We start from the raw sequence: 57,443 nt of genomic DNA, 5'->3' as shown, positions 1-57,443 counted from the left end.
GGCCTGTCCGCCCTGGACCTGGCCTACCGCACCGGCACCACGCCGCTGCTGGCCGCACGCATCGCGCCGATGCCCAGCACGGTGTTCGGGCTGACCTTCCCCAACCCGGTCGGCCTGGCCGCCGGTCTGGACAAGAATGGCGAGCACATCGATGCGCTGTTCGCGCTCGGTTTTGGCTTCGTGGAAATCGGCACCATCACCCCGCGCCCGCAGGACGGCAATCCCAAGCCGCGCCTGTTCCGCCTGCCGGCCCACCAGGCCATCATCAACCGCATGGGCTTCAACAATGCGGGCGTGGATGCGCTGGTGCGCAACGTGGAGCGCGCGCGTGACCGCCGCGGCCTGCTGGGCATCAACATCGGCAAGAACAAGGACACCCCCAACGAACAGGCGGCCGACGATTACATCGCCTGCCTGGACAAGGTGTACGCGCTGGCCGACTACATCACGGTGAACATCTCTTCGCCCAACACCGCCGGGTTGCGCGAGCTGCAGGAAGAGACCGCGCTGCGCCAGCTGGTGGCACAGCTGCGCGACCGCCAGGAAACGCTGGCCGCGCAGCATGGCCGTCGCGTGCCGATGCTGGTGAAGGTGGCGCCGGACCTGAGCGAGCGCGATATCGATGCTGCCGCCCGTGTGCTGGGCGAACTGCAGGTGGACGGTGTTATCGCCACCAACACCACCATCGACCGCAGCCGCGTGGCGGGCGATCCGCTGGCCAGCGAGGCCGGTGGCCTGTCCGGTGCGCCGGTGCTGGACCAGTCCACCCTGGTGCTGCGCCGCCTGCGCGCGCGCCTGCCCGAATCCATTCCGCTGGTCGGCGTGGGCGGCATCCTCTCCGGCGCCGATGCGGTGGCCAAGATGGCCGCCGGCGCCTCGCTGGTGCAGTGCTACAGCGGTCTGATCTACAAGGGCCCGGCGCTGGTGGCCGACTGCGTGGAGGCGATCCGTCGCCGCCGCGAGGCGCCCAGCCGTGGCGCGGTGGCGCCGCTGTGAGTACCGCCCCCTTGCGCTGGACCCTGACCGAAAACGCGCCGCTGCAGGCGCTGAACACCTTCCACGTGCGCGCCAACGCGGCGCAGCTGCTGGAACTGCATGACCCGGCCCTGCTGCCCGACGTGCTGGCCCTGCCCAGCGTTGCCACCGGCGCGCTGCTGGTGCTGGGCAGTGGCAGCAACGTGCTGATTGCCGATGATCTGCCCGGCACCGTACTGGTGTTCGGCAACCGCGATATCAGCTTCCTGGAACACCGCGCCGACCACGCGGTCATCCGCGCCGGGGCCGGTGTGCCCTGGCACGGGCTGGTGATGTGGTCGCTGCAGAATGGTTTGTCCGGTCTGGAAAACCTGGCGCTGATTCCCGGCACCGCCGGTGCTGCGCCAATCCAGAACATTGGTGCCTACGGCGCGCAGGTGGGCGAATTCATCCAGACCGTCGAAGCCTGGGACTGCCAGGAGCAGGTCTGGGTGCGGCTGGACAACGAGCAGTGTGGCTTCGGCTACCGTGACAGCGTGTTCAAGCAGCAGGCCGATCGCTACCTGATCACCGCCATCGAACTGAAGCTGCCGCTGCTGCACGACCTGCGCATGGATTACGCCGGTATCCGCGAGGAACTGCAGGCGCAGGGAGTGGAACTGCCCAGCGCGGTGGACGTGGCCAACGCAGTGATCGCCATCCGCCGCCGCAAGCTGCCCGACCCCGACGTGCTGGGCAATGCCGGCAGCTTCTTCAAGAACCCGGTGCTGCCGCTGGAACAGACCGAGGTGCTGCTGCAGCACTTCCCCGAGCTTCCGGTATTCCCGGCCGAACGCGAGGACCAGCGCAAGGTGTCGGCGGCGTGGATGATCGACGCCTGCGGCTGGAAGGGCTTCCGCGAAGGCGATGCCGGCGTTGCCGCCAGCCACGCGCTGGTGCTGGTGAACCACGGCAACGCCAGCGGCGCCGACCTGCTGGCCCTGGCCCGGCGCATTTCCGCCTCGGTGCTGGAAAAGTTCGGCGTGCCAATTGAACCGGAACCGCGCCTGCTCGGCGCACAGTGGTGAACCCTGCCGTGCAGGGTCCGGCCGCCGCCCCGTTGCGGGCGGCGCTGCTGATGCTGGGCAGCACCCTGGCGTTCGGCCTGATGGCCGTGGCCATCCGTTACGCCACCCGCTACGTGCCCACCCAGGAAGTGGCGTTCTTCCGTAATGCCTTCGGCCTGCTGGCGCTGCTGCCGATGCTGCTGCGCCCGGGCCGTGCGCCGCTGAAGACCCAGCAGCTGCCGCGCTACTTCCTGCGCAGTGCCATCGGCCTGGCCTCGATGCTGTGCGCGTTCTGGGCGCTGGGCCATCTGCCGCTGGCGCAGGCGGTGTCGCTGTCCTATTCCACGCCGCTGTTCGTCACCATTGCCGCGGTGCTGTGGCTGGGCGAGATCGTGCGCGTGCGCCGTTGGGCGGCGGTGGTGATCGGCTTCATCGGCGTGCTGGTGATCGTGCGCCCCGGCACCGCCGGTTTTTCTGCAGGCAGCCTGGTGGCCGTGGCCGCCGCCCTGCTCAGCTCACTGGTGGCGATCCAGATCAAGCAGCTCACCCGCGTGGACAGTGCCGATACGGTGGTGCTGTACACCTACGTGTTCTGGGTGCCGCTGTCGCTGGTCCCGGCGCTGTTTGTGTGGGTGCCGCCCAGCGGCATGGCCTGGGTGTGGCTGGCGGCCACCGGCGTGATGGGCACCGTTGGCCAGCTGCTGTGGACCCGCGCACTACGCCTGGGCGAAGTCTCCGCACTCACCCCGATCAGTTTCCTGCAGCTGCCGCTGGTGACCGCGTGTGGCTGGCTGTTGTTTGGCGAAACCATCGACCGCTGGACCCTGATCGGCGCCGGCATCATCCTGGCCGCCAACGCCTACATCGCCCACCGCGAAGCCGTACTGGCCCGCCGCGCCCGCACGCCACAAGCACCCTTGTAGCGTCGAGCCATGCTCGACTGCCCTCGCTCCTGCCGTTCGTAGAGTCGAGCCATGCTCGACTGCCCCTGCTCTTCGTAGAGTCGAGCTTGCTCGACTGAATGTCCCAGAGCAGTCGAGCATGGCTCGACTCTACAAAACACCGCAGTCGAGCGAGCTCGACTCTACAAAACGCAGCACGCCACGCGGTACGCGCGCTCCGCCGCATCCACCACATTCCCCGGCGCAAACTGTTCCCCCAGAAAATGCAGCGCCTGCCGCCGCTGCTGCACCGCGCGTTGCTGCGCTTCGGCACCCAGCAGCATCTGCTGGAACTCCATCAGATCCTGCAACACGCGCACGTGCCGGTACCAGGCAATCCATCGCGCATCGCCCAGGTCTTCGCCATAGCCTTCGACGAAACCCGGCGGGCGCTCACGACCCCAGCGCCCGCCCACCGCCCCGCCCACGAACATCAGGTCGCGCTCGCGCGGGGCCAGTGCCAGCCCATCCCAGTCGATCAGATGCAGCCCGCCTGCGGTATCCATCAGCAGGTTGCCGGCATGCAGATCGGTATGGCAGACCCGCAGCTCTACAACCTGGTCCTGCAGGCCCTGCTGCAGTTCCTCGGCGCGTGCATGCAGCTGCGCGATACGCCCGTGCTGCTGCTGCCACACCGCACGGAAGGCCTCACCCCAGCGGTCGCTGGCGGTCGGAAGCGCACCGGGCTGCTGCAGCCACTGCCCCACCGTCAGCAGCGCTTCGCTATCGAATGCCGCCTGCGGCAGCGCGCGCGCCAGCGCCTCGGGCAGGCGCGCCTCGTGCAGACGCCGCAACACGTGGCCCAACTGCTGCCACTGCGTCGTACTCAGCGGTGCCTCGAAACCCGATTGCCCTTCTATGTAGGGAAACAGCGTGAACTGCAGGCCCCAGCGTTGTGCCGACGCGGCACCGGCCAGGGTCGGCCACGGCGCCACGATCTCCTCGATGCCCAGCGTGCCGCGCAACCAATGCAGGCTGTCCCACACCGCCGGATTTACCTGGTAGCGGCGGCATTTGAGCCACCACTGTCCGTTGCGCGCATCAATGCGGTACACCGCCGCGTGGGCATCGGCGCCCACCGCGCGCGACACCACCGCCGTGGGCGTGATGCCATAGGACTGCTGCAGGACTTCCCCGATCTGCGGCGCCGTTGCAAGTGACATGAAAACCAGAGTGCGTGGAGGGCACGCCCACTATCGCAGACACGCTTTACAGCGCGCAGGCAAACCGGTCACACCTTCGGCCAGCTGCGACAAAACAGCGCAGCGCTATGTCACTTCGCGTAGTGCCCCAGGAACATCGCCACCGCCGATTCGGCCACCCGAGCGCGTTCGGCCGGCGCCAGCGGCGGCTGCCCCAACGTCACCTGCGGCCAGAACGCAAAACCCTTCACCAAGCCCTGCAACTGCTGGTCGGCAAATTCCGGATCGACCTCGCGCAGGCGGCCATCGGCCACCGCCGCGCGGATCCACGCACTTACCCCGCCCTCTTTTTCGCCCATGCGGCAGACGATGGCCTGCGCACGTTCGGGCGAATGGATGATTTCAGCCATCGCCACCCGTGCCAGATCAATGAAGTTGGGATCGCCCAGCAGCTCCAGCTTCTTCGCCAGCAACTGCAGCAACTGTGCCTGCAACGGGGCATCGGCCTGGTACGGCACGTCCACGCTGGCCACGCTGCTTTGCCACAGCTCTTCCAGGATCAGCGCGAACAGCTCTTCCTTGCTGGGGAAATGGTTGTAGACCGTGCGCTTGGAAACGCCGGCCGCCGCCGCGATGCGGTCCATGCTGGTGGCCTCGTAGCCGGCCGCGCGGAACTCTTCCACCGCCGCGCGCACGATGGCTTCGCGTTTGCGGTCGGTCAGGCGTTGCGGGGCGCGGGACATGGCGTTACCAGGATTCTGAACGGATGCCGACATTTTACACCGGCCAGTGTACTTTCCCGAAATCGGAAACTACACTGTGCAGTGTACCCAGCGGACGTCCCCGATGAAGCGCCTGCTCCTTGTCCTCCTGCTTGGAACCCTTGCCGTGACCGCCTATACGTTCTGCAAATCCTGGTCCCTGCCCGACTTCCCCGACTCGCCCCAGTACCGCGACGGCAAGTTCCGCAATGTCCTGCCGAAGCCGGCCATGGGCCTGCGCGATGGCCTGGAGATCTGGTGGACCTTCCTGTTCAACAAGCCCAAGGGCACCGTGCCCACGCAGCCCATTCCGGTGCAGCCGCTGGACCGCGCAACGTTGGACGCCGCGCCCGACCGCAGCCTGTTCCGCCTGGGTCATTCCACCCTGCTGCTGAAGCTGCGCGGCCAGTACTGGCTGACCGATCCGGTGTTCTCCGAACGCGCCTCGCCGGTGCAGTGGATGGGCCCGGCCCGCTTCCACGCACCGCCGATCAGCATCGACGAACTGCCGCCCGTCGCCGGCGTCATCCTGTCGCACAACCACTACGACCACCTGGACCATGCCGCCGTGCTGGCGCTGGCCGGCAAGACCACGCGTTTCATCGCGCCGCTGGGCGTGGGCGACCAGTTGATTGCCTGGGGCATCGATGCCAACAAGGTCGAACAACTGGATTGGTGGCAGAGCACCATCGCGGGCGGCCTGCGCCTGACCGCCACGCCGGGCCAGCACTTTTCCGGTCGCGGCCTGGGCGACAGCGATCGCAGCCTATGGGCGTCGTGGGTCATCCAGGATGAAGACTTCCGCATTTTCTTCAGCGGCGATACCGGCTACTTCGATGGCTTCAAGGCCATTGGAGAAAAGTACGGCCCGTTCGATCTGACCATGATCGAGACCGGCGCCTACGACGAGCGCTGGGCCTTCGTGCACATGCAGCCCGAACAGACCCTGCAGGCGCACCTGGACCTGCGCGGCAAGTGGCTGCTGCCGATCCACAACGGCACCTTCGACCTGGCCCTGCACGACTGGCAGCAACCGTTCGAACGCATCACCGCCCTGGCCGCCGCCCACAATGTGCCGGTCGCCACCCCGATCATGGGCGAAGCCCTGGACATGCAGGCCCCCACGCCCGGCACCCGCTGGTGGGAATCCCCCCGATAACCCCACCCCGGTAGGTGCCAACCTTGGTTGGCACGCTTGGCCCTGGTAGGTGCCAACCTTGGTTGGCACGCTTCGTCGAGCAAGCTCGACGCTACCAAAGCACAAACCGCTCGCTTTCCGGTAGGTGCCAACCTTGGTTGGCACGCCTGCATCAGAACCCCGGCAACCCCGGCGGGTTGGTCTGCGACTGCGGCACGGCTTCCTCCGCCAGGTTCCAGCGCTGCAGTGCCTGCGCATAGGTGCCGCTTTCAATCTGCGTGTTCAACGCCTGGGTAATCGCATCGGCCAGCCCGCTGCCCTTGCGCGTGGTCGCGGAAATCGCCGCCGAATCCGGCCAGCCGCCGGGGAACAGACCCACCCGGCGCACCTTGCCATCGCGCGCCGAGTAGGCGCCGGTCGCGTTCGGTTCAAACGACACGTCCGCACGCCCGGTAATCACCGCCAACCGCCCCACCACCGCATCGTCGAAGTACTGGTATTCCACCGGCTTCAGGCCCGCAGCAATGTTCTGCTGGTCCCAATGCCGCAGGATCTGGTCCTGGTTGGTGCTGGCCCCCACCACCACTTTCAGCCCCGCCACATCGGCAGGCTTCTCGATCTTCTGGATCGGGCCGTCGGTGCGCGTGTAGATGCCCAGCAGGTCGAACCGATAGCTGGAAAAATCGAACTTCTTCTTGCGCTCTTCAGTCACGGTCACGTTCGACAGCACCGCATCGTACTTGCCCGATTCCAGCCCCAGCGGCCAGTCGGCCCACGCTACCGGCACCAGCACCAGCTTCAGGCCCAGGCCGTCGGCAATCAGCTGCGCGATGTCCGGCTCCACGCCAACCACCCGCTTGCTGTCGGCACCATAGTCGGCCAACGGCAACTGCGCCGGGTGGGTAGCCACGGTCAGCACGCCGGGGGTCACGAAACGGTAGCCGGGCGGCAGCAGTGCCTGTGCCTTCGGATCAGGCGTGCCACGCAGCACCGGTGCGTCGGCACCGGCCAAGGTAACGCTGGCAGGCGCCACGGGCGCCGGTGCCTGCCGCACGCGCGAATAGACAATGCCGGCAATGCCGATCACCAGCACACCCACAACCAGCAGCGTGCTGCGCGAAGGACGACGGTGTGATGCAGGGCTCATAGGGTCGCTCGAAAGAGTTACAGGGTCTTGGCCAGGAAATCGGCGGTGCGTTGCTGGCGCGGGCGCTCGAACAGCGCCTCGGGCGTGCCCTGCTCGATCACCCGGCCCTGGTCCATCATCACCACGTGGTCGGCCACGCGGCGGGCGAAGGCCAGTTCATGGGTCACGATCACCAGGGTCGTGCCCGAGCGCGCCAGTTCCTCGATCACGCTCAGCACTTCCGATACGAGCTCGGGGTCCAGTGCCGAGGTTGGTTCATCGAACAGCAGCACCTTCGGCTGCAGCGCCAGCGCGCGCGCAATCGCAATGCGCTGCTGCTGCCCGCCGGACAACTGCCGTGGGAACGCATCGGCCTTGTCGGCCAGGCCCACCCGCTGCAGCAAGGCACGCGCCTGCTGCTCGGCCTGCACGCGCGGCACGCCGCGCACCGCAATCGGCGCTTCCATGATGTTTTCCAGCGCGGTCAGGTGCGGGAACAGGTTGAAGCCCTGGAACACCATGCCGACCTCGGCGCGGCGGCGACGGATCTCACGCTCGGGCAGTTCGTACAGCGTGTCGCCGTCGCGGCGGTAGCCGATCAGCTGCCCGGCCACGCTCACGTAACCGCTGTCGGCGCGTTCCAGATGGTTGATCAGCCGCAACAGCGTGGATTTCCCCGCGCCGGAAGGACCGACCAGCACCGTCACGCTGCCCGCGCGCAGGTCCAGGCTCACATCGTCCAGCACCGCCTGCTCGTCGAATACCTTGCCGACGCCGTGCAGCGTGACGGCCGCGCCCTGCCCGGCTTCCACCGGCACCGCCACCCGTGGGCGCTCACTATCGCCCGGCGCGGCAGCGCGCGCACGCGGCACCGAAGACACCCGCGATATGCTGCGCTCACGCTGCAGCTGGCCACGCGCAAATCGCTGCTCGACCCGCCGCTGCAGCAGCGACAGCACGGTCAGGATCACCAGGTACCAGACCGTGGCCACCATCAGCAGCGGCACCACTTCCAGGTTGCGGCGGTAGATCACCTGCACGGTGTAGAACAGTTCGGGCAGCGCCAGCACGTAGACCACCGACGTGCTCTTGGCCAGCCCGATCACATCGTTGAAGGCCGCCGGCAGGATCGAGCGCATCGCCTGCGGCAGGATGATGCGGCGCACCTGGCGCCCCCGCGGCAGGCCCAGTGCCGCGGCCGCTTCATACTGGCCATGGTCCACTGACAGAATGCCGCCACGGATCACCTCGGCTGAAAATGCCGCCTGGTTCAACGTCAGCCCCAGCACCGCCGCAGTGAACACGCCGATCAGCTGCGTGGTCGGGTACGAGAACAGGCTGATGCCGGTGAACGGCACCCCCAGTTCAATGGTGCTGTACAGGTAGCCCAGGTTGTTCAGCAGCAGCAACAGCACCAGCAGCGGAATCGAGCGGAACAGCCACACATAGCCCCACGACACCGCCGACAGCAGCGGCGAACCGGACACGCGCGCCAGCGCCAACAACGTGCCCAGCGCAAAGCCCAGGCCCGTGCCCAGCGCGGTCAGCAGCAGGGTGCGGCCCAGCCCTTCCAGCACCGGCTTGGCGAAGAACCACTCGGCAAACGTGCCCCAACCCCAACGCGGATTGCCCAACACCGATTGCAGGCCGATCAGGATCAACGCCAACGCCAGCAACGTGCCTACCATCTGCAGCGGGTGGCGTGCCGGCACGATGTTCAACGCCGGTGCAGCGGCGGGGCGCGTGGCCAGCCCATCCAGCGCGGTGGATGGCGTGCTCATGCATGCACCTCCTGGCGTGCGGCAGCCGCTGCGCCTGCATTCGGCTGCGGCGCGCGCAGCCACTTCTCGAACGGCAGATGGGCGATGGTCTCTGGATCGGCGTGCAGGTCGAACAGCGCCGTGTAGCCGTGGCTCAAGTACAGGCCCACGGCCTCGGGCTGGCGGAAGCCGGTGGTCAGGAATACGCGCCGATAGCCCTGGCGTGCGGCCTGATCTTCCAGTTCCTGCAGCACCCGTCGCGCGATGCCCTGGCGGCGCAGGCCGGGCAGCGTCCAGATGCGCTTGAACTCAGCGGTGTCGGCATCGCGGTGCGGCATGAAGGCACCACCGGAAATGGCCACGCCATCGCGCAGCAGCAGCACGAACGCGCCCACCGGCGCGGCAAACGCCTGCGCGGGGTAGCGCTGCAGTTCCTCGCGGGCGCTGCCGCCAATGCGCCGCCGCACATCGGCGTAGCGGCTGTCGTACTCCTGTTCCAACCCATCGAACAGCGGCCGCGCCAACGGATCGTCCACGCCCGTGTACAGGAAGCGCTCGTTCTCGAACACCGTGCTCATGCCGCCTCCTCCACCAGATAGTGTTCAGCCAGCCGCGCCCACAGGCTGGCGGCTGGCGCAATGGCTGCATCGTTGAAGACGTAGCGCGGGCTGTGCAGCGAGGCGCTGTCACCGTTGCCGACAAAGACGAAGCTGCCCGGGCGCGCCTGCAGCAGGAAGGCAAAATCCTCGCTGGCCGTGCGCGGTGCGAAGTCGGCCACCACCTGCTCGCGGCCAAACGCCTGCAGCGCAACGTCACGAACGAGCGCGGTCTGCTCGGCGTGGTTGATCACGCTGGGGAAGCCGCGTGGGAAGGAAATCTCCGCGCGCGCGCCGAATGCCGAAGCGGTCTGCTCGGCAATCTCGATCACCCGCCGCCGCAGGGTGTCGCGCACCTCCGGCAGGTAGGCGCGCACGGTCAGGGTCAGTTCCACCGCATCGGGAATCACATTGGCTGCCTGCCCACCATGGATCGAACCCACGGTCACCACGCCCATCTGCCGCGGGTCGACATTGCGCGACACCACGCTCTGCAGCGCGGTCACGATATGCGCTGCGGCCAGGATGGGGTCCACGCTGCCCTGCGGCTCGGCGCCGTGGCCGCCCTTGCCGATCACCTTCAGCCGCGCCCAATCCACCGAAGCCATCGCCGGGCCATCCACGAAGCCGAAATGCCCCACCGGCACGCCGGGCCAGTTGTGCAGCCCGTAAATCGCATCCACCGGGAAGCGCTCGAACAGGCCGTCGTCGATCATCTTCGAGGCCCCCGAACCGGTTTCTTCGGCCGGCTGGAACACCAGGTGCAGGGTGCCGCTGAAGCGCCCATGATGGGCAAGGTAATGCGCCGCCGACAGCAGGATGGCGGTATGGCCATCGTGGCCGCAGGCATGCATCAGTCCTTCGTTCTGGCTGGCGTAGGCCAGCCCGGATTCCTCAGCGATCGGCAAGGCGTCCATGTCGGCGCGCAGGCCCAGGCGGCGCGTACCGTTGCCACGCTGCAGCGTACCGACCACGCCGGTGCCGCCCACGCCGGTGGTCACCGCATAGCCCCAATCCTGCAGCAGCTCCGCCACGCGGGCGCTGGTGCGGTGTTCCTCGAACGCCAGTTCCGGGTGGCGGTGCAGGTCGTGGCGTATCGCGATGGCCTCGGCAGCACGCGCCGCGATCTCCGGCAGCACGCCGGTCGGTGCGGAAATCCGCCGGGCGTGGCCCGGCGCTACCGAAATATCTCCGCTCATCGCCCTACCCCACCTTCCGCGCCGGCACGGCGTCGCCGGCATGCCGGCTGGCCTTGTACGGCAGCCCCAGGTTGTCACGCAGGGTCTGGCCCTGCAGCTCACCCTGGTGATAGCCGCGCTCCTGCAGGATCGGCAGCACCAGGTTCACGAAGTCATCCAGTCCCTCGCGCTGCGCGGCAAAGCCCAGGATGAAACCATCACTGGCACCGGCGTCGAACCAGCGGATCAGTTCGTCGGCCACCTGCTCGGGCGTACCGATGAAGTTCGGCCGCGGACTGACCGCCTGCAGCGCCACCTGGCGCAGGGTCAGTCCCTGCGCGCGGGCATCCTGTTTGATGCGATCGGTGGTGGAGCGGAACGAATTGCTGCCCACCTCGCCCAGCTCCGGGAACGGCGCATCCGGGTCGTACTGGCTGAAATCGTGGTGGTCGAAGAACCGCCCCAGGTAGGCCAGCGCGTCGTCCAGTCCCGCCAGTGCGGCAATGGCCTGGTACTTGGCTTCGGCCTCTTCGGCGGTGTGGCCCACGATCGGGCCGATGCCGGGGAAGATCTTCACGTCGGCTGCGCTGCGGCCATGGGCAATGGCCGAATTCTTCACCTTCTGGGTGAACGCGCGCGTCTCTTCCAGCGACGGCGAGTGGGTGAACACCGCATCGGCATACTTGCCGGCCAGTGCAATGCCATCGTCGGAAGAGCCGGCCTGGAAGATCACCGGCTGGCCCTGCGGCGAGCGCTGGATGTTCAGCGGCCCCTCCACCTGGAAGAAGCGCCCCTTGTGGTCCAGGCGGCGGAACTTCTCCGGTGCGAAGAACACGCCACTGTCGCGCTCACGCACGAAGGCATCGTCATCCCACGAATCCCACAGGCCCTGCACCACGTCCAGGTACTCATCAGCAATCTGGTAGCGCAGCGCATGTTCCGGGTGCGGGCGGCCGTAGTTGCGGCCCGACCCTTCCAGCGGCGAGGTCACCACGTTCCAGCCGGCGCGGCCGCCACTGAGCAGATCCAGCGAAGCGAACTGGCGCGCCACCGTGAACGGATCGCTGTAGGACGTGGACAACGTCCCGGCCAGCCCAATCTTCTTCGTCGCCGTGGCGAGTGCGGACAGCAGCGAGATCGGCTCGAAGCGGTTGAGGAAGTGCGGAATGGATTTTTCGTTGATGTACAGGCCATCGGCCACGAAGCCGAAGGCGATGCCGTTGTCTTCGGCGGTACGTGCAATGTCGATGTAGAACTGCAGGTTCACGCTGGCATCGGCCGGGTTGGATGCGTGCTTCCACGCATGCATGTGGCTGCCAGGGCCCTGCAGCATGATGCCGAACGGAATGGGACGCGGGGTCGTGCTCATGGGGAATCTCCTGCAGGTCAGGCCACCGCCGCGCGCGGTGCGGGCGACAGCAGTTCAAGGGAGGTCAGGCGCGCATCCAGATCGGCCACCGGCGCATCCAGGATGAATTCGCCCACGCCGAAGCGACGGTGCAGCGCGTCCAGTTCGCCGCGCACATGCGTGGCATCACCGGACAGCACGCTGGGCCGGGTTTCCTCGATACGGAACTCCGTCACGCCCACCTGGCGTGCATACTCGGCCGCCGCTTCCGGGCTGGGCAGGTTTACCGTCTGCCCCGGCACCAGGTGCAGCTTGTACACGCGCAGCGCGCCGATATGCCGTGCCGCCGCTTCGGCGGTGGGCGCCGCGAAGGCCACGGTGGCCAGCAAGGGCGGCTGCGTGGACAGCGCGCGGTACGCCTCGAAGGCCGCTTCAATGTGCCGCGGGTCGCCGTCGAAGTGCGCCGCGTACACGAATCGCCAACCCAGTTCGGCGGCCTGGCGTGCACTGTGCGGGCTTGCCCCCAGCAGGAAGCGCTCGGGCGCGGCCTGCGGTACCGGCCGTGCCTGCGCGTCGTCGCGCGTGCCGGCCAGATAGCCCTCCAGATCACGCACCTGCTGGTCGAAATCGGCAAAGGCCGGTCGCCCCGCCGCCAGCGCCGCGGTCGAGGCAGGCAGACCGCCCGGGGCCTTGCCCACGCCCAGATCCACGCGACCCGGTGCCAGCGCCGCCAGCAGGTTGAAGTTCTCGGCCACCTTGTACGGCGCGTAATGGCGCAGCATCACCCCGCCGCTGCCAATGCGGATCCGCCGCGTCTGCGCCAGCACCCAGGCCGCCAACACTTCCGGTGCCGGGCTGGCCAGCGTGGGCGCGGCGTGGTGTTCGGCAAACCAGTACCGGTGGTAGCCCAACTGCTCGGCGCGCTGCGCCAGCTGCAGGCTGTTGCGCAGCGCCTGCTCCGGCGTTGCACCCTCGGCCACCGGGCTCTTGTCCAATACGCTTATCTGGTAGCTCATGCGCGGGTCCTCGCTCAGGGGTGGGCCACGGGAATGCCCAACAGGTCATTCAGCGCCGCCAGAATCGGCTCGGCGCCCGACACCACCTGGCGGTCCTGGTGCGCGCCACTGGCGTGTTCGCTGTGCACGCCCTGCGGCAGCACCAGCTTGGGCAGCGACTGGTCCTGCTCGCCAATCTCGGCAATCACTTCATGGCGCGGCCGGGCGAAACCAATCCGGCGCACGTCCAGCTGGTCATCCAGACCGTCAATGCTGGACAGCGCGCCTTCCAGCAGCAGGCTGTGCCGGCAGAAGAAACGCTGGCCGGGCAACTGGCCATCCTCGAACTGGCGATCCAGCAGGAACAGGATGGGCTTGGGGGATGCGTCTACCGCCACAGTGAAGTCCTCATCAGGTGCGGCGTGATCCTGCCGCGTCACCTTCGATGCTAGAGAGGCCGAACGCCGCCACTGCGCCAGTGCGCGACAATCGGCGGTCGGATCCGGCCATGCAGATGCGTGTTGGCCATAAGCACAGTGCTGCGCGTCATGGCCGCCTCACGCGATGCGGCGCAACGCCACCGGCACTGCCACGCCCTGCGCCGCCAGGTGCCCGCCGGCCCGCTCCGCGGCCAGGGCAATGCGCGCCTGCAGCGCCGCGCTGTTGATCAGCTCGCCATCGAAATCGGCCGGTGTGGCATACACCCCGATCGGCAGCGTGTGCGCCTGCAGGAAACTGAACAACGGCCGCAGCTGGTGATCGATCACCAACGCGTGGCGCTCACTGCCGCCAGTGGCGGCCAGCAGCACCGGCGTATCCACCAGCGCTTCCAGGCCGATGAAATCCACCAGGTGCTTGAACAGCCCCGGGTACGAACCGCGATAGACCGGCGCCGCCACCACCAGCAAGTCAGCCGCTTCGATGGTCTGCAGCGCCTGCTCCACCGCAGGCTCGGCCTCATCGCGCGACAGCGCCTGGCCCAGAGAACGCGCAATCGGTGCCAGCTCCACCCATTCCACGCGCGCCTGCACCCGCTGCTGCAGCGCATCCAGCAGATGCCGCACCAGCAGCGACGTGCGCGATGTCGCCGACCCCGTCGGCGATCCCACCAATGCCACCACCTTCACCACAGAAGACATAGAAACCCCCGCTTTACCCGCTCTTGTAGAGTCGAGCCATGCTCGACTGCCTTTGCCCATCACCTCAGAACCGATAGCCCACCCGCCCGTACCACACCGCGCCCACCGTGCTCAGCACATCCCCGGTATCCCAGGTGGTTTCGATGCTGGCCACATCGGTGGCACTGCGCGCGTACTCGGGCACCTTGCGGGTGCGCTTGTCGAACACGTTGTTCACCCCCAACGCAGCACTCCAGCCCGCGCCCAGCTCAACCGCACCGGAAATGTTGGTCACCAGCACCGGCGGTTGCGTATACGCAACGCCGTTGTTCAGGCGCTTGATCGGCCCGTAATAGGTGAAGTCCAGGTTCGAGCGCCAGCGCCCGTTCTGCCAGCCCAGCCCCGCCACCTGGGTGTACTGCGGGGTGCGGTAGCGCAGCGCGTACTCGCTGGAACGGTAAGCAGGTTGATGTTGGGCAGGCCCTGCAGCGCCGCCGGAATCGCACTCACCTTCTGGATGGTGGTGCGGCCTACGTTGGCCGCATAGGTCCAGCGCAGCTTGCCCCACGCCGTGTCCTGGTTTGCTTCCAGGGTCAGCTCCACGCCACGCGTGCGGGTGTCGCCCACATTGGTGAAGTAGCTGGCGTAGAACGCATCGCCGGGCAGAATGCTGATGCCGGCCGTGCCCAGCAGCGCGTCGATGGTGTTCTTCTGCGCGGCGGTCAGCACGGTGCCACTGTTGTCGGTGATGCGCGCCGGGTCCTGCGCGTTGTAGCCAATCTGGCTGGACTGCCCCAGCTGCCCGCGGATATCGATCTGGTAGGCATCCACCGCCAGATGGAAGCCTGGGCTCGGGTCCCAGGTCACGCCCAGGCTGTAATTGGTGGCCTTCTCCGGCTTCAGCGGCGTCGCGCCCAGGGCAACAGCGGCCGGCGAGCCCACCTGCGCCACCAGCGTGGTGCCGCACGGGCAGCTACCGGTGGCCTGGTAGAACTGCGCCCCCAGGCTGGGCGCATGGAAGCCATTGCTGACCGTGGCACGCACGCCCAGCGCATCGGTGAAATCAAAGCGCGTGGTCAAGCGCCCGGTGGAGACCGTGCCGAAATCAGAGTGGTCTTCCCAACGCGCCGCCGCATCCAGGTACCAGCGCGAGGTGATGTTGGTCGCCGCACCGGCATACACCGCCTTGCTGTTGCGCGTGGCCTTCACCGCATCGGCGGTGGAATAGCCCACGAACGCCGCCGCACCGAAGCCGGTATAGGACTCCCACTGCCCGGCGCCACGTTCGTACTGCTCATGCTGGTACTCGGCACCGGCACTCACTTCCAGCGGCGACGCGAAGGCCGCCACCTCGAAGCCACGGCGCAGGTCCAGGTTGGCAATGCCCTGCTGGTAGTCCAGCTTGCCGTCATAGAAATCAGTGGGCGAGCCGGGGTATGGCAGCGAGTAGTTCACCGAATTGCGCGTATAGGTGCGCACCGTGTTGCGGTTGCCGGTCAGGCTGGCGTCGTAGTCCCAACCCGCCAGCTGGCCTTTTACCCCGGCCGTGCCGGTGTACTGCTTCTCCTTGGTTTCCAGCACCGGCAGGAAGCCATCAGGAAACACGCTCAGCACGCCCGGCGCCTTGTACGTCGTGAAGATCGTGGCCGGCAGACGGAAGTTCTGGATCGCCTGCGCCGTGCGGTCGCTGGCCGTGGCATTGGCATAGAACTGCGCGCTTTCGCCCAGACCATGGCCCACGTTCAGCGCAAAGGCATTCAGCGCGTAGGACGGCGAGCTGAGGATGGTGTTGGCCTCGGCATCGCGCGTGGCCTCGGCCGGATTCGGTGAAGCACCGGCGGGCAGGCGGTTGTTCGGGCGCAGTGCCACCAGGTTGCCGTTGGCATCCACTGCCGGGTAGCTCAGGTAGCCATCGATATAGCGCCGGGTGCGGATGGCATGGTGCTGGCGCGTGGTTTCGCCAGACAGATTGATGAAGCCATCCTGGCCCCAGGGCAGGCCCACATTGGCGCGCACGCTGGTGCGGGTGCCATCACCGTCGAAACTCTGCCCGCTTTCCACTGAAAAATCGCCGCCATGGGCCTGCGATTTCAGGATCACGTTGATCACACCGGTAATGGCGTCCGAACCGTAGATCGCCGACGCGCCATCGCGCAGCACCTCCACATGGTCGATGGCCGAAACGGGAATGAGCGCCAGATCGGCCCAGGCGTGGCCGGGGTAACCTCCGCCGTTGGCACCGCTCACGTACGCGCTGGCATTGCGGCGTTTGCCGTTCACCAGCACCAGCGTGTAGCCCGGCGACAGATTGCGCAGCTGGTAGCCGCGAATCAGGCTTTCCTGGTCGCTCTGGTAGCCACCAATCTGGCTGAGCGACGGCAGGCTGCGCTGCAGTGCTTCCAACAGATTGGCCTGGCCGGTGGAGGCCAGATCTTCGGCCGAGATCACATCGATGGGCGTGGAACTGTTCTTCACCGTGCGCGTACTGGTGCGCGAACCGGTCACCACCACTGCATCCAGCGTGGACGCGGCCAGGTTGGCCGAGGTGGCGCTGGCCGCGCTGGCCGGTGCATCGGCATCGGCATCGGCGGCGTGGGCAGGTGCAGCGGCCAGCGTGGCCGCGATCAGAACCGCAAGGGTAGTCAGGACAGGCGTGTGGGCGGCAGGCATGGGGGCTCTTGGGGGTGGGCCGGAGACACACCTCCATTCAAGAGCCCCGGCCCGCCACGCAACAGGCGAAATCGCGTCACCCAACCGTCATATCGCGCCAGCCACATGACCGCTGGTAATCAGGTTAGTCGGCAACGGAAACGGAGGTCGCGCCCAGGGGACGGCAGGCCACGCCGGGGACGGGGCCACGGCGGGGTAGAGTCGACTGTTAGTCGACTATCGCGCGCAGCGCGGGCTTCCAGTCGTTGTCGCCAACAGCAGTCGACTAACAGTCGACTCTACCCCGTCGGTTGTTCCAGCCCTTCGGTTGTTCCCAGCCCTTCGGTTGTTCCCAGCCCGTCGATGGTCCCCACCCCGCCGGTTTCCCCAGCCGCGGCCGCGCACATGCCCAACGGGCATCACCACATGCCGGCACACCCCTGCGCGCCCCCCCGCGCCTCGCTAGCATCACCCCATGCCCAGCGAACTTGCCGCCCCTACTGTTGCCATCGTGGCCTGCCACGGCCAGGGGCTGTTCGAATTCGGTTGCGCCGTCGGCCTGTTCGCGCCCATCCGCCCGGAACTGGGCGTGGCCTGGTACCGCACCCAGGTCTGTGCCGGCGAACCCGGCGCACTGCGCATGCTCGGCAACGCGCAGGTGCACCTGCCCTACACGCTCGACGCGGCGGAAGACGCCGACATCATCGTCATTCCCGGTTGGCGCGAACCCAGCGAGCGCCCACCCCAGGCGCTGCTCGATGCGCTCATCCGCGCCCACGCACGCGGCGCACGCATCACCAGCATCTGCTCCGGCGCGTTCGTGCTGGCCTGGGCCGGCCTGCTCGATGGCCGCCAGGCCACCACGCACTGGCGGCTGACCGACACGCTCGCCCGCGAATTCCCGCGCGTGCACGTGCGCGACGATGTGCTTTACGTCGATACCGGCGACATCATCACCTCGGCCGGTTCGGCCACCGGCATGGACATGATGCTGCACATGGTGCGCAAGGATTACGGCGCGCGCGTCGCCAACCTGGTCGCCGAACGCCTGGTGCTGGCACCGTGGCGCGATGCCGAGCGCAGCCAGCGGGTCAGCCGGGCCATTCCCAATGGCGAACCCACGCGGCTGGCCAAGTTGATGGAATGGATGCGCCGCAATATCCGCGATGCGCACTCGCTGGCCAGCCTGGCCGAACAGGCCGCACTGAGCCAGCGCACCCTGCAGCGGCAGTTCCTGGAAGCCACCGGCCTGTCGCCCATCGATTGGCTGATCCGCGAGCGCGTGGCGTTTGCCCGCGAGCTGCTGGAAACCACCGACCGGCCGCTGCAATGGGTGGCCGAACAGGCCGGGTTCGGGTCGCAGGAATCGTTCCGCCGGCACTTCCGCGGGCTGGTGGATGCCAGCCCAACGGAATACCGCAGCCAGCATCGTGGGGCGGTCAGTGCAGATCGATTGGTGGGGTGCTGATCGGAGTGAAAGCCAGTGACGTGTATAGCCTGGCGATGTAGCCACAGGCAGCGTAGCCTCGCCGCTTACATGAACAGCCGGTCCAGCAAGGGCCGCCGGGTCTCTGCCATGGAGTTCACAGACCAAGAGGGTGCGTCGTGCTACGGTGTACATACCGTGTAACACATCGAGAGAACAACGTGAACGAAGCGACTTTCACTTTCCGCGTCGACGAAGCGTTGAAGGAGGCGTTCGGCAATGCGGCCAAGGCCCGCGACCGAACCAGCGCTCAGCTTCTCCGGGACTTCATGCGAGCGTTCGTGCAGGAACAGGACGCCCACGATGAGGACCTGCGTATTCGACAGCAGATCCAAGTCGGTCTGGACGCGGCCAACGCTGGACACCTTGTCTCCGCGGCCGAAGTGGAAGCCAAGTTTGCCGCACGTCGCTCTTCAACCAAGCGCAGGCTTGAAAAGTTGAAGTGAAAGAACTCTTCTGGACGCGCGAAGCAGTTGACGACCGCGAGTCGATCTATGCCTTCATAGAGACGGATAGTCCGGCGGCCGCGTTGGCATTGGACACGCAGTTTGAGCAGGCCACTCGCCGTCTTTGTACACATCCAGAATTGGGCCGAAAGGGCCGGATAGGAACAACACGCGAGTGGGTGGTGCACGCCAAGTACCTCTTGGTATACGACATCGTCGGCTCGCGAATCCGAGTGCTTCGCCTACTGCATACCGCCCGAGCTCAAGTTGTAGGCAGCTAGGCATGGAGGCAACCCTGCCCCTCAATGCGACGAAACAAACACCCCACCCTCCACCGGCGCTGGCAGCGCGAAGCTGCGCCGCATGCGTGCCACTTCGGCGGCCGGCGGTAGCCCGAACAGCCGCTTGAACTCGCGGTTGAACTGCGAGGGACTGGCATAGCCCACTGCCAGCGAAGCCGCTTCAGCGGTCATCGCCTGCCGCAGCATCAGCAGCCGCGCCTGGTGCAGCCGGGTGGACTTCACGTACTGCATGGGCGAGGTGCCGGTGATGCTGCGGAAATGCTCGTGGAAGGTCGCCACGCTCATCTCGGCTTCGGCGGCCAGTGCATCCACATCCAGCGCGCTGGCATACGCGGCGTGGATATGCCGCAGCACCTTGCCGATGCGCCCGAAGCGCCCGCGCATTGCCAACGCTTCGCGCATGGCCGCGCCCTGCGCACCGGTCAGCACGCGGAAGTACAGCTCGCGCACCAGCGATGGCCCCAGCACGTCGGCTTCCAACGGGTCGGCCAAGGCTTCCAGCAGGCGCAGCACGGTGGCCTGCAGCGCACCCTGCATCGGGCTGGCCATCATGCTCTGCGCAGGCGCTTCGCTGCTGCCCGCGCGCTCGCCCAGTTCAATCAGCAGGTCGGCGGCCAACTGCAAATCAAGGTGCAGGTAGATCGCCAGCAGCGGCGATTCGGCGGTGGCCTCGGTTTCCATGGTGAACGGCACCGGCACCGACACGGCCAGATAGTGCTGCGGGTCGTACTGGTAGACCTGCCCGCCCAGGTAGCCGCGCTTCACGCCCTGGCAGACGATCACGATGCCCGGGTCGTACAGCACCGGCGTGCGCGCCAATGGCCGGTCCGAACGCAGCAGCCGCACGCCCGGCAGCGCGGTCAGCGTGTAGCCCTCGTCCACGGCCAACGCCTGCAGCAGTTCCACCATGCGCGCCTGTGCCTGCGGCTGGGCCGGCATTTCGCGGGACATGGAGGCTCTCGTAGAAATAGGCAAGAACGGGCGAAGCTTAGGCCTGGGCGGTGCCGGGCTCAAGCACTAACGTGCAAGCTCCTTCCCACGAGCCCTCCCCATGACGGCATCCCGCCTCCTCCTCATCACCGGTGTCAGCAGCGGCTTCGGCCGGGCCCTCGCCCAGCAGGCACTGCTGGCCGGCCACCGCGTCGTCGGTACCGTGCGCTCCGCCGCCGCGTGCAGCGACTTCGAAACGCTCGCCCCGGGTCGTGCGTTCGGCCGCCTGCTGGATGTCACCGATGCACACGCCATCGACGCGCTGGTCAGGGCCATCGAAACCGGGATCGGTGCGATCGATGTGCTGGTCAACAACGCCGGCTACGGCCACGAAGGCATCCTCGAAGAATCCACGCTGGACGAACTGCGCCACCAGTTCGAGGTGAACGTGTTCGGTCCGGCCGCGCTGATCAAGGCCGTACTGCCGCACATGCGCGCGCGCCGCCGCGGCCACATCCTCAACATCACCTCCATGGGCGGTTTCATCACCATGCCCGGCATCGCGTGGTACTGCGGCAGCAAGTTCGCACTGGAAGGCATCAGCGAAGTACTGGGCAAGGAAGTGGCCGCCTTCGGCATCCATGTCACCGCGGTGGCGCCCGGTTCGTTCCGCACCGATTGGGCCGGGCGTTCCATGGTGCGTGCACCGCGCGCTATCGAAGACTACGACGCACTGTTCGACCCCATCCGCAACGCGCGCGAGGCCAAGAGCGGCCAGCAACTGGGCGATCCGGTGAAGGCCGCGCAGGCCATGCTGCAGGTGATCGACAGCCCCACCCCGCCCAGCCAACTGCTGCTGGGCACCGATGCCCTACACCTGGTGCGCAGCAAGCTGCAGGCCATGGCCCAGCGCATCGACCAGTGGGAAGCGTTGAGCCGGTCCACCGATACCCCGGTTTGAACTGAATACGAGGCATCGTTGACATGCAGGCAATTGCCTGCCTATTCTCCGCCCCATGGACGGCCCGCGCCGTGGGCCGCCCTCCTACCGGAGGACGCTGAGATGGTCGAGATCGCGCACCGCGTTGGTATCAAGGCACCCGTCGCACAGGTCTACCAGGCCCTGGCCACCCCGCAGGGCGTTGCCGCCTGGTGGACCGAGGAAACCACCGGCGACCAGCACCCGGGCGGCACGCTGCACCTGCGCTTCACCGCCCATGGCGAAGAACGCGGCGTTATGCAGATGAAGCTGCTGGACCTGCAGCCCGACGCTCTGGTGCTGTGGGAAGTGCTGGCCGGCCCGCCGGAATGGATCGGCACCCACATCCGTTTCGCCCTGCGCCAGGAAGGTGAGTACAGCATCGTGCTGTTCACCCACGAAGGCTGGAGCGAACGCGCCGAATTCACCCGGCACTGCAGCACCAAGTGGGCCATGTTCCTGGTGAGCCTGAAATCCCTGCTGGAAACCGGCACCGGCCAACCCAGCCCACGCGACATCAAGATTGACGAGTGGAACTGACCCGCCGCATGGATGCAGACAAGGTTTTCAAAGCCCTGGCCGACCCCACGCGCCGCACCCTGTTGGACAGGCTGTGTGCGCAGAACGGCCAGACCCTGGGCCAATTGTGCGACCACCTGCAGATGACCCGGCAGTCGGCCACCCAACATCTGGGCCTGCTGGAAGACGCCAACCTGATCAGCACCGTGCGCCGTGGCCGGGAAAAACTGCACTTCATCAACCCGGTGCCGCTGCATGACGTCTACGAACGCTGGGTACGCAAATTCGAGCAGCAGCGGCTGACCCTGCTGCATGACCTGAAACGCGAACTGGAAGGAGAATGACCATGCCCACCGAGGCCACCCGCTTCATCCACGTGATATACATCGCGTCCACACCGCAGAAGGTGTTCGATGCCATCACCCGGCCGGAAGTCGCACGCACCTACTGGGGTCACGAAAACGTATCGGACTGGCAGCCCGGTTCGCGCTGGCAGCATGTGCGCGCCAACGATGCACGCACGATCGAACTGGTCGGTGAGGTGGTGGAAAGCACCCCACCCTCGCGCCTGGTCATCACCTGGGCGGCGGCATCGCAGGCAGATAATCCTGCCAGCTACAGCCGGGTGACGTTCGATATCGTGCCCTATGAAGACATGGTGCGGCTGACCGTTACCCACGACGACCTGGTGCCCGGCAGCGGCATGGATACCGGCATCCGCCAGGGCTGGCCGATCGTGCTGTCCAGCCTGAAATCGCTGCTGGAAACCGGCACCGGCCTGGATGTGTTTGCCAAGCCGAAGGGGTGACCCTACGCCGCTACGCCCCCACCACGGATCCCGCCACCCGGCACACCAGCATCGTGGCGGCCAGCGCCCCGGCGAAGGCGAACAGCCAGCTCATCTCGGCGTTCAGAAGGCGCTCGCCCGCCTCATCCAGCAGACCCGCATCGCGCCGCCGCACCTGCCGGTAAAGCAACAACATGCACCCCGCCATCAGCACCAGCAGCGGCAGCCACGCAAACAACAGCACGTTCAGTTGCCCCGCAAACCCGGGGGTTTCACTGAAGCGGCTGACCCAGCCCCTGAAGGCGCGTTGGTTATCCAGTGGCAGGAACAGGAACGCGATCAGCGCCATGCCCAGCAGGTACAGCGCAACATGGCGCAGCCGTAGCGACCACGGCCAACGCACATCCGTGTACGGGGATGCCACGTTGGCACCCAGTTGAAATGAACCAGGCCTGCGCCCGGCTTTCACCTCGCCCACGTAATGCCAGATACCGCGCTGCATGCCCCGATGCAGCACCGGCAGCAGCACCAGGGCGCAGAACCCCACCAGCACCGTGTTCAGTGCCAGCGCGCCACCGTCCTGCCGGTCGCCGAACAGGATGGCCAGGCCGAACCAGGCGGCGAAGAACACGGTCATGCCGGCCAGGCACAGCACGGCCGCGACCAGCAGGCGTCGCCCTGGCCTCGCGGTCATCCATGCATGCAACCCTGTGCTGTTCTGCTGATCCGTCATGGCGAGCTCCTGTGCCGGGCGTAGGTCGATGGTAGCAACGGACTGCCGCTGGCATGGATCCAGATCCACAGCGGCGTATGCTTGGCCGAACACGCTGCGGCATTCACTGGACAGGGAGCCTTGCTGTGCATTCGCTTATTCGCAGCGCTGCGCTGATCAGCCTCGTTCTGGCTGCCCAGGCATGTGCCGATGCCCCGGCAATCGAAGACGCAGCCCCGCACGACACACGGACTGGACCTGCGCCCAACGCGAACGTCCGCGCCCTGCAGGACCAAGCGGCCACCCTGTCCGACGCAGCCGTTGACGAAGCCGCTGCGCAAGGCGCAGTGCCGGCCAGGATTTCCGGTGGCTACGCCCCCCTGCCACATGGCCCTGCGATGACGGCCGACACCTTGGTCGCGACCATTGCGCGCATGGCCAGTACCTTTCAGTCTCGAGAGGACATGGTTCCGCACCGGGTATCGCAGCTGGCAGCACTCGGCATGGCACCCGACAGTCTCGGTGAGCGCACGGGCATCCAGGGCCCTATCGGTCATGCCCGCTACGAATTTGCCGTGTGGAAGCGCTACGAGCGTCATCCTGGCCACAGCATTGAGCTGACGGTCCGGCCCTCAGACGCTTGCGAGATTTCGTTCACGTCATTGCATGACCCGTTGGTCGCAGCAGGGTTCGCCATCTCCACCAACGCAGTGGGCTTCAAGCCGATGGTCTACTTCGATCGACCCGTCAACGATGGGCTGCGTCTGCTTGTCATCCTGAGCACGGACAGCCATTCCCAGCCCCGATGCGTTTCGCGTGTCCGGCTGGAAATGGAACCGGGCGACGGCTGACCGGCGCCCGCACAGCCGCGTCCAGTAAGCATCAACACCGCGTGCACAGCCAGCATGCGTCCCCAGCAGTACCCTGCGCACCTACCAACCGCCAGGGGGCGCAGGGTGAACGCATCGATCCAGCGGGTGAACCTGCAACGGCTGATCCTTGCGCTTGCCGCGCTCTCGGCCCTGGTGATGCTGGGCAATGCGGTCTGGGCCAGCTACCAGGTGCAGCGCCAGCAGCTGCTTGAAAAGAGCCTGGAGGCCAACCGGGTCTACGCGCACTCGCTGGCGCAGTCCACCCAGCACTTCGTGCTGAACGCGCAACAGCAGCTGGCGGTGGGCGCCGAACGCCTCAGCCGCAACGCCGCCCAGCCCGCGGCGCACGACGACGAGGTGGAACGGGTGAAACTGCAGACCGATGCCTTCAACAGCGTCATCTCAGTCAATGCCCAGGGCGTGGTGGTGGGTACCTCGCCGGCCCTGCCCGAGCTGCAGGGCAAGGCCCTCACCAGCGCGGCCAACCGGCAGGCGCTGCAGCAGCGGGTGCCGATGGTCAGCGATCCGTTCGTTGCCCACACCGGCAACCTGGTCGTCACCCTGTCCCACCCTGTCTTCAACGCCGACGGCGACTACGCCGGTTACATCACCGCCTCCATCCACCTGCGCGACCCCAACGTGCTGCACAGCCTGCTCGGCACCCATCCCTACGACGATGGTTCGTACCTGTACGTGGTCAGCCGCGATGGCACCGTGCTCTACCACCCCGAACCCGACCGCGTCGGCCAGCCCGCCACCCGCAATGCCGCCGTGGATGCACTGGGCCAGGGCCGCGCCGGCGCCTTGCACTCGCGCAACCGCCACGGCGTGCCGATGCTGGCCGGCTTCGCGCCGGTGCCCGCGGCCGGCTGGGGCATCGTCGCCCAGCGTCCAACCGACGCTGCCGTGGCCCCCATGGGCAGCCTGATGGCCACGGTGCTGCGCAATGCCGCGCCGCTGGGGCTGCTGACCCTGCTGCTGATCTGGCTGTGCTCGCGGCGCATCGCCTCGCCGTTGCAGGAACTGGCCCGGCACGCACAGGACCACGATATCGGCGCCGCCATCACCCAGGTCAAGGCGGTCAATTCCTGGTACCACGAGGCCGCCCAGCTCAAGCAGGCGGTGCTGGTCAGCTTCCGCAACCTCAACGAGCGTATCGGGCTGCTGGACAAGGCCGCCCTCACCGATCCGCTCACCCAGCTGCTCAACCGGCGCGGGCTCGAACGCGCACTCAGCGCACTGAATGCCTCCGGCGTGCCATTCGGGGTCGTCACCCTGGACGTGGACCACTTCAAGGACGTCAACGACCAGCACGGCCACGACACCGGCGACCAGGTGCTGGCCGGCATCGCCCAGTGCATGCGTGCCAACGCGCGCCCGCAGGACGTGCTGTGCCGTCTGGGCGGTGAGGAGTTCCTCGCCCTGCTGCCCGAGGTCAGCGCAGAGACCGCGCTGCAGGTGGCCGAGCGCCTGCGCAGCGTGGTCGAGACGCACGCCTTCCCCACGGTCGGGCACGTGACCGTCTCAGCCGGCGTCAGCCATTTCCCCGAAACCCAGCCCGATGCCGACCTGGTCATCCGCCAGGCCGACAAGGCGCTGTACCGCGCCAAGCACGGCGGGCGCAACCGCGCCGTGCTCTACCGGCGTCGCAGCCAGCGGCGCGAAAACCCCTCTTGACGCGATGCTTGCCGTTTCTGCACAACCGCACCGCCCCACACCTGCAACCCTGTCATCACCGCCGTGCCGCCTGCACGGCACTGCTTCGGCTCTATGGCGCCCCTGTTCAACCGGAACACGCACATGGCCCCTACCCGCACCGAAGAACGCATGTCGACGCTGGGCAGCCTGGACGTCCTGGACGACGCCGCGGGCGCCTCGCTCGATCGCCTCACCGACCTGGCGGCGCGCACCTTCCGCGCGCCGGTGGCCTTCGTCTCGCTCATTGAAGAAGACCGCCAGCGCCTGATCTCGCGCCAGGGTTTGGACGTGGCCGAATCACATATCCGCGATTCCATCTGCGCCCACACCATCGGCGCCACCGCCGGCCTGGTCATCAACGACCTGCGCGTGGATCCGCGTTTTTCCAGCCTGCCCTTGGTGGCCGGGCCGCCGCATCTGCGCTTCTATGCCGGTACGCCGCTGGTGGCCGCCAACGGTGTGCCCATCGGTGCGCTGTGCGTGATGGACAGCGTGCCCCGGCAATTCTCCGCCGATGACCGCCGCCAGCTGCAGACGCTGGGCATGGCCGTAATGAACGAGCTGGAACTGCGTACCCTCAGCGGCCGGCGCGATCCGGTCAGCGGCCTGCCCAACCGCCACCAGTTCGCCATCGATTACACCGCGCGCGCGGTGCGTACGCCGGGCCAGCCGTGCTTCGCGGTGATGATCGACATTCTGGATCTGCCGCGTGCCCACGAGGCCGGCCAGGTGCTGGGCATGGTGCCGCTGGAAGCACTGATCCGCCGCGCGGGCGTGCGCCTCAACCTGGCCCTCGACGGCGTTGCCCAGGTCTACCATGTGGGCGCCACCCGCTTCGCGTTCGTGGTGGAACTGCCCGCGCGCGAGGCCATCGAACGCCTGGTACACCTGCTGCACGACGATCTCATCCGCCCGTTGATGGCCGCCTCGGTACCGCTGGCACCGCAGTTCCATGCCGGCCTGTGCGAGGTCACGTTAAGCCATGACAGTGCCGACGACGTGCTGCGCAAGATGATGATCGCGCTCGGCTCGGCCCTTGCCAGCCAGGTCACCTGCTGCTGGTACTCGCCCAGCCGCGATGAACGCCTGCAGCGCAGCTACCGGCTGGCCACCGACGGCCAGCGGGCACTGCAGCAGGACCAGTTCCACCTGGTCTACCAGCCGCGCTTCCGCGCCGAAGATCTTGCCCCGGTCGCGGCCGAAGTGCTGTTGCGCTGGAACCACCCGCAGCTGGGCGCGGTCAGCCCGGCCGAGTTCATTCCCGTGTTCGAGCGCACCACGCTGATGGATGGCGTTACCGCCTGGGTGCTGGAACACGCCTTCAGCCAGCTGGCGCAATGGCGGCGCGACGGCCTCACCCTCACCCTGTCCATCAACCTGTCCGCGCGCGATGTGTCCCGCAAGGGCATGGCCGATGCCTTCATTTCCGCGCTGCTGTGCAAGGGGCTGTCCTGCACCGATGTGGAAATCGAGATCACCGAAGGCGAATGGCTGCGTGCCGATTCGCTGCCCGGCGAGCAACTGCAGCAGCTGGCCGCGGCCGGCGTGCGCGTGGCCATCGATGATTTCGGCAGTGGCTACAGCAACTTCGGTTACCTCACCGAACTGCCCATCCACACCATCAAGCTGGACAAGTCGATGATCGACGACCTGGCCACCGATAGGCGCGCCCAGTTGAAGGTGCAGGCGGTCATCAGCCTGGCCCACGGCCTGGGTTACAGCACCGTGGGCGAAGGCGCCGAGACCCTGGAACAGGTCGCCCTGCTGCAGGCCTACGGCTGCGATGAGATCCAGGGCTTCGCCCTGTCCCGCCCGATCAGCGCGGCCGAGCTGGCCCAGCGACTGGAAGCCGCGCCCTACGCCCAGACTTGACGGCCGCCGGGCCCATGCCCAGCAGCAGCTGAATGGGTGCGTCGGCCTTCATCTGGCGCGCACACATCCGGACATTCCGGCGCGGCATTATTACGGCGCATCAGCAGCGCCCCTTCCACCGGATTTCCCTTGCAGCCGCATTCCCCTTCGGCCGGTCAACCGGCCCCGTTGTCGCACGACTTTTTCGAATTCCTGGCCGTACGTGCAGGTGAACAGTGGTTTGCCGTGGACGTGCAGGCCGCTGTCGAAATCCGTGGTCCTGAAACCTACGACCGCGCAGGCCGCGAAGCGCGCCCCACCCTCACCGTGCGCGACGAAGCACTGACGGTGGTCGACCTGCCCCGGCTCAGCGGGCTGTCTGCGTTCGGGGACGCCTGCCCGGCGATGCTGCTGGTGCAGGCAAGCGCAGCGGTGCTGGCCTTGGCCGTGGACGAAGTGGGCGAGATCGAAAGCGTGCCGCGCGAGCGAGTGCGGCCGGTCAATCCACTGGGGTTTGTGTTCTGCAGGCAGAGCGTTGCCATGCCCGAACGCGGCGAGATTCCGCTGATCGACCCGCTGTTATTGATCGCCACGTGACCGCGCCGCCGGGCATGGCCCGGCGCTACCCCACCCCACCCGCGACGCCCTATCCCGCCCGCGACGCGCTCCGGTAGCGCCGGGCCATGCCCGGCGAGCGCAGCGGTCCATGACGCATTCGGCACGCCAAACGGGCCGGACGCGCCACATCGCGTCATGCGTTCTGTCTACCGCGACCTCGCATGGAATGCCTCATACAACTACTCCTAAGCGGAAAACGTCGCGCATCTCCGGGCTTTCCGCGCTGATGGCGCCATCGCATGTCGCGCGAACCCCGCTCGTCGAAAGGGCGAGCGCGCTCGTGTCGCATGTGCCACTGATCGTGCATGCGACAATCGTTCCCGCTCTCTCGATGCATCTTCACGTTTCGTATTTTTCTGATTGAAGCGAGCGTGCACGCGTAAACAACATGGCGTGCCACCGACAACGGGTGGCCGGGTCTGCAAACCCGTCTTGACGTAAGTGTCTGTTGTTTACGCTTGCCCGTCGGCACCGTCCTTAACCGGTGCCGGCGGGCAATCCGTCGGCCGTCTATGGCGGGCGGTGCGTGGGGATCTTCGGGTCCACCGGGTCAATGACACTACATCAACCGGGTTTGCAGCCACGTACCGTCCGCCACCCCGCCCAGCGCGGGTGGCGCTGCTGTGTCTCTGCCACGGAAGCCGACGCCATGACCGCACCGAACGCCCTGCCCTTCAGCCCCCCCGCTGATTCCACCAACGACGACGAAAACCCCTCGCCCGACCTCAGCACTCTGCTCGGCTGCCTCGACCGCATCCGCTCGGGCGAAGGCGCCGACGGCCAACCCTGGCCCGAAACCCACCTGCCGCTTGGCCGCCGCATGGCACTGGCCCGCATCGACCGCGCCGCCACCGGCCTGCTCACCGTAGCCGAAGTACTGCACGCCGCAGACCGCTGCCGCGCCGTCGCCACACCCGACCGGCACCTGAGCGAAGGCGTGGTCGACGGCCTGTTCCTGGCCTGCCGCAGCCTGGCCGAACTGGTCTGCCAGGACATCCGGCCGCGCGGATGATCAGGGTCGTCATCCGTTTCCAGATCGCCAAGCGCCAGCTCACCGATTATCAAGACGCCTATCAACAGCTGGTCGAAATGCTGCAGCGCTTTCCCGGTAGCAATACCTGGTACTGCGCCGTCAACGCGCCCGGCCAAGTGCCGCTGCGCATGGACGATGTGCCCGCCGTGCTGCACCGCCTGCGTGTACGCGCCGAACTGGACGGTACGCGCGCGTTCGGCGCATCGCTGTTGAACCATGCAACCGGCAAACGCCAGCCCGGGCTGATCAACATCGACTACAACCCGTGCTTCGGCAGCATGACCGTCGTCGTCCACCGCCCCGCCGACGTGCAGCCCAACCCCACCCGTTGGGTGGCAGGCATCATGCTGGCGGTACTGGAAAGCGAGCTGGGCACCCGCTACGCGTTCGCCGACGTGTACGACCGATTGAAGGGAACATTCCGGAACTACCACGATGCCTGCGCAAGCTACCCGGGCCGGCACTGCGTGGGGTGGATGGCCTATGTGCGCGGCGCCGTGAGCGCGGCGGAGTTGCCACAGGCCGCGTTGATTCTGCCCGCACCGGACGGATCGATCGTAGTGTCGGTGGATGCGGCGTTCAACCTGGCCGACAAGACCCACGTGAGAACGGCGAACGTGCTGGAAATGCGGATGTATGAGTTGGGGTTGCTGCCGGTGTTCTAGCTGGGCGTGACGGCACGTCTACCGAGACTGCAGAAAGGCAGGGTTACTTGCACGCCGCGACCTGCCTTCCCTGCCACACGGCTGAGGCAGGCGGGAGCGTTTCTGTCGATGCCCCTGTCGAACTCTGCGCGCCGTCGAGATGGGTTACACGCAGCCCACTGCCCTCCCGCTGCACAGCGATCGACTCGGTGTTCGCATGCATCAGCACCAAAGAATCGCCCCGTGGCTTGATCTTCATGACCTCAGGGGCGGTCGCTTCGCCCTCGTATCGCTGCACCACGGCATAGCCACCATCCGCACCGCCAACGAACGAAATCTCCAGGCCGAGTAGGTCGCCGGATTCGGGGTGCATGCAGACGTTTGAGTAGGTGGGTGCATGCTCCGGGGCGCCAGCGCCCGTTGCAATGCCAGGTAAAACCGCCAGCGCCAGCACCAGAATGCATGGAATCTTTGAGCCGATCATCTGCGGGTCTCCATTCCTCAAGGCGCGAACGTGGTGGGCAGCTGGGAGTACACGAGATTGCAGCGTTAGACGGTCGCTAGCGCGCCGTCCAGCCCCCATCCATCGGCAGTGCCGTACCCGTAATCTGAGCCGCAGCGTCCGAGGCCAGGAACACCACCATGTCCCCCAGCTGCTCTGGCGTCACGAACTGCAGCGAAGGCTGCTTCTCGGCCAGCAGCTCACGGGCAGCGCACTCCTGATCGGTCCCTTCCCGCTCCGCCAGCGCCGTGATCTGCTGCTCCACCAGCGCCGTGCGCACCCAGCCTGGGCAAATGGCGTTGGCGGTGATGCCGGTGCCCGCGTTCTCCAGCGCCGTTACCTTGGTAAACCCGACCACGCCATGCTTGGCCGCAACATAGGCCGACTTGTTCACCGATCCCACCAGCCCGTGCACCGACGCAATGTTGATGACGCGGCCCGATCCCTGCTGCTTCATGTGCGGCAAGGCCGCAGCGGTTGCATGGAACACCGCGGATAGATTCAGCGCCAGGATCGCGTCCCACTTCGCTATGGGGAAGTCCTCGATCGACGCCGTGTGCTGGACGCCGGCGTTGTTCACCAGGATGTCGATGCGGCCCATCGTTGCCACGGCATGGGCGATCATTTCCCGCACCGCGTCGCCGCGGGAAAGGTCGGCGCCATCGTGAGCCACTCGCACCCCAAACTCGTTCGCCAGGCTGGAGCGGATGCGTTCGATCTCCGTCGCATCGCCGAAGCCATTCAGCACGATGTCGGCCCCCTGCCGTGCCAACGCGGTGGCAATGCCAAGACCGATACCGCTGGTGGAGCCGGTGACTACCGCGACCTTTCCGGTGAACATGGGCGAGATTCCTCGGGACGGAGGCACAGTGTAGATCCACGCTCTGCCTGGATGCTCTTTCAGATGCAGCAATCTCCCTGTGACCCTGCTCGCGAACCCAGCCCACCAAGGCAACCAGCTCGCCGTTGTCGCAAGACGCATTTGACCCGCCCGCGCATATTGGGGATAACCACGATCCCGCAAGCAGAGTCTCTATGGAGGAAGCCATGCCTCCGCCCGACCAATCGGCTCCAGCCGAACTCCAGAAACGCTCAAGAAATATCCGGATCATAATGAGCAACTGCAGCAAGCTCTCAACTCAGGAAGGAAACGACCAATCAGGCCCCCAGCCTTGTCAACTGAGGCGATGAGTTTCAGAAAAAGTAGAATAACCTACAGTTAGGATCGATGACCGCGAGCCGAATAATCCCAACTAATTTTGTGCGGCTGGTGCAAAACGAACCTTGGAGAAGCAAAGATGTTCTTCCACTCATGCACTTCGGTTACGAGCCGAGGCTAAATATGACTCGCCCGATGCCCTTTTCTAAGAAATTGAGAATTACAGTAGGAGCCGGGGCACTTCCCGGGACAGCGATTGCTGCGCTTGGTGACTTCTTCTCTCCTAAAGGCGGATGGATCTTGCCGCTGGCACTTGGAATCCTGTGCAGCGTGTTGCTTATTGCTCTCTTGCTGATTGGCACCGAAGTCCCCAAGAAGCTTTCAAGCGACGACGAAGCACTGGACGGCTGGTGGGACGGACCACGCCACAAGCAAGTGGGAATCTGGACGCTCTTCGCCATGGCGTTTGCCGGCCTGACCGTTGGCGCGTTCTCCTATGCAAAATCAGATAAAGGTGGCGTCCTCGGATCGAAAATTGAGATCGTCGGCGATGCGCAAAGACTAACCGGATTGATTGAGAAGGGCGTAGAGCAGCAAGGGCGCATTGTCGATGCAACAGAGGGGATTCAAAAGACGGCAAAACGGGAGACCAGTGAGAACCCTAGAAAAGAGCTAGCAAATCTTGGCCAGCCTTGGAACACGGACGGATTCCACAAGGCGATTCTCCGAGATGATCGACAGTCGATTGATCTCTACCTGGCAGGGGGCATGACTGCACCCTCCTACGATGGATTTGTTCTTTCGGTGATAAAAGATCGCCACTATGCCGCACTTGATATTTTTGAGAACTATGACCTGAAAGCCTCGCCGAAATCGTGCAGATTGGCACTTCACTTTCATGACATCTTTGCCGTCAATCCAGATGACAACAACGCCACCAACAGTTCCGGCCGTCTCAGAAAGGGGGGAGCGAAGATTGATGATCAAGCAGCTCGAGCCTTCAAAGCACTTTGCGGCTCGTACCAGGGCCTCGTCGCATCAGTGTTGGAGGATGGCAACTGCAAGGCAAGTAAGAGCTACTCAGCGGCCGAGTACCGGTTCTGCACAGCCTTAAAGAAGAGGTTGAACTGACGGTTCTAGCCGGGAACCGCGCGGCGTAGTGTCAACCGGAGGGTCGTGCTCGCCATGAGCGACATGCCGCGCATCCCAGAGGAAAGCGCCTCATCAGGCGGGGCACTAGTTCCACTGACCGCCCACAAGAGTCCATGCGAACGGCAGCGTGGCCGTTGCCTCCAATCAGATGTCGCCGTGCAAGCCTTCTGCAGTTAATGGTTGGTGAGCGTGGACCTGGTGGCCGAAGGCTTCGACCTGGCCATCCGCCTGGGCGAGCTGCCGGACAGCGGGCTGGCGGGGCGGAAGCTGGAAGACGCCCCTCTGCTGCTCGTGGCTTCGCCGGACTACCTGCAGCGCCGCGGCACCGCGCAGACGCTGGACGACCTGAAGCAGCACCTGTGCCCGCCGGTTGCGATGCCGCGGACCGGGCGGTTGGCGCCGTGGGTGTTCCGGGATGGCGAGCGGGATGTGGATTGGGTGCCGCGGTCGTCAATTGAGACTTCTGACGATGTGCTTGGTGTAGTGTCGCTGGCCGAACAGGGAATCGGCATCTGCCAGAGCTATGAGTTCATCGTGCGCGAGCGGTTGCTACGTGGGCAGCTGGTGGAAGTGCTGCCGCAGCTGCGCGGGCGGTCGAGGCCTTTCTCGGTGATCTATGCGCCGCATCGGCGGCAGTCGGCGGCGGCGCGCGCGATGATTGAGTTGCTGGAGGGGAATGCTGCGGTGGTTGGGGATGGCGTTAGTTGAAGCTGGGACGCTCGCCGGCGGTGACGTGTTTGAACCGCTTTTCGGGTCGCGCAGCTGATTGGGCGCCGCTGCCACCCAGTGCGGCGTAAGAACTGTTGCAAAGAAGGCCGTCGCGCTATTCGCTTGGGGCGTAGGTGAGCTCGTCATTCGGAATCGCAATCAACAGAGCAGCTGCGCGAATGCGTCTGGCGGCGTCGCTTGCTGCACGAAGGGTGCGTGCAACAATAGTTCTTTGCTCTCGAATTCTACTTCTTATTCGCCATTTTCTATTGGCGTTCGGAGCGGCGGCGTAAGCACCATGACGCGCCACCGACAACGGGTGGCAGCGGGCGTCCAAACCCGAGACAGATAGTTGCTGACGCTTGCCTGTCGGCACCGCCCTTAACCGGTGCCGACAGGCAATCCGTCGGCCTTTGTGGCAGGCGGTGCGTGGGGGTCTTCGGACCCGCCGGTTATTCACAACTGTCTGTCGCGGTTTGGAACCCGCACCGTCCGCCACCTCTTCACGGTGGCGCTGTTAAGCACAGCCACGGAAGCCGACGCCATGAACGAATCCGACACCTTCTCCTCGTACACGGTTGTTGAGCCCATCAACGACGACACTCCCCTGCCAGATCTGAACTCCCTCCTCGGCATCCTCAAGCGCATGCGCGGCTGCGAAGGGGCTGATGGGCATCCTTGGCCAGAAACCGACGTATCGCCCGGCCGCTGCGTGAGCCTGGCCAGGAGCGAGCGTGCGATGGTGGGGGGCTGACGATGCTGGAGCTGCTGCACGCGGCGGATCGTTGCCCGGCTGCAGCGGAGCCAGAGCATCTGGATGAGGGGGTGGTTGATGGGTTGCTTCTGGCTTGCCGGGGATTGGTTGAGTGCGCTTGCCGGGAGATTGGGCCGGAGTGATTCCGCCTTCAGCCGTTTCTAGAGTCTCCGCGCATGAGACAGCTAGCTACTAGATTGTTGGGAAGCCATAAGAGCCCATCCCTGTGCGGCCGCCCCCCCCCCCTTCTCGTTAGCTATAAAGATCTTTTAAAAGATCTAATTCAGTGTAGAATGCATCAATGTCTAGTTCTCCTCTCCGCCCTGAAGAAGCACCTGCCCCCCTGCCGAAGGTAGTTGGTGGATTTGCCACTGTCCTTGCTGACCCACCGTGGCGGTTCGCCAACCGCACAGGCAAAGTTGCCCCCGAACATCGGCGACTTGATCGCTATTCGACCATGTCACTTGATGCGATCAAGGAGCTGCCGGTCAAAGAAGTTGCTGCTCGCGACGCCCATCTCTACCTGTGGGTTCCGAATGCACTTCTAATCGATGGGCTTGCGGTAATGGAAGCGTGGGGCTTCCGCTACGTTAGCAATATTGTCTGGGCAAAGCGCCGCATGGACGGAGGGCCCGACGGTCGAGGCGTTGGCTTCTATTTCCGCAACGTGACCGAACTTCTATTGTTTGGAGTTCGTGGCTCTATGCGAACGCTTCAACCTGGCCGCTCTCAAGTAAATATGATTGAGACACGGAAACGAGAACACTCCCGAAAGCCCGACGAGCAGTACGATCTCATTGAATCGTGCTCGCCCGGCCCTCGTCTAGAAATGTTCGCACGTCACAGTCGTCCCGGATGGACGCTGTGGGGCAATGAGTCATCAGATGAAGTAGCCCCTCGCGGCGTTGTGCATAAGGGATATGCAGGAGGCCCCATACTTCCGCAACTCAAACCCAATGAGCATGTGGAACATGATCGAGCGGAAGCAATGGGTCGAAAGCTACGTGATCGCTATCTCAAAGGAGAGAGCGTTCGCGAACTAGCAGATGCCACTGGTTACTCCATTCAAAGAGTCCGGGCACTGCTCGCCTCCGCCGGCACCCCGATGCGACCCCGTGGCAGGCATATGTCACAAGGACAGCTCGATATGCCTATGCGTAAGGCTGGCCATTCCAAGTAGCTCGAGTTGCTGCGATAACAAGAAGTGGACAAGTCCCCATCACTCCTCGTCGAACTCGTAACGCAGCCTTCTCCAAATTGGTCGTCGTAGACGTCCCGAGGTCGATCGGCAACCTAGAGTTCCGATCGGCCTCAGGAAGCGTCCCCTGATACTGCCCCCAAATTTCATTCGCGAGCTCCTTCAGGGCCAACCGATCCTGGGTGATAAGTACCGCAGCGGAGATCACCCCAGCTTCGTGCCAAGCACGATAGGCCGAAAGATCGCGATCAAGATTGCCGTCCTTAGCGTTCCATTCAACGTCCAAGGCAACCCGTCCTTTGAAGTTATCGACCAAGTAGCCTTCCTGCTCAACCACAGGGAGCCGCCCAACCTCATCTCCGTTCTTCGCGTAGAGAACGCCCTGGGTCTGCAGATCAACCCTCGTTTCTCGCCAGCCCCTCGCAGCAAACATATCATCGATGATTTTCGCGATATCCCCCCTGTTTCCACCACGCTTAAGCCAGCGCGCTGGATCAAGCTGAAAATTCTCGAGAACATGCACAATGTCCGACCATTCACTCGGACAGACGGAGCGCAGCACGGCAGCAGCGGAGCTCGTTTCGAGAAATTCCCAGCGCTGACGAATTTTCGGCGCTAGAACAAGAGGATCGTCGTAGGTGTTTGTCTCGAACATCGACTGAGCCCTATGGTAGGACGGCCATCTTTACCCAGGCGAGGATTTTTTGCCAGTCTTGGCAAAAAACACCCCCTATCTCCCAGCACATTCATACCCGAGGGACGACCCCCACGATGAGGCCCTACCGTCGCCGGTTGAAATCGATATCGAATGCGCTATCACATCCATCCCGCCGTTCGAACCCAGAACAGATCTGACCGGCATCAGACTACTCGCCACGACGAAGTCACCAATGAAGTACCGCGTCAACTCGGGGCCAACCCGATGGCATCCGGAAAATTTTCGTGAAAGACCCGTTTCGCCGTACTGGGGAGTTTCAACTGAGCACAATGTGCAGTTAGAGCCCTAGAGCCCACTCTTATCTCGCTTGGAACGACTGGGCGCCACACCCAAGCCCTCATCAGCATTCTCGTGCGAATCCGATGACCGCATTGATGCACCCCTGCTACTAATTGCTTCAGAAATCGCGTCAAGCCGCGCCGGGCCTGAGTAGGCCGTTGATTCCGACAACCTCCTTAGCTCATCAGCTGAAATCTTCATGGCGACCCTCAAGATATGACGAAATGCGTCAATTCGAGACTTAGTAGCACCTGCGCGCTGTCCGTAATCCCCCATAAAACGCCGATAGTCAGACGACGAGAGAACGAACTCTTTTGAATCGAATCGCTTCGCGAGCCTCAACAGCAAAATCCGCTTCTCGTCATCAATGCCGTCAAGCGACTCAACAAGGTCAACGCCAGTTTTCTTTCGCTCAGCAACTCCTTTAGAGGGTCCAGCCTTGGGCGCATCTCGCTCCAACCCGCCATCAATGACGCTATCCAGCGTACGATAAACTCTATCCGCCCCGAACTCCTCAACCAGGGCCTCAATAATCTTCCGCAGCACTGTCGCACCCCGACTCATAAGCCAATCTTATCGAAAAATTCATCAGCAAACCTTGGAAATTCCCTAGCATTCCCGCTATAGGACTCATCACCACGCATTATCTTAGGGAATCCACGCGAGAAAGGAATCTGGTTAGCAAAAACGTGCCAACCATTCCTCAACGCCTCCGTGCGAATCTCATTCATCGCCCTAGCCTTTTCCGGTCCACCGCCATTACCACCATCGTAGAACCCATTATTCACTACAACTCCGGCCACCTCGATGACCTGGCCCCGATTTGCGCTCCGGAATGAAGTCAATGACTCCTGAAGAAGCGGAAACCCAATCGTGGCAAAATACTCAGGCTTTACAGGAACAAGAACATAGCCGCTAGCATGATATGCGGATTTTGTAAGAATGGATTCAGTCGGAGCACAATCAATAAGCACGAGATCCGCATCCGAGTGATTCAACGCCAAATAACGCGCAAGGACCAAAGGATCAGGACGAACCGCACTTACCAAATTGTCTGAAAAATCGAATCTGGACGGGATTATTTTTAGATACCCCCCGCCAAATTCGAAGATCACTTTTGAAAGATCGCCCCCCGTGGAAGTTGGACCAGAATGACCGCGCGAGGGAGGGATGAACTCCTTAAACAGCTCGACAATTGACGGCTCTCTATTCGTCAAAAAATTCGCATACCCTGCCCCCATCAACGCCTGACTTAGATTCGCCTGAGGATCCAAGTCAATAGCAACCACCTTTTTCCGCTTTGAGGAGGCGGCCCGACGCGCAAGCAAGGCGGAGATAGTAGATTTACCGACTCCACCCTTGAGGTTAATCACGCAGACGACGATCGGACCAGTCATAAGTTCTCTATCCTTGAATTAGTTAGCTATCCATCACTCTTGACACACTAGCACCCTTCTTCCCGTCCAGGGAGCCCCTACTCATTCCCACTCAATAGTAGCCGGCGGCTTCCCCGAGATGTCATAGACAACCCTTGAAACCCCCCGCAACTCATTGATGATCCGGTTGCTCACCGTCCCCAGGAACTCATACGGCAGATGCGCCCAATGCGCCGTCATGAAGTCAATCGTCTCCACCGCACGCAGCGCAATCACCCACTCATAAGCCCGCGCATCACCCACCACGCCCACCGACTTCACCGGCAGGAACACGGCAAACGCCTGGCTGGTCTTGTCGTACAGGTCGGCCTTGCGCAGCTCATCAATGAAGATGGCATCGGCCTTGGCCAGCAGTTCGGCGTATTCGCGCTTCACTTCGCCCAGAATGCGCACGCCCAGGCCCGGACCCGGGAACGGGTGGCGGTAGACCATGGTGCGCGGCAGGCCCAGCTCAACGCCCAGGCGGCGCACTTCGTCCTTGAACAGCTCGCGCAGCGGCTCCACCAGGCCCAGCTTCATGTGCTCCGGCAGGCCGCCCACGTTGTGGTGGCTCTTGATCACATGCGCCTTGCCGGTCTTGCTGCCGGCCGACTCGATCACGTCCGGGTAGATGGTGCCCTGCGCCAGCCACTTGGCATTCTTCAGCTTGTTCGACTCTTCATCGAAGATCTCAACGAACAGGTTGCCGATGATCTTGCGCTTGGCTTCCGGGTCGCTCACGCCTTCCAGCGCGGCGAAGTAACGGTCGGCGGCGTTCACGCGAACGACCTTTACGCCCATGTGCTCGGCGAACATCGCCATCACCTGGTCGCCTTCCTGCCAGCGCAGCAGGCCGGTATCCACGAACACGCAGGTCAGCTTCTCGCCGATGGCCTTGTGCAGCAGCGCAGCCACCACGGACGAATCGACGCCGCCGGACAGGCCCAGGATCACTTCGTCATCGCCCACCTGTTCGCGCACGCGGGCTATCTGGTCGTCGATGATGTTGGCGGCGGTCCACAGGGTCTGGCAGCCGCACACATCCACCACGAAGCGGCGCAGCAGCGCCTGGCCCTGCAGGGTGTGGGTCACTTCCGGGTGGAACTGCACGCCGTACCAGCGCTTTTCTTCGTTGGCCATGGCAGCCACCGGAATGCGGTCGGTGGTGGCGGTGATGGTGAAGCCCGGCGGCGCAACGGAGACGTGGTCGCCGTGGCTCATCCAGACATTCAGCTTCGGCTCGCCGCCGTGGTCGCTCAGGCCCTTGAACAGCGCATCCGGGTTGATCACGTTCACTTCGGCATGGCCGAACTCGCGCTGGTCAGCGGCTTCGGTGGCACCGCCCAGCTGCGCGGCCAGGGTCTGCATGCCGTAGCAGATGCCGAAGATCGGCAGGCCGCTGTCGAACACTTCCTGCGGCGCGGCCGGGGCGCCCGGCAGCGTGGTCGATTCCGGGCCACCGGACAGGATGATGCCCTTGGCGCCAAACGCCGCGATCTCGGCCGGGTTGTGGTCCCAGGCCCAGATTTCGCAGAAGACGCCCAGCTCGCGGATGCGGCGGGCGATCAGCTGCGTGTACTGCGCGCCGAAATCGAGGATCAGGATCTTGTCGTTATGGATGTTGGTCATGGCGCCCTGGCAATGCAGTAGGGAAAACGAAATCAGATTTGTGGCGGCAGATGGAAAAAGAGGAACGGGAATCAGCTTCCTCGTTCCTCTTTGCCCGGCCCGCGTCAGGCGCGGTAGTTCGGCGGTTCCTTGGTGATCGTCACGTCGTGGACGTGGCTCTCACGCTGGCCGGCGCCGCTGATCTTCACGAACTTGGGCTTGCTGCGCATGTCGTCGATGGTGGCGCAACCCACGTAGCCCATGGTGGCACGCAGGCCGCCCATCAGCTGGTGGATGATGCCGCCCACCGGGCCGCGATACGGCACGCGGCCTTCAATGCCTTCCGGCACCAGCTTGTCGGCGGTGGCGGCGTCCTGGAAGTAGCGGTCCTTCGACCCCTTCTCCATGGCAGCCAGCGAACCCATGCCGCGGTAGCTCTTGTACGAACGGCCCTGGTACAGCTCGGTCTCGCCCGGCGATTCCTCGGTACCGGCCAGCAGGCCGCCGACCATGATGGTCGAGGCACCGGCGGCCAACGCCTTGCCGATGTCGCCCGAGTAGCGAATGCCACCGTCGGCGATCAGCGGGATGCGGTCCTGCAGCGCTTCGGCCACCAGATCGATGGCGGTCACCTGCGGCACGCCCACGCCGGCAACCACGCGCGTGGTGCAGATCGAGCCCGGGCCGATGCCCACCTTCACTGCGTCCGCGCCGCTGTCCAGCAGCGCCAGTGCGGCTTCGCCGGTGCAGATGTTGCCACCGATGACCTGCACGTGCGGGAAGTTCTTCTTCACCCAGGCCACGCGGTCCAGCACGCCCTGCGAGTGGCCGTGCGCGGTATCGACCACGATCACGTCCACGCCGGCGGCAACCAGCGCTTCCACGCGGCGATCGGTATCGCCACCCACGCCAACGGCAGCGCCGACCAGCAGACGGGTCGACAGATCCTTGGCAGCGTTGGGGAAGTCGGTGTTCTTCTGGATGTCCTTGACGGTGATCAGGCCACGCAGGGCGAAATCATCGTTGACCACCAGCACCTTTTCGATGCGGTTGCGGTGCAGCAGCTGCAGCACTTCATCGCTGGCGGCGCCTTCCTTCACCGTGACCAGGCGATCCTTCTTGGTCATGATGTGGCGGACCGGATCGTCCAGCTCGGTTTCAAAGCGCATATCGCGGTGGGTCACGATACCGGCCAGCAGGCCGTCGCTGCCCACCACCGGCACGCCGGAGATGTTGTGCGCCTGGGTCAGGGCCAGCACGTCGCGGATGGTGGTTTCCGGGCCGACGGTGATCGGGTCGCGGATGACACCGGCCTCGAACTTCTTGACCTTGGCCACTTCCGCGGCCTGCTGTTCCAGGCTGAGATTCTTGTGGATGATGCCCATGCCGCCGAGCTGGGCCATGGCGATGGCCAGGCGGGCTTCGGTGACGGTATCCATGGCTGCAGACAGGATCGGAAGCTTCAGCTTCAGGTCGCGAGTCAACCGCGTTTCGAGGTTGACGTCCTTGGGCAGGATGGTCGAATGAGCGGGGACGAGCGAGACGTCGTCGTAAGTGAGTGCTTCAGCCTGGATGCGCAGCATCGGCATACCCGAGATGTGGGGAAGCGCGACATTTTACCCCTTTTTCACGCCCGATGGGAGGGGGTGGATGCGACGCAGTGTCGCGCGGGCAACGATCGGTTCAGGGGCCATCCGGGCCGGCGGCATCCCGCATTTGGTAGGTGCCAACCTTGGTTGGCACGATCCGTCCGGCACCGGTACCCCAGATGGGCCGATGGACCTGATGGATGTGTGCCAACCAAGGTTGGCACCTACCAGGAGCGGGACATGCGCCGGCCGCACCGTCCAGGAACCGCCTTTGGTAGGTGCCAACCTTGGTTGGCACAAACCGACAAACGCCCGCACCCCATCTGGGCCCAGACGCCGGGCAGATCGTGCCAACCAAGGTTGGCACCTACCAAGCGCGGGTCAGCTCAGGGCTTCCGCCGCTTCCAACGTGTTCTGCATCAACGTCGCCACGGTCATCGGGCCCACGCCACCCGGCACCGGGGTGATCCAGCTCGCCCGCTCGGCAGCAGCCTCAAACCCGACGTCGCCCACCAAGCGGCCGTCATCCAGCCGGTTGATACCCACGTCGATCACCACGGCACCCGGCTTCACCCATTCACCCGGCACGATGCCCGGGCGGCCCACGGCCACCACCAGGATGTCGGCGTTGCGCACGGCCTGTTCCAGCACGTCCTTGGGGGTGAACTTGTGGCAGCTGGTCACGGTGCAGCCGGCAATCAGCAGTTCCAGGCCCATCGGCCGGCCCACGTGGTTGCTCACGCCCACGATGGTGGCGTTGCGGCCGCGCACCGGCTGGTCGGTGTGGCCCAGCAGCGTGGTGATGCCGCGCGGGGTGCACGGGCGCAGGCCGAACTCGCGCAGGGCCAGGTGGCCGACGTTTTCCGGGTGGAAGCCGTCCACGTCCTTGCGCGGGTCGATGCGCTGGATCAGCCGGCGCGCGTCCGGGATGCCCGGCAGCGGCAACTGGATCAGGATGCCGTTGATCTTCGGGTCGGCATTCAGCTGGTCAATCAGGTCCAGCAGCTCGGCCTCGGTGGTGCCGGCCGGCAGATCGTAGTCGTAGGCTTCAATGCCGACCTTTTCCGCCGCACGGCGCTTGTTGCGCACGTACACGGTCGAGGCGGGGTCGCCACCCACCAGCACCACGGCCAGGCCCGGGCGGCTGCCGCCGGCGGCGACGCGGGCGTCAACGCGCACCTTCAGGCTGTCGAGCAGATCCTCGGCAATACGGCGGCCATCAAGGATGCGGGCAGGAGGCGTTGCGACGGAATCGTTCATCGAATGCGGGGGCAGGCGGCGGCGGGGACGCTATTGTCCCTGATTCAGGCCCCCTCGCCCACCGCTTCGCTCGCCGGGCACGGCCCGGCGCTACCCATGAACTGCGCACCGCCCCGGTAGCGCCGGACCATGCCCGGCGAGCGCGCGGCGCGGCGCGGGCCCCTCATTCCTCTTCCTCTTCCGGCACCTGGTCGGCGTTCAAGGTGCGCGCCTTGCGCTTGGGTGCGGTGAATGGCGTGGGCGTCGGTACGCCCGGCAGTGCGCTGCCGAACACCATGTGCGCACCGGCGCGCAGGCTGCCGCCGGCCATTTCCAGTTCGAAACGCTCGGCATCGCGCTCGCGGATCTGCTCGGCAATCTCCTGGGCGTCCTCTTCGTCGGCACCCAGCTCCATCAGCGCGGCCTGGCCGAACAGCAAGGCCGATTCGAAGGTCTCGCGGATCTGGAAATCGACACCGGCATGGATCAACCGCAGCGAGTGCTCGCGGTCGAACGAGCGCACCAGCAGCTTGGCCTGCGGGAATTCGTGCGCCACCAGTTCCACGATGCGGTCGGCGTCTTCGGCGTTGTTCACGCACACCGCAATCGCACGCGCGGTGGCCGCGCCGGAGGCATGCAGCACATCAAGACGCGTGCCGTCGCCGTAATAGATCTTGAAGCCGAAGCGCTCGGCGTTGTGGATCATGTCCACGTCGTTGTCGATGATGGTCACGTCCACGTCGCGGGCCAGCAGCGACTGGCTGGCCACCTGGCCGAAGCGGCCGAAGCCGATCAGCAGCACGCTGCCGGACAGGCCGTCGGCGGTGTCCACGCCTTCCAGGCTGACTTCCGGCTTGGGCGCCACGCGCTTGTAGACCAGCACCACCAACGGGGTCAGCGCCATCGACAGCACCACCACGGCGGTGAAGTTGGCATTGATGTCCATGTTGATGACGCCGGCGCTGGCGGCGGCACTGAACAGCACGAAGGCAAACTCGCCACCCTGCGCCATCAACACGCCACGGTCCAGCGCCTGCGCGTGGTCGCTGCCCATCAGGCGCGCCACCACGTAGATGCACAGGGCCTTGGCCGCCATCAGCGCCAGCACCAGGCCGACGATCAGCGGCCAGTTGCCGGCCACCACGCCCAGGTCCAGCGCCATGCCCACGCTGAGGAAGAACAGGCCCAGCAGGATGCCGCGGAACGGTTCGATGTCCGCTTCAATCTGGTGGCGGAAGGTCGATTCGCTCAGCAGTACGCCGGCCAGGAACGCGCCCATCGCCATCGACAGGCCCGACAGCTGCATCAGCAGCGCCGCGCCCAGCACCACCAGCAGCGCGGCGGCGGTCATCACTTCGCGCGCCTTGGCTTCGGCCAGCAGGCGGAACAGCGGATTCAGCAGGAAGCGGCCGACCAGCACCAAGCCGATGATGGCGCCGGCGCCGATGGCCACCGACAACCAGCGCGAGCCCTCACCGTCGGCACTGCCGGCGCTGGGCGCCATCCACGCCACCAGGGCCAGCAGCGGCACGATCAGCAGGTCTTCGAACAGCAGGATGGAGACGATCTTCTGCCCCGACGGCAGCGCAATGTCGCCGCGCTCGGCCAGCAGCTGCATCACCACCGCAGTGGAGGTCAGCACGAAGCCGGTGGCGCCGATGAAAGCGACCTGCCAGGGCAGCCCGAACAACTTGGCGATGCTGGTCAGCACCAGCGCGCAGGTGACGATCTGCAGCGTGCCCAGCCCGAAGATTTCCTTGCGCAGGCTCCACAGGTGCGAGGGCCGCATTTCCAGGCCGATGACAAACAGGAACATCACCACGCCCAACTCGGCGGTGTGCAGGATCGCCTGCGGGTCAGAGAACCAGCCCAGGCCGAACGGGCCGATCGCCAGACCGGCGGTGAAATAGCCCAGTACCGAGCCCAGGCCCAGCCTGCGGAACAGCGGCACCATCACCACCGCTGCGCCCAACAGGGCGACGACCTTGACCAGTTCGCTGGTCGCTGCTTCTACCGCCATGCGGTGTGTTCCCCAGATGCGTTGATGGGGTCAACGATAGGGGAAGTTGGTGGACGGCAATAGCATGTGCGTTGCGTTTGATTGTGCCGAAAACGGAACGATAGGGGAAACAACACCCATCATCGTTCCATTGTAGAGTCGAGCCATGCTCGACTGCTCTGCGCGGTGAGGCCAAAGGCAGTCGAGCATGGCTCGACTCTACAGTCACCCGCCCCGGCAGAACGCGGCGTAATCGATATACCCGGGGAACACCCTACCCGGCGCACACACCGGGCACGTCGGGTCCGGCGCAATGCGGCTTTCGCGGAACCGCAGCCCCAACGCATCGAACCGCAGCAACCGCCCGACCAGCGGTTCGCCAATGCCCAGCAGCAGCTTCAGCACCTCGGTGGCCTGCAGCACCCCGGCCAGGCCGGGCAGCACGCCCAGCACCCCGGCCTCGGCGCAGTTCGGTGCGAATTCCCGCGGCGGCGGTTCCGGGAACAGGCAGCGATAACACGGCGCGATGCCGCGCTGGCGGCCGGCGTCAAACACGCTTACCTGGCCGTCGAAGCGCTCGATGGCCGCATACACCAGCGGCACCGCGTGCTTGATGCAGGCATCGTTGAGCAGGTAACGCAGCGGGAAGTTGTCCGATCCATCCAGCACCACGTCCACGCCCTGCAGCAGGCGGTCGATGTTCCCGGAAGTGACACGCTCGCGCACGGCCTGGACCTCGATGGACGGATTCAGCGCCAGCAGCCGCTCGCGCGCCGAGTCCACCTTGGCCTGGCCCACACTGGCTTCGGTATGCACGATCTGCCGCTGCAGGTTGCTGCGCTCTACATGGTCATGGTCGACCACACGCAGATGCCCTACCCCGGCGGCCGCCAGGTAGAAGCTGGCCGGTGCGCCCAGCCCGCCTGCCCCCAGCACCAGCACGCGCGACTGCTGCAGGCGACGCTGGCCGGCCTCGCCCACCTGCGGCAGCAGCAGGTGGCGCGAATAGCGGTCGTAGAAATCCTGATCAGCAGCCGATAGCAACGGCTGCACCAGTGGCAGCGCCTGTTCGCGCCACGCCACGGTGCCACCCGTCACGGAAGCCACGTTCGAATAGCCCGCCGCGACCAGCGCCTGCGCGGCATCGGCCGAGCGCTTACCGGTCTGGCAGATCAGCAGGATCTCCTGATCGGGTGCGGGCAGGTGCGCGGTGGGATCGGCCAGCAGATCGTCCTTGGCCACGCCGCGCGCGCCCTCGGCCATGCCACCGGCACGTTCATGCGCAGCGCGCACATCGATCAGCACCGCGCCATGGGCCAGGCGCGCGTGCGCCTGCTGCGGGGAACGCTCGGGAATGCTCATTGCCCCATTATCGCGCAGACCCCAGCGCGGTAGAGTCGACCGTTGGTCGACTGCTCTTCGCCGAATGCCAGAACCCCGCGCTGCGCGCGGTAGAGTCGACCGTTGGTCGACTGCTTTCCGCCGAATGCCGAAACCCCGCGCTGCGCGCGGCAGAGTCGACCGTTGGTCGACTGCTTTCCGCCGAATGCCAGAACCCCGCGCTGCGCGCGGCAGTCGACTGACAGTCGACTCTACCCCCCGTTTTCCCCCGTCCGGTTTTCCCCCGTCCGGTTTTCCCCCGTCCGGTTTTTCCCGGTCGGTTTTCCCGGTCGGTTTTCCCGGTCGGTTTCCCCGTTCGGTTTCCCACAAAAAAAGGCGGCCCTGCGGCCGCCTTTTCATGGATCACTTGCCCTTGACGTGCTTCATCAAGCGCCGCTTGGCCTTGACCTGCCGCTCGGTGAGGACGTTCTTCTTGCCCTCGTAGGGGTTGGTACCCTCGCGGAAGATGAAGCTCACCGGGGTGCCGATCAGCTTGAAGCGCTTGCGGAAGAAATTTTCCAGGTAGCGCTTGTACGATTCCTGCAGCTCCTTCAGGCGCGTGCCGTGCACGATGAAGGTGGGCGGGTTGGAACCGGCCGGGTGCACGTAGCGCAGCTTCGAGACATGGCCGCGGATGGTCGGCGGCGGGTTGGTCTCGTACGCCACTTCCAGCGCCTTGTTCACTTCGCTGGTGGTGAAGGTCTTGTTCGCCGATTCGTGCGCGCGGTGCACGGCACGGAACAGTTCGCGCAGACCCGAGCCATGCTTGGCCGAAATGCGCACCGACTCGGCCCACGGCACGAAGCCCAGCTTCAGCGACAGCAGGGTTTCGGCCTGCTCACGCTGGTACTCGGTCAGGCCATCCCACTTGTTGATGGCGATCACCAGCGCACGGCCGGCATCGAGCACGGCGCCCAGCACGGTGGCGTCCTGGTCGGTCACGCCTTCGGTGGCGTCCAGCATCAGCACGGCCACCTGGCACTGCTCGATGGACTGCATGGTCTTGACCACCGAGAACTTCTCGACCACTTCGTCCACGCGCGAACGGCGGCGCAGGCCGGCGGTGTCGATCAGGCGGTAATCGCGACCGTCACGCTCCAGGTCCACCGCGATCGAGTCGCGGGTGGTGCCCGGCACGTCCGAGGCGATCATGCGCTCTTCGCCAAGGATGCGGTTAACCAGCGTCGACTTGCCCACGTTGGGGCGGCCGACGAAGGCGATGCGGATGCGGTTCGGGTCGTTGTCCAGCTCTTCGCCGCTGCCTTCTTCGGGCAGGCGCTGGATCACTTCGTCCAGCAGGTCGTCCAGACCCTGGCGATGGGCGGCCGATACGGTCAGCATTTCGCCGAAGCCATAGCGGGCGAATTCCGAACGCACGTTGTCCTCGTCGGTGCCGTCGATCTTGTTGATCAGCAGCAGCGTGGGGCGCGAGAGCTTGCGCAGCCAGGCCAGGATCTCATCGTCCATGGCCGAGGTGCCCTCACGGGCATCGACCACGAACAGGATCAGGTCGGCTTCGGCCGCGGCGGCACGGGCCTGGCGCGTGGTTGCGCCAGCCAGGCCTTCCTCTTCCTCGGCAATACCGCCGGTGTCGACCACCAGGAAATGGTTGTCTTCATCCAGACGGCACACGCCGTAGTTGCGATCGCGGGTGACGCCGGGCTGGTCATGGACCAGGGCGTCACGGGTGCGGGTCAACGCATTGAAAATGGTTGACTTGCCGACATTCGGCCGTCCAACCAGGGCGACCAAAGGCAGCATCGCGATTACTCCGTATTAATTTGCCAACCGGAAGGCGGTCAGCTTGCCATCAACGTTCTGCACCAGCAGCAACCCGTCAGCGACGATGGGCTGGGCCAGCAGGGCGTCACCGCCGCTCTTGGCCCGCGCCGCCAGTGCGCCATCGGACGTCTGCAGCCAATGCAGGTATCCCTTGTAGTCACCCACCACCACATAATCGCCCTGCAGGGCCGGGCCGGTGAGTGAACGACGGGCCAGCGCGGTCTGCGACCACATGGCAGCGCCACTGGTCTTGTCCAGGCCGAACACCCCGCCCTTGTTGTCCGTTACGAACACATTGCCCGAAGACACCGCCACGCCACCGGCACCGCCGTGGTCACGCGCCCACAGCGGGCGACCGGTCGGGCCTTCGATGGCCATGGTCTGGTTCTTGAAGCTGCTGACATACAGCGTGTTGCCTTCCAGCACCGGGGCGCCGTCGACGTCGGCCATGCGCTCCAGCTCGGTACGGCCTTCGCCGGTGGCCAGGCTCTGGTCCCACAGGGTGCGGCCATCCTGCATGGCCAGCGCGGACACCGCGCCGTCATCCTTGCCGATGAACAGCACGCCCGGGCCGGTAACCACCGGCGCGTTGCCGCGCACGGTCAGGGCCGGCAGTTCGCTGGGGTTGAACCACTTCTGGGTGCCGTTGCCGGCGTCGAAGGCAGTCACCCGGCCATCGTTGCTGCGCACGAACACCAGGCCATTGGCCACGGCCGGTGCGGCAATGACTTCGTTGGGCACGCGGGCGCGCCACTTTTCGCTGCCGTCGTTGATGTCCAGGGCAATGACCTGGCCGTCAAGCGTACCGATCACCACCAGGTTTTCACCCACGCCAGGGCCGCCGGACAGGCGCAGCTTGGCCTTCTTCTTTTCCTTGGTCGGTTCCCAGGTCCAGACCTTCTTGCCGGTCTGCAGGTCGATGGCATGCACGCCACCGGTAATGGCCGCGGCGAACACGTGGCCATTGGCCACCACCGGGCCCTGGCGCACGCCGATGCGGCGCTCGCCCTTGCCCAGGTTCACCGACCAGGCCTTGTTGACCTTCACGGTCGGCTCGAACTTCACCAGTTCGGCCGGCTCCTGCGCCTTCTTGGCAGCGGCATCCTTACCGGCGAACCAGCCCTTCATGGTGCTGCAGCCGGACAACGCCATACCGAGCAGCAGCACGGAAGCGACGCGCGTGATCATGACCTTCTGACTCATCAAACCGACTCCGCAGGGGCGGCGACGGTGCCGCCAGCGTCCATAACCTTGGTTTCCAGCAGGCGCCGCTGCGGCGCTGCCACGTCCAGCGTTTTCAGCGCCTTCTCATACTGTTCGCGCGCGGCATCGCGCTTGCCCTGGGCCAGCAGCGCATCGCCGTGGATTTCCAGGCTGCTGCTGTCGGTGGCACTGCCCAGCAGCTTGATGGCTTCATCACTCTTGCCGGTGGCGACCAGCAGGCGCGCCACACGCTGGTCGACCACGCGCTGCAGGTCACCTTCAACCTTGACCGCGCGCAGGGTGGCCAGCGCTTCTTCGTTCTTGCCGGCGTCGACCTGGGCCTTGGCCAGCTGCAGGGCAGCCAGATCGCCGTAGATGCTGGACGGGCCAGCCTCCAGCGCCTTCACTGCCTTGGCGGCGTCGTCCAGCTTGTTCTGTTCCAGGCCCACCAGGGCTTTCTGGTACTCGACATTGGCCGAGGCCAGCTTGCCGCCCTGTTGCTGCTGCCACCACTGCCAGCCGGCAATGGCACCGATGGCGATGACTACGCCACCGATGATGCTGGCGCCATTGCTCCGCAGCCAGCTGCGGACGCGTTCACTTTGTTCGTGCTCGTCGAGCAGATCGTCGATCGCCATGCGTACTCTCGCCCCGCCCATCGGGAGGGACCATTGGGATTATCGAAGGTGGTGAAACCGCGTCTCAGTGTGAAACCGGGACAACGGAGCCTTCAGAGGATACCTGAAAGCGGGCCACGTTGGCTCGCTGGTAGGGGCTCAGATCGACGATAGCGCCGTTCTGCTGAACCTGCACCGCCGAGGCATTGCCCAGGGTGACGCGGGTGACCTGGCCGGGGGTGAAGCTGCGGCGCTCGCCGGCCTTGATGAGTGCCTTTTCGACGGTACCGCCGTCGGGGCCGGCAATATCCACCCAGCTGTCGCCACTGAACTGCAGGTCCAGGTTGGCGGCGGCGGCCGGAGCGGCCGGGACCGGGCGCGGCACCGGGGTCAGCGAGGCCACGTAGGGCGCTGCCGCCGGCTTGGCGGCCGGGGCGGCCACCGGCGCACTGGCCACGGCAGCATCACTGCCCGCCACCGGCGGGGTGACCGGCACCGCAGCCGGAATAGCGTCGAGCGAGGCCGTATTCGGCGCCGGCGCGCTGCCATCGAAGTGGCCGCGGGTGGCGAACCACACCGGCACCGCCAGCACGGCGGTAATGCCCACGTACAGCACGCGACGGCCGAGGTTTTCGGCAATGCGGCGCGCACGCGGGGTATGGGTATGGCTGACCAGCGTGGGCGGCACCACCGGCCCGACCTGGGCCTGCTCCAGCAACTGGCTGATATCGACATTCAGCAGACGCGCATAGCTGCGCAGCTGGCCGCGCACGAAGACCGGCGCACCCAGCTTCTGCCATTGTTCCTCTTCCAGCGACTTCACCACCTGGACGGGCATGCGCAGGCGCGTACCAACGTCCTCAAGGGTCAGTCCGGCCGCCTCGCGGGCCTGGCGCAGGCGGGTGCCGCAGCCGGCCGCAGTATCGAGAGCGCTCACAGTCTGGTCATCAATCACAATGCATCAACCCTGGAGTTTAGGAGCCCGCATCCTGCGGAAATTCCTGTCGAATCCGCTGCAGATAGCGATCAGATGCCGCCTGATCGCCCAGTCGCGCTTCGATGTCAGACGCAAGTTGTAACACGGAACGCGTGGCCGGTGCAGCCGCAATCCTACGTTCGGCGAAGGCCCGCGCGGCCATGTACTGGCCCTGGCGGAAGCTCAGCTGGGCCATCGCTTCCAGTGCCACCGGGTTCTGCGGGGCATGCTGCAGCGAGGTCCGCAGGTCGCGTTCGGCACGCTCGACCTGGCCGGCATCGAGTGCACAGCCACCGGCATTGGCCAGCGCCGCGGCGGGGGTGGCATAGCCCGGCGCCTGCAGGGCGCGGTCGAACCAGACCAGCGATTCGGCAGCCTGGCCGTGCTGGCACAGCCAGGCGGCGTAGTTGTTCAGCACATCACCGCGCTGCGGGGCCAGTTCGGCGGCGCGACGGAAGCCGTCGCCGGCCTGCTGCTGGCGGCCCCGGCGGTCGTCCACCCCGGCCTGCAGCATCAGCGCGTCCACGCCATTGGGCTGGATCTTCAGCGCCTGCCGGGTCTTGCGCTCGGCCTCGTCCAGATTGCCCACCTGCAGATCGCGGGCAGCCAGCGCCAGCATGTCGTCGTACTTGAACTGCTGGCGCACGTTCGGGTCGTCGCGCACGGTGTGCACCGGGGCCACGCCACCGGGACCGATGGGAATTTCAGAAGTGGTGGTACAGCCGCTGGCAGCCACTGCCAGCACGCCTGCGAACAGGGCCGGCAACCGGCGGTCAGGCCGCTGCATCACTCCCCTTCCCTGCCTGCAGCGTCTTGTTGAATTCCGCCTGGCGGCGCGTGCGGTCCATCACCTGGCCCTTCAACTGGCCACAGGCCGCGTCGATGTCGTCGCCACGGGTGCGGCGGACCATGGTCAGCACGTTGCTGTCGAGCAGGATCTTCTGGAAGGCGCGGATATGCGCTTCTTCGGAACGCTCGTAGCGGGTGCCCGGGAACGGGTTGAACGGAATCAGGTTGACCTTGCCCGAATCCCTGGCCTGCACCGCGTTGTCGAACTGGTGCATCAGGCGGGCCAGCTCGCGGGCATGCTCGGGCTTGTCGTTGATGCCCTTCATCAGGGTGTACTCGAAGGTGACCGACTCGCGGCGCTTGTTGGCGCGCAGGTAACGGGCACACGAGGCCATCAGATCGGCGATCGGGTACTTCTTGTTCAACGGCACCAGCGTTTCGCGCAGCGCGTCATTCGGCGCATGCAGGGAAACGGCCAGCGACACGTCGCTTTCGGCGGACAGGCGATCGATCTGCGGGACCAGCCCGGAGGTCGAAAGCGTCACGCGCTTGTTGGCCAGGCCGTAGCCCAGGTCGTCGCGCATCACGCTCATGGCGCGCACGACGTTGTCGAAATTCATCAACGGCTCGCCCATGCCCATCATCACCACGTTGGTGAGGCGGCGCATCTGGTGCGGCACGTTGCCCAGGTGGCGCGCCGCGACCCACACCTGGCCGATGATCTCGGCGGTGGTCAGGTTGCGGTTGAAGCCCTGGGTGGCGGTGGAGCAGAACGTGCAGTTCAGGCCGCAACCGACCTGCGAGGACACGCACAGCGTGCCGCGGGTCTTGTCGGGGATGTACACGGTCTCGATGGCGTTCTTGCCATCCACGCCCATTGCCAGCAGCCACTTGTGGGTGCCGTCGGCGGAGGGCTTGTCGAACACGATGTTGGGGACAACGACCTCGGCATGGGCCTGCAGCTTGGCGCGCAGGACCTTGCCGAGATCGGTCATTTCATCGAAATCGGTGACGTAGCGATGGTGGATCCACTTCATCACCTGATGGGCACGGAATTTCTTTTCGCCGAGTTTTTCGACGAAAAACTGTTCCAGGCCCGCGCGATCGAGGTCGAGCAGGTTCTGCTTGCCAGCCGTGGGTGCCGACTTCGGCAGCGGCTGGATGGCGGGGGACTGTACGACCTCGTTCACGGCATCACTCTCAGCGCGAAACGACTTCGGTCGCGGCGAAGAAATAGGCCACTTCAATGGCGGCATTCTCGACCGAGTCCGAGCCGTGGGCGGCGTTGGCATCGATGGAATCGGCGAAGTCGGCGCGGATGGTGCCCGGCGCAGCGTCCTTCGGGTTGGTGGCGCCCAGCAGGTCGCGGTGGGCCAGGACGGCGTTCTCGCCTTCCAGGGCCTGGATCATCACCGGGCCGGAGATCATGAACTCGACCAGCGCGTTGAAGAACGGACGCTCGCGGTGCACGGCGTAGAAGCCTTCGGCTTCACGGCGCGACAGCTGCTTGTACTTGGCGGCCACGACCTTCAGGCCGGCCTTCTCGAAGCGGGCGTAGATTTCGCCGATGACGTTCTTGGCAACGGCGTCCGGCTTGATGATCGAAAGGGTGCGCTCCAGCGCCATGGGATGTCTCCAATGGAATCGGGCCGCTGATGGCCCGAAGGGTAACATGAAAAAAACCCGCGTCGGGACGCGGGCTTAGCCTGATAAACGTGCGCGGATTGTAAAAGATCCCGCGTAGTAGTGCCAGCCCATGGCTGGCAGCCCGGGGTCAGACCCCCGCAGGGGTTCTGACCCCACCACGACCCGCCCGGCCAAGGGGCACACCTAAGGGGTCAGATCCCCGCAGGGGCTCTGACCCCACCACGACCAGCCCGCCAAGGGTCGGAGCCCCTGCGGGGATCCGACCCCGCTCCCGGGGTGAACGTCCTCTAACTCGCCCTGCAGTTTTGCTGCACTGCAAAATGCCATACGCCCCCGTCTGGTCCTAGTATCAAACAATCGTTTGATTAAGGTCCGCCGCCCCATGGCCAAACCCGCCCACTTCTCGACCAAGGACCGGATCCTCGGTGCCGCCGAGGAGCTGTTCGCCCAGCACGGGTTCGCCGGTACGTCTCTGCGCCAGGTCACCAGCCAGGCCGACGTGAACATTGCGGCAGTGAACTACCACTTCGGCTCCAAGGAAAACCTGGTCAACGAGGTGTTCCGCCGCCGCATGGACGAAATGACCGCCGCGCGCCTGGCCCAGCTCGAGCGCGCCCGCAGCGAGCACCCCGGGCAGCTGCGCCCGGTGCTGGCCGCCTTCGTGGAACCGGCACTGGCCATGGCCCAGGACCGCCAGAGCGGTGGCGCCTTCGTGCGCGTGATCGCCCGCGCCTACGCCGAGAAGAACGACAACCTGCGCAAGTTCCTGTCCGACCACTACGGCCACGTGCTGCGCGCGTTCGGCAAGGCCATCGCCGAGTGCGTGCCCGGCCTGAGCAAGGAGGAGCTGTACTGGCGGCTGGACTTCCTGGCCGGCTCGCTCACCTACGCCATGGCCGACTTCGGGCTGATCAAGCGACCCGCCGGTGTCACCGAAGCGGCGCATCGTGCCCATGCTGCCCACGAACTGATCCATTTCGCCGAAGCCGGGTTCCGCGCCGCCGCACGCGACAGCGCCCTGCCCGCTTCCATTGATTCCACCCAGTAACTGCTGACCAACAAAGGCCCTACACCATGTCCAATTCCCTGCTAGTCCGCCGTGCCGCCGTGCTGGGTGCCGGCGTCATGGGTGCCCAGATCGCCGCCCACCTGACCAACGCCGGCGTCGATACCGTGCTGTTCGACCTGCCCGCAAAGGAAGGTCCGGCTGATGGCATCGTGCTGAAGGCAATCGCCAACCTGGGCAAGCTGAGCCCGGCGCCGCTGGCCAGCAAGTCGCTGGCCGAAGCCATCACCCCGGGCAACTACGAAACCAGCCTGGAACAGCTGAAGGACTGCGACCTGATCATCGAGGCCATTGCCGAGCGCATGGACTGGAAGCAGGACCTGTACAAGAAGATCGCCCCGTTCGTGGCCGACCACGCGGTGCTGGCCTCCAATACCTCGGGCCTGGGCATCAACAAGCTGGCCGACGTGCTGCCCGAGCAGCTGCGCCACCGCTTCTGCGGCGTGCACTTCTTCAACCCGCCGCGCTACATGCACCTGGCCGAACTGATCCCGGCCACCACCACCGACAAGGCCGTGCTGGAAGGTCTGGAAGCGTTCCTGGTCACCACCCTGGGCAAGGGCGTGGTGTATGCCAAGGACACCCCGAACTTCATCGGCAACCGCATCGGCGTGTTCTCGATCCTGTCCACCATCCACCACACCCAGCAGTTCGGCCTGGGCTTTGATGAAGTGGACGGCCTGACCGGCCCGCTGGTGGGTCGCCCGAAGTCGGCCACCTACCGCACCTCCGACGTGGTCGGCCTGGACACCATGGCCCACGTCATCAAGACCATGGGCGACACCCTGCCCAACGATCCGTGGCATGAATTCTTCAAGTCGCCGAAGTGGCTGGACGCGCTGATTGCCAAGGGCGCGCTGGGCCAGAAGACCGGCGCCGGCATCTTCCGCAAGGTCGGCAAGGACATCGTGGTGCTGGACCTGGAGAAGCAGGACTATCGCGCCGCCGATCGCACGGCCGCCCCGGAAGTGGTCGAGATCCTGAAGATCAGGAACCCGGCCGAAAAGTTCGCCAAGCTGCGCGAAAGCCAGCACCCGCAGGCGCAGTTCCTGTGGGCGACCTTCCGCGACCTGTTCCACTACAGCGCCTACCACCTGGCCGATATCGCCGAAACCGCGCGCGACGTCGACCTGGCCATCCGCTGGGGCTACGGCTGGTCGCTGGGCCCGTTCGAAACCTGGCAGGCCGCGGGCTGGAAGCAGGTGGCGCAGTGGATTGCCGATGACATCGTGGCCGGCAAGAGCATGAGCAGCGCCCCGCTGCCGGACTGGGTGTTCGATGGCCGCGACGGCGTGCACGCCGCCGAAGGCAGCTACAGCCCCTCGCGCAACGCCAAGCTGCCGCGCTCGTCGCTGCCGGTGTACCAGCGCCAGCGCTTCCCCGATCCGCTGCTGGGCGAGCAGTTCGCCCCGGGCGAGACCGTGTTCGAGAACGATGGCCTGCGCATGTGGCACGACGGCGATGGCATTGCCGTGGTCAGCTTCAAGACCAAGATGAACACCGTGTCCGACCAGGTGCTCGATGGCCTGCAGGAATGCGTCAGCCGGGCCGAGAAGGACTTCCAGGGCCTGGTGATCTGGCAGCAGAAGGAACCCTTCTCCGCCGGTGCTGACCTGGCCGGTGCGCTGGGCCTGCTGCAGGCCGGCAAGGTCGACCAGTTCGAAGAAATGGTGGCCAACTTCCAGCGCACCAGCCAGCGCATCAAGTACTCGCTGGTGCCGGTGGTGGCTGCGGTGCGCGGCCTGGCCCTGGGTGGTGGCTGCGAGTTCCAGATGCACAGCGCCAAGACCGTGGCCTTCCTGGAAAGCTACATCGGCCTGGTCGAGGCCGGCGTCGGCCTGCTGCCGGCCGGCGGTGGCCTGAAGGAACTGGCCGTGCGTGCCTCGCAGGCGGCGGGTCCGGGCGGTGATGTGTTCGCCGAACTGAAGAAGACCTTCGAGACCGTGGCCATGGCCAAGGTGTCCAACTCGGCGGTCAACGCCAAGGAACTGGGCCTGCTGCGCAGCACCGACAAGGTGGTGTTCAACAGCTACGAGGCGCTGTACATCGCCAAGGCCGAAGCCCGTGCGCTGGCCGAAGCCGGTTACCGTCCGCCGCTGCCGGCACGCCGCATCCAGGTGGCCGGCGACGTGGGCATCGCCACCTTCAAGATGATGCTGGTCAACATGCTGGAAGGCCGCTTCATCAGCCCCTACGACTACGAGATTGCCGAGCGCATCGCCACCGTGCTGTGCGGCGGCAAGGTCGACCGCGGCACCCTGGTGGACGAAGAGTGGCTGCTGACCCTGGAGCGCAAGCATTTCGTTGAACTGGCCCAGCAGGAAAAGACCCAGGCCCGCATCGCGCACATGCTGAAGACCGGCAAGCCGCTGCGTAACTGATCGCCCTGCTTCTGGCAGGTGCCCACCCTGGTGGGCCCACCGCCGCTCTGGTAGGTGCCCACCTTGGTGGGCACACCGGCAAAACCCTATTCAAGAGATCACTGCAATGACCAAGCAAATCCAGGACGCCTACATCGTCGCCGCCACCCGTACCCCGGTAGGCAAGGCGCCCAAGGGCATGTTCCGCAACACCCGCCCCGACGACATGCTTGCGCACGTGCTGCGCAGCGTCGTGGCCCAGGCCCCGGGCGTGGACGTCAACCGCATCGATGACGCCATCATCGGCTGCGCCATGCCCGAAGCCGAGCAGGGCATGAACGTGGCACGCATCGGCGTGCTGCTGGCCGGCCTGCCCAACACCATCGCCGCGCAGACCGTGAACCGCTTCTGCTCGTCCGGCCTGCAGGCCGTGGCGCAGGCCGCCGACGCGATCCGCCTGGGCAACGCCGACCTGATGCTGGCCGGTGGTACCGAATCGATGTCGATGGTGCCGATGATGGGCAACAAGATTGCGATGGCACCGAGCGTGTTCGACAACGACCACGTGGCCATTGCCTACGGCATGGGCATCACCGCCGAGAAGGTGGCCGAAGAGTGGAAGGTCTCGCGCGAAGAGCAGGATGCGTTCGCCCTGGCCTCGCACCAGAAGGCCATGGCCGCCATCCAGAACGGCGAGTTCAAGGACGAGATCAGCCCGTACGAGATCGTCTCGCACCTGCCGGACCTGGCCGACGGCCAGCGCATCATCACCCGCAACAAGATTGCCGACACCGATGAAGGCCCGCGCCCGGATTCCTCGGCCGAAGGCCTGGCCAAGCTGCGCCCGGTGTTCCGCAACGGCCAGTTCGGCGGCACCGTCACTGCCGGTAACTCCTCGCAGATGAGCGATGGCGCCGGTGCCGTGCTGCTGGCCTCGGAACAGGCGATCAAGGACTACGGCCTGACCCCGCTGGCGCGTTTTGTCAGCTTCTCGGTGGCCGGCGTGCGCCCGGAAGTGATGGGCATCGGCCCGATCGCCGCGATTCCGAAGGCGCTGAAGCAGGCCGGCCTGACCCAGGACCAGCTGGACTGGATCGAACTGAACGAAGCCTTCGCCGCGCAGTCGCTGGCGGTGATCCGTGATTGCGGCCTGGACCCGAGCAAGGTGAACCCGCTGGGCGGCGCGATTGCCCTGGGCCACCCGCTGGGTGCGACCGGCGCGATCCGCACCGCCACCCTGCTGCACGGCCTGCGCCGTCGCCAGCAGAAGTACGGCATGGTGACCATGTGCATCGGCACCGGCATGGGCGCCGCGGGTATTTTCGAAGCGCTGTAAGGTTCAAAGCGTTGCCGGCTGATTGCTGGCGGCGGGGCCCGGGCGGGTGAGACTGCCCGGGACACGCCGTAAACCCGTCCATGGGGGCTTGGCAGCGGCATCCATGCCGCTGACAGTCCCGGTCAGCCTCACCCACCCGCGCCATCCATCATTCCGCGCGACGGAGGGTGAGCAAAGGCAGGGTCAAAGGCCGGGATCAGAGCCCTTTGCTGCGCAAAGGGATCTGACCCCGATCCACGAAAAAAGGCAGCCAATGGCTGCCTTTTTTGCTTTTGCCCTCGCCCTTGATTCCGCCCTTCCCGTCCGCGCCCCCCGCC

The 57,443-nt window shown here is 65.4% G+C and carries 51 protein-coding genes and 2 pseudogenes (1 of these 53 running past the window's edge); 24 read left to right on the top strand and 29 right to left on the bottom strand.

The genetic code is table 11. The annotated features are described in order from the left end of the window. The 3 genes in view from AC06FA_RS17995 to AC06FA_RS17985 are tightly spaced (at most 32 nt apart) and all read left to right on the top strand, a layout consistent with a single transcriptional unit that may run on beyond the window. Positions 1 to 996, top strand: the 3' portion of a protein-coding gene (locus AC06FA_RS17995; protein ID WP_478069476.1) for a quinone-dependent dihydroorotate dehydrogenase. 60 nt of this gene lie to the left of the window's left edge; 996 of the gene's 1,056 nt are visible here — the last part of the coding sequence; the start codon falls outside the window, past its left edge; the stop codon is at positions 994 to 996. After that, positions 993 to 2,042: a UDP-N-acetylmuramate dehydrogenase gene (gene murB, locus AC06FA_RS17990; RefSeq protein ID WP_478069475.1), complete on the top strand. Its 1,050-nt coding sequence runs from the start codon at positions 993 to 995 to the stop codon at positions 2,040 to 2,042. The genes AC06FA_RS17995 and murB overlap by 4 nt, the downstream gene beginning before the upstream one ends. Before the next feature lie 32 nt (positions 2,043 to 2,074). After that, the gene (locus AC06FA_RS17985; RefSeq protein ID WP_478069484.1) at positions 2,075 to 2,944 is read left to right on the top strand and encodes a DMT family transporter; all 870 of its coding nucleotides are present in this window, start codon (positions 2,075 to 2,077) and stop codon (positions 2,942 to 2,944) included. 161 nt (positions 2,945 to 3,105) lie between these two features. Here AC06FA_RS17985 and AC06FA_RS17980 read toward each other — a convergent pair whose 3' ends face one another. Next, positions 3,106 to 4,125: a phosphotransferase gene (locus AC06FA_RS17980; RefSeq protein ID WP_478069474.1), complete on the bottom strand. Its 1,020-nt coding sequence runs from the start codon at positions 4,123 to 4,125 to the stop codon at positions 3,106 to 3,108. A 110-nt stretch (positions 4,126 to 4,235) separates the two neighbouring features. Continuing rightward, entirely contained in the window at positions 4,236 to 4,847 is a 612-nt protein-coding gene (locus tag AC06FA_RS17975; protein ID WP_478069473.1) for a TetR/AcrR family transcriptional regulator, read from the bottom strand. Positions 4,848 to 4,950: 103 nt separating this feature from the next. Here AC06FA_RS17975 and AC06FA_RS17970 point away from each other — a divergent pair, with 103 nt between their 5' ends. Continuing rightward, positions 4,951 to 6,024 carry an MBL fold metallo-hydrolase gene (locus AC06FA_RS17970; RefSeq protein ID WP_478069472.1) on the top strand — a complete coding sequence of 358 codons (1,074 nt, stop codon included), beginning with the start codon at positions 4,951 to 4,953 and terminating at the stop codon, positions 6,022 to 6,024. A 151-nt stretch (positions 6,025 to 6,175) separates the two neighbouring features. On the opposite strand, the gene AC06FA_RS17965 is transcribed toward AC06FA_RS17970, so the two are convergent. From AC06FA_RS17965 to AC06FA_RS17925, 9 genes and pseudogenes are all read right to left on the bottom strand, one after another. Beyond that, positions 6,176 to 7,150, bottom strand: coding sequence for an ABC transporter substrate-binding protein (locus tag AC06FA_RS17965; protein WP_478069471.1), 975 nt, complete (start codon positions 7,148 to 7,150; stop codon positions 6,176 to 6,178). A gap of 17 nt (positions 7,151 to 7,167) precedes the next feature. Continuing rightward, entirely contained in the window at positions 7,168 to 8,910 is a 1,743-nt protein-coding gene (locus AC06FA_RS17960; protein ID WP_478069470.1) for an amino acid ABC transporter permease/ATP-binding protein, read from the bottom strand. Beyond that, entirely contained in the window at positions 8,907 to 9,458 is a 552-nt protein-coding gene (locus AC06FA_RS17955; RefSeq protein WP_478069483.1) for a GNAT family N-acetyltransferase, read from the bottom strand. The genes AC06FA_RS17960 and AC06FA_RS17955 overlap by 4 nt, the downstream gene beginning before the upstream one ends. Before the next feature lie 5 nt (positions 9,459 to 9,463). Further along, on the bottom strand, positions 9,464 to 10,684 hold the full coding sequence (locus AC06FA_RS17950) for a M20 aminoacylase family protein (protein ID WP_478069469.1): 1,221 nt from the start codon (positions 10,682 to 10,684) through the stop codon (positions 9,464 to 9,466). 4 nt (positions 10,685 to 10,688) lie between these two features. After that, complete coding sequence (locus tag AC06FA_RS17945; RefSeq protein WP_478069468.1) at positions 10,689 to 12,032, bottom strand: LLM class flavin-dependent oxidoreductase; 1,344 nt, start codon at positions 12,030 to 12,032, stop codon at positions 10,689 to 10,691. Positions 12,033 to 12,049: 17 nt separating this feature from the next. Further along, positions 12,050 to 13,027, bottom strand: coding sequence for an MsnO8 family LLM class oxidoreductase (locus AC06FA_RS17940; RefSeq protein ID WP_478069467.1), 978 nt, complete (start codon positions 13,025 to 13,027; stop codon positions 12,050 to 12,052). 14 nt (positions 13,028 to 13,041) lie between these two features. Continuing rightward, positions 13,042 to 13,404: a DUF3088 family protein gene (locus AC06FA_RS17935; protein WP_478069466.1), complete on the bottom strand. Its 363-nt coding sequence runs from the start codon at positions 13,402 to 13,404 to the stop codon at positions 13,042 to 13,044. Between the two features lie 159 nt (positions 13,405 to 13,563). Continuing rightward, complete coding sequence (gene msuE, locus AC06FA_RS17930; protein ID WP_478069465.1) at positions 13,564 to 14,145, bottom strand: FMN reductase; 582 nt, start codon at positions 14,143 to 14,145, stop codon at positions 13,564 to 13,566. Positions 14,146 to 14,209: 64 nt separating this feature from the next. Beyond that, a pseudogene (locus AC06FA_RS17925) lies at positions 14,210 to 16,794 on the bottom strand (TonB-dependent receptor plug domain-containing protein). A 454-nt stretch (positions 16,795 to 17,248) separates the two neighbouring features. Between AC06FA_RS17925 and AC06FA_RS17920 the strand changes: the two are divergent. From AC06FA_RS17920 to AC06FA_RS17910, 3 genes are all read left to right on the top strand, one after another. Next, positions 17,249 to 18,241 (top strand): helix-turn-helix domain-containing protein, encoded by a 993-nt coding sequence (locus AC06FA_RS17920; protein ID WP_478069464.1) that lies wholly within the window; start codon positions 17,249 to 17,251, stop codon positions 18,239 to 18,241. A 179-nt stretch (positions 18,242 to 18,420) separates the two neighbouring features. Next, positions 18,421 to 18,705: a CopG family ribbon-helix-helix protein gene (locus AC06FA_RS17915; RefSeq protein ID WP_478069463.1), complete on the top strand. Its 285-nt coding sequence runs from the start codon at positions 18,421 to 18,423 to the stop codon at positions 18,703 to 18,705. Beyond that, on the top strand, positions 18,702 to 18,986 hold the full coding sequence (locus AC06FA_RS17910) for a type II toxin-antitoxin system RelE/ParE family toxin (protein ID WP_478069462.1): 285 nt from the start codon (positions 18,702 to 18,704) through the stop codon (positions 18,984 to 18,986). Before AC06FA_RS17915 ends, AC06FA_RS17910 begins: the two co-directional genes overlap by 4 nt. 21 nt (positions 18,987 to 19,007) lie before the next feature. Here the strand turns inward: AC06FA_RS17910 and AC06FA_RS17905 are convergent, their stop codons facing one another. Then, positions 19,008 to 19,958, bottom strand: a complete 951-nt coding sequence (locus tag AC06FA_RS17905; RefSeq protein ID WP_478069461.1) for an AraC family transcriptional regulator — start codon at positions 19,956 to 19,958, stop codon at positions 19,008 to 19,010. Between the two features lie 100 nt (positions 19,959 to 20,058). Here AC06FA_RS17905 and AC06FA_RS17900 point away from each other — a divergent pair, with 100 nt between their 5' ends. From AC06FA_RS17900 to AC06FA_RS17885, 4 genes are all read left to right on the top strand, one after another. Beyond that, positions 20,059 to 20,898 carry an oxidoreductase gene (locus AC06FA_RS17900; protein ID WP_478069460.1) on the top strand — a complete coding sequence of 280 codons (840 nt, stop codon included), beginning with the start codon at positions 20,059 to 20,061 and terminating at the stop codon, positions 20,896 to 20,898. A 102-nt stretch (positions 20,899 to 21,000) separates the two neighbouring features. Next, positions 21,001 to 21,456 (top strand): SRPBCC family protein, encoded by a 456-nt coding sequence (locus tag AC06FA_RS17895; protein WP_478069459.1) that lies wholly within the window; start codon positions 21,001 to 21,003, stop codon positions 21,454 to 21,456. Positions 21,457 to 21,464: 8 nt separating this feature from the next. Next, positions 21,465 to 21,779, top strand: a complete 315-nt coding sequence (locus tag AC06FA_RS17890) for an ArsR/SmtB family transcription factor (RefSeq protein WP_108754783.1) — start codon at positions 21,465 to 21,467, stop codon at positions 21,777 to 21,779. 2 nt (positions 21,780 to 21,781) lie between these two features. Next, entirely contained in the window at positions 21,782 to 22,243 is a 462-nt protein-coding gene (locus AC06FA_RS17885; protein WP_478069482.1) for an SRPBCC family protein, read from the top strand. 10 nt (positions 22,244 to 22,253) lie between these two features. Here AC06FA_RS17885 and AC06FA_RS17880 read toward each other — a convergent pair whose 3' ends face one another. Continuing rightward, positions 22,254 to 22,916: a hypothetical protein gene (locus AC06FA_RS17880; RefSeq protein ID WP_478069458.1), complete on the bottom strand. Its 663-nt coding sequence runs from the start codon at positions 22,914 to 22,916 to the stop codon at positions 22,254 to 22,256. Between the two features lie 164 nt (positions 22,917 to 23,080). On the opposite strand from AC06FA_RS17880, the gene AC06FA_RS17875 reads away from it, so the two are divergent. The 6 genes from AC06FA_RS17875 (at position 23,081) to AC06FA_RS17850 (ending at position 29,671) form a co-directional block, all read left to right on the top strand. After that, positions 23,081 to 23,785, top strand: coding sequence for a hypothetical protein (locus AC06FA_RS17875; protein ID WP_478069457.1), 705 nt, complete (start codon positions 23,081 to 23,083; stop codon positions 23,783 to 23,785). 105 nt (positions 23,786 to 23,890) lie between these two features. After that, entirely contained in the window at positions 23,891 to 25,483 is a 1,593-nt protein-coding gene (locus AC06FA_RS17870) for a diguanylate cyclase (RefSeq protein ID WP_478069456.1), read from the top strand. 123 nt (positions 25,484 to 25,606) lie between these two features. Then, positions 25,607 to 27,376: a putative bifunctional diguanylate cyclase/phosphodiesterase gene (locus AC06FA_RS17865; RefSeq protein WP_478069455.1), complete on the top strand. Its 1,770-nt coding sequence runs from the start codon at positions 25,607 to 25,609 to the stop codon at positions 27,374 to 27,376. A 129-nt stretch (positions 27,377 to 27,505) separates the two neighbouring features. Further along, a complete protein-coding gene (locus AC06FA_RS17860) occupies positions 27,506 to 27,952 on the top strand; it encodes a chemotaxis protein CheW (protein ID WP_478069454.1) in 447 nt (148 codons plus the stop codon). 670 nt (positions 27,953 to 28,622) lie between these two features. After that, complete coding sequence (locus AC06FA_RS17855) at positions 28,623 to 28,985, top strand: hypothetical protein (RefSeq protein ID WP_478069453.1); 363 nt, start codon at positions 28,623 to 28,625, stop codon at positions 28,983 to 28,985. Continuing rightward, a complete protein-coding gene (locus tag AC06FA_RS17850) occupies positions 28,982 to 29,671 on the top strand; it encodes a hypothetical protein (protein WP_478069452.1) in 690 nt (229 codons plus the stop codon). The genes AC06FA_RS17855 and AC06FA_RS17850 overlap by 4 nt, the downstream gene beginning before the upstream one ends. Before the next feature lie 43 nt (positions 29,672 to 29,714). Here the strand turns inward: AC06FA_RS17850 and AC06FA_RS17845 are convergent, their stop codons facing one another. Together AC06FA_RS17845 and AC06FA_RS17840 are read right to left on the bottom strand one after the other, a co-directional pair. Continuing rightward, entirely contained in the window at positions 29,715 to 30,134 is a 420-nt protein-coding gene (locus tag AC06FA_RS17845) for a hypothetical protein (RefSeq protein WP_478069451.1), read from the bottom strand. A 76-nt stretch (positions 30,135 to 30,210) separates the two neighbouring features. Then, the gene (locus AC06FA_RS17840; protein WP_478069450.1) at positions 30,211 to 30,993 is read right to left on the bottom strand and encodes a 3-hydroxybutyrate dehydrogenase; all 783 of its coding nucleotides are present in this window, start codon (positions 30,991 to 30,993) and stop codon (positions 30,211 to 30,213) included. A 501-nt stretch (positions 30,994 to 31,494) separates the two neighbouring features. Here AC06FA_RS17840 and AC06FA_RS17835 point away from each other — a divergent pair. The 4 genes and pseudogenes from AC06FA_RS17835 (at position 31,495) to AC06FA_RS17820 (ending at position 35,105) form a co-directional block, all read left to right on the top strand. After that, positions 31,495 to 32,442 carry a hypothetical protein gene (locus AC06FA_RS17835; protein ID WP_478069449.1) on the top strand — a complete coding sequence of 316 codons (948 nt, stop codon included), beginning with the start codon at positions 31,495 to 31,497 and terminating at the stop codon, positions 32,440 to 32,442. 207 nt (positions 32,443 to 32,649) lie between these two features. Then, positions 32,650 to 33,171 (top strand): annotated as a pseudogene (locus AC06FA_RS17830) (substrate binding domain-containing protein); the annotation flags it as partial. A 544-nt stretch (positions 33,172 to 33,715) separates the two neighbouring features. Next, the gene (locus AC06FA_RS17825; RefSeq protein WP_478069448.1) at positions 33,716 to 33,925 is read left to right on the top strand and encodes a hypothetical protein; all 210 of its coding nucleotides are present in this window, start codon (positions 33,716 to 33,718) and stop codon (positions 33,923 to 33,925) included. 301 nt (positions 33,926 to 34,226) lie between these two features. Further along, positions 34,227 to 35,105, top strand: a complete 879-nt coding sequence (locus AC06FA_RS17820; protein WP_478069447.1) for an MT-A70 family methyltransferase — start codon at positions 34,227 to 34,229, stop codon at positions 35,103 to 35,105. On the opposite strand, the gene AC06FA_RS17815 is transcribed toward AC06FA_RS17820, so the two are convergent. The 14 genes from AC06FA_RS17815 to ndk form a co-directional block, all read right to left on the bottom strand. Further along, positions 35,077 to 35,778: a BglII/BstYI family type II restriction endonuclease gene (locus tag AC06FA_RS17815; protein WP_478069446.1), complete on the bottom strand. Its 702-nt coding sequence runs from the start codon at positions 35,776 to 35,778 to the stop codon at positions 35,077 to 35,079. The two genes, AC06FA_RS17820 and AC06FA_RS17815, sit on opposite strands and share 29 nt — an antisense overlap. 902 nt (positions 35,779 to 36,680) lie before the next feature. Then, positions 36,681 to 37,517, bottom strand: a complete 837-nt coding sequence (locus AC06FA_RS17810; RefSeq protein ID WP_478069445.1) for a ParA family protein — start codon at positions 37,515 to 37,517, stop codon at positions 36,681 to 36,683. A gap of 81 nt (positions 37,518 to 37,598) precedes the next feature. Beyond that, on the bottom strand, positions 37,599 to 39,164 hold the full coding sequence (guaA, locus tag AC06FA_RS17805; protein WP_478069444.1) for a glutamine-hydrolyzing GMP synthase: 1,566 nt from the start codon (positions 39,162 to 39,164) through the stop codon (positions 37,599 to 37,601). Between the two features lie 104 nt (positions 39,165 to 39,268). Continuing rightward, positions 39,269 to 40,726: an IMP dehydrogenase gene (guaB, locus tag AC06FA_RS17800; protein WP_108751537.1), complete on the bottom strand. Its 1,458-nt coding sequence runs from the start codon at positions 40,724 to 40,726 to the stop codon at positions 39,269 to 39,271. A 387-nt stretch (positions 40,727 to 41,113) separates the two neighbouring features. After that, positions 41,114 to 41,992, bottom strand: coding sequence for a bifunctional methylenetetrahydrofolate dehydrogenase/methenyltetrahydrofolate cyclohydrolase FolD (folD, locus tag AC06FA_RS17795; RefSeq protein WP_108749405.1), 879 nt, complete (start codon positions 41,990 to 41,992; stop codon positions 41,114 to 41,116). A gap of 163 nt (positions 41,993 to 42,155) precedes the next feature. Continuing rightward, positions 42,156 to 43,991, bottom strand: coding sequence for a monovalent cation:proton antiporter-2 (CPA2) family protein (locus AC06FA_RS17790; protein WP_108755992.1), 1,836 nt, complete (start codon positions 43,989 to 43,991; stop codon positions 42,156 to 42,158). Positions 43,992 to 44,195: 204 nt separating this feature from the next. Next, positions 44,196 to 45,332, bottom strand: a complete 1,137-nt coding sequence (gene moeB, locus AC06FA_RS17785; RefSeq protein ID WP_478069443.1) for a molybdopterin-synthase adenylyltransferase MoeB — start codon at positions 45,330 to 45,332, stop codon at positions 44,196 to 44,198. 381 nt (positions 45,333 to 45,713) lie between these two features. Beyond that, positions 45,714 to 47,111 carry a ribosome biogenesis GTPase Der gene (gene der, locus AC06FA_RS17780; RefSeq protein ID WP_108752881.1) on the bottom strand — a complete coding sequence of 466 codons (1,398 nt, stop codon included), beginning with the start codon at positions 47,109 to 47,111 and terminating at the stop codon, positions 45,714 to 45,716. Positions 47,112 to 47,126: 15 nt separating this feature from the next. Beyond that, positions 47,127 to 48,335 carry an outer membrane protein assembly factor BamB gene (bamB, locus tag AC06FA_RS17775; RefSeq protein ID WP_478069442.1) on the bottom strand — a complete coding sequence of 403 codons (1,209 nt, stop codon included), beginning with the start codon at positions 48,333 to 48,335 and terminating at the stop codon, positions 47,127 to 47,129. Then, complete coding sequence (locus AC06FA_RS17770) at positions 48,335 to 48,973, bottom strand: YfgM family protein (RefSeq protein ID WP_108749399.1); 639 nt, start codon at positions 48,971 to 48,973, stop codon at positions 48,335 to 48,337. Before AC06FA_RS17770 ends, bamB begins: the two co-directional genes overlap by 1 nt. Positions 48,974 to 49,037: 64 nt before the next feature. After that, the gene (locus AC06FA_RS17765; protein ID WP_478069441.1) at positions 49,038 to 49,907 is read right to left on the bottom strand and encodes a helix-turn-helix domain-containing protein; all 870 of its coding nucleotides are present in this window, start codon (positions 49,905 to 49,907) and stop codon (positions 49,038 to 49,040) included. A gap of 19 nt (positions 49,908 to 49,926) precedes the next feature. Then, positions 49,927 to 50,715 carry a type IV pilus biogenesis/stability protein PilW gene (gene pilW, locus AC06FA_RS17760; protein ID WP_478069440.1) on the bottom strand — a complete coding sequence of 263 codons (789 nt, stop codon included), beginning with the start codon at positions 50,713 to 50,715 and terminating at the stop codon, positions 49,927 to 49,929. Further along, positions 50,702 to 51,907, bottom strand: coding sequence for a dual-specificity RNA methyltransferase RlmN (gene rlmN, locus AC06FA_RS17755; protein ID WP_164271345.1), 1,206 nt, complete (start codon positions 51,905 to 51,907; stop codon positions 50,702 to 50,704). The genes pilW and rlmN overlap by 14 nt, the downstream gene beginning before the upstream one ends. A gap of 10 nt (positions 51,908 to 51,917) precedes the next feature. Then, positions 51,918 to 52,343, bottom strand: a complete 426-nt coding sequence (gene ndk / locus AC06FA_RS17750) for a nucleoside-diphosphate kinase (RefSeq protein WP_108749396.1) — start codon at positions 52,341 to 52,343, stop codon at positions 51,918 to 51,920. A gap of 403 nt (positions 52,344 to 52,746) precedes the next feature. On the opposite strand from ndk, the gene AC06FA_RS17745 reads away from it, so the two are divergent. From AC06FA_RS17745 to AC06FA_RS17735, 3 genes are all read left to right on the top strand, one after another. Then, entirely contained in the window at positions 52,747 to 53,412 is a 666-nt protein-coding gene (locus AC06FA_RS17745; protein WP_108752876.1) for a TetR/AcrR family transcriptional regulator, read from the top strand. Positions 53,413 to 53,438: 26 nt separating this feature from the next. Beyond that, positions 53,439 to 55,811: a 3-hydroxyacyl-CoA dehydrogenase/enoyl-CoA hydratase family protein gene (locus AC06FA_RS17740; protein WP_312709362.1), complete on the top strand. Its 2,373-nt coding sequence runs from the start codon at positions 53,439 to 53,441 to the stop codon at positions 55,809 to 55,811. 106 nt (positions 55,812 to 55,917) lie between these two features. Further along, the gene (locus AC06FA_RS17735; RefSeq protein ID WP_108752874.1) at positions 55,918 to 57,126 is read left to right on the top strand and encodes an acetyl-CoA C-acyltransferase; all 1,209 of its coding nucleotides are present in this window, start codon (positions 55,918 to 55,920) and stop codon (positions 57,124 to 57,126) included. Positions 57,127 to 57,443 lie beyond the last annotated feature (317 nt).

Source organism: Stenotrophomonas sp. Steno-C17 (genome assembly GCF_056393165.1).
This window is presented reverse-complemented; position numbering and strand designations above follow the sequence as displayed.

Coding starts and splice junctions, on each gene's coding strand:
- pilW (WP_478069440.1), bottom strand. CDS start 50,715: ATGCAGCGGCCTGACCGCCGGTTGCCGGCCCTGTTCGCAGGCGTGCTG.
- AC06FA_RS17745 (WP_108752876.1), top strand. CDS start 52,747: ATGGCCAAACCCGCCCACTTCTCGACCAAGGACCGGATCCTCGGTGCC.
- AC06FA_RS17950 (WP_478069469.1), bottom strand. CDS start 10,684: ATGAGCGGAGATATTTCGGTAGCGCCGGGCCACGCCCGGCGGATTTCC.
- folD (WP_108749405.1), bottom strand. CDS start 41,992: ATGAACGATTCCGTCGCAACGCCTCCTGCCCGCATCCTTGATGGCCGC.
- AC06FA_RS17980 (WP_478069474.1), bottom strand. CDS start 4,125: ATGTCACTTGCAACGGCGCCGCAGATCGGGGAAGTCCTGCAGCAGTCC.
- AC06FA_RS17895 (WP_478069459.1), top strand. CDS start 21,001: ATGGTCGAGATCGCGCACCGCGTTGGTATCAAGGCACCCGTCGCACAG.
- AC06FA_RS17905 (WP_478069461.1), bottom strand. CDS start 19,958: ATGTCCCGCGAAATGCCGGCCCAGCCGCAGGCACAGGCGCGCATGGTG.
- AC06FA_RS17975 (WP_478069473.1), bottom strand. CDS start 4,847: ATGTCCCGCGCCCCGCAACGCCTGACCGACCGCAAACGCGAAGCCATC.
- AC06FA_RS17770 (WP_108749399.1), bottom strand. CDS start 48,973: ATGGCGATCGACGATCTGCTCGACGAGCACGAACAAAGTGAACGCGTC.
- AC06FA_RS17815 (WP_478069446.1), bottom strand. CDS start 35,778: ATGTTCGAGACAAACACCTACGACGATCCTCTTGTTCTAGCGCCGAAA.
- AC06FA_RS17790 (WP_108755992.1), bottom strand. CDS start 43,991: ATGGCGGTAGAAGCAGCGACCAGCGAACTGGTCAAGGTCGTCGCCCTG.
- AC06FA_RS17855 (WP_478069453.1), top strand. CDS start 28,623: ATGACCGCACCGAACGCCCTGCCCTTCAGCCCCCCCGCTGATTCCACC.
- AC06FA_RS17820 (WP_478069447.1), top strand. CDS start 34,227: ATGTCTAGTTCTCCTCTCCGCCCTGAAGAAGCACCTGCCCCCCTGCCG.
- msuE (WP_478069465.1), bottom strand. CDS start 14,145: ATGTCTTCTGTGGTGAAGGTGGTGGCATTGGTGGGATCGCCGACGGGG.
- AC06FA_RS17920 (WP_478069464.1), top strand. CDS start 17,249: ATGCCCAGCGAACTTGCCGCCCCTACTGTTGCCATCGTGGCCTGCCAC.
- AC06FA_RS17865 (WP_478069455.1), top strand. CDS start 25,607: ATGGCCCCTACCCGCACCGAAGAACGCATGTCGACGCTGGGCAGCCTG.
- AC06FA_RS17740 (WP_312709362.1), top strand. CDS start 53,439: ATGTCCAATTCCCTGCTAGTCCGCCGTGCCGCCGTGCTGGGTGCCGGC.
- guaB (WP_108751537.1), bottom strand. CDS start 40,726: ATGCTGCGCATCCAGGCTGAAGCACTCACTTACGACGACGTCTCGCTC.
- AC06FA_RS17890 (WP_108754783.1), top strand. CDS start 21,465: ATGGATGCAGACAAGGTTTTCAAAGCCCTGGCCGACCCCACGCGCCGC.
- guaA (WP_478069444.1), bottom strand. CDS start 39,164: ATGACCAACATCCATAACGACAAGATCCTGATCCTCGATTTCGGCGCG.
- AC06FA_RS17825 (WP_478069448.1), top strand. CDS start 33,716: ATGAACGAATCCGACACCTTCTCCTCGTACACGGTTGTTGAGCCCATC.
- AC06FA_RS17970 (WP_478069472.1), top strand. CDS start 4,951: ATGAAGCGCCTGCTCCTTGTCCTCCTGCTTGGAACCCTTGCCGTGACC.
- AC06FA_RS17840 (WP_478069450.1), bottom strand. CDS start 30,993: ATGTTCACCGGAAAGGTCGCGGTAGTCACCGGCTCCACCAGCGGTATC.
- ndk (WP_108749396.1), bottom strand. CDS start 52,343: ATGGCGCTGGAGCGCACCCTTTCGATCATCAAGCCGGACGCCGTTGCC.
- AC06FA_RS17940 (WP_478069467.1), bottom strand. CDS start 13,027: ATGAGCTACCAGATAAGCGTATTGGACAAGAGCCCGGTGGCCGAGGGT.
- AC06FA_RS17960 (WP_478069470.1), bottom strand. CDS start 8,910: ATGAGCACGCCATCCACCGCGCTGGATGGGCTGGCCACGCGCCCCGCC.
- AC06FA_RS17735 (WP_108752874.1), top strand. CDS start 55,918: ATGACCAAGCAAATCCAGGACGCCTACATCGTCGCCGCCACCCGTACC.
- bamB (WP_478069442.1), bottom strand. CDS start 48,335: ATGAGTCAGAAGGTCATGATCACGCGCGTCGCTTCCGTGCTGCTGCTC.
- AC06FA_RS17900 (WP_478069460.1), top strand. CDS start 20,059: ATGACGGCATCCCGCCTCCTCCTCATCACCGGTGTCAGCAGCGGCTTC.
- AC06FA_RS17880 (WP_478069458.1), bottom strand. CDS start 22,916: ATGACCGCGAGGCCAGGGCGACGCCTGCTGGTCGCGGCCGTGCTGTGC.
- AC06FA_RS17945 (WP_478069468.1), bottom strand. CDS start 12,032: ATGAGCACGACCCCGCGTCCCATTCCGTTCGGCATCATGCTGCAGGGC.
- moeB (WP_478069443.1), bottom strand. CDS start 45,332: ATGAGCATTCCCGAGCGTTCCCCGCAGCAGGCGCACGCGCGCCTGGCC.
- AC06FA_RS17850 (WP_478069452.1), top strand. CDS start 28,982: ATGATCAGGGTCGTCATCCGTTTCCAGATCGCCAAGCGCCAGCTCACC.
- AC06FA_RS17845 (WP_478069451.1), bottom strand. CDS start 30,134: ATGATCGGCTCAAAGATTCCATGCATTCTGGTGCTGGCGCTGGCGGTT.
- AC06FA_RS17965 (WP_478069471.1), bottom strand. CDS start 7,150: ATGAGCCCTGCATCACACCGTCGTCCTTCGCGCAGCACGCTGCTGGTT.
- AC06FA_RS17885 (WP_478069482.1), top strand. CDS start 21,782: ATGCCCACCGAGGCCACCCGCTTCATCCACGTGATATACATCGCGTCC.
- AC06FA_RS17835 (WP_478069449.1), top strand. CDS start 31,495: ATGACTCGCCCGATGCCCTTTTCTAAGAAATTGAGAATTACAGTAGGA.
- der (WP_108752881.1), bottom strand. CDS start 47,111: ATGCTGCCTTTGGTCGCCCTGGTTGGACGGCCGAATGTCGGCAAGTCA.
- AC06FA_RS17810 (WP_478069445.1), bottom strand. CDS start 37,517: ATGACTGGTCCGATCGTCGTCTGCGTGATTAACCTCAAGGGTGGAGTC.